At 60.3% G+C, this 54,240-nt stretch carries 58 protein-coding genes, 4 tRNA genes and 3 pseudogenes (2 of these 65 only partly in view); 28 read left to right on the top strand and 37 right to left on the bottom strand.

Annotation, left to right across the window (positions count from 1 at the left end; genetic code table 11):
• The 3 genes from treS to C7A17_RS23350 form a co-directional block, all read right to left on the bottom strand.
• Positions 1 to 256 carry the beginning of a maltose alpha-D-glucosyltransferase gene (gene treS / locus C7A17_RS23360; protein WP_106741138.1) on the bottom strand. 3,050 nt of this gene lie to the left of the window's left edge, so 256 of the gene's 3,306 nt are visible here — the first part of the coding sequence; it begins with the start codon at positions 254 to 256; its stop codon lies off the left edge, out of view.
• Positions 257 to 271: 15 nt separating this feature from the next.
• Complete coding sequence (locus C7A17_RS23355) at positions 272 to 2,254, bottom strand: alpha-1,4-glucan--maltose-1-phosphate maltosyltransferase (protein ID WP_106741135.1); 1,983 nt, start codon at positions 2,252 to 2,254, stop codon at positions 272 to 274.
• Between the two features lie 124 nt (positions 2,255 to 2,378).
• Positions 2,379 to 2,903 carry an MgtC/SapB family protein gene (locus C7A17_RS23350; protein WP_106741132.1) on the bottom strand — a complete coding sequence of 175 codons (525 nt, stop codon included), beginning with the start codon at positions 2,901 to 2,903 and terminating at the stop codon, positions 2,379 to 2,381.
• Positions 2,904 to 3,074: 171 nt separating this feature from the next.
• Between C7A17_RS23350 and C7A17_RS23345 the strand changes: the two genes are divergently transcribed.
• On the top strand, positions 3,075 to 3,452 hold the full coding sequence (locus C7A17_RS23345; protein ID WP_106741130.1) for a Rho termination factor N-terminal domain-containing protein: 378 nt from the start codon (positions 3,075 to 3,077) through the stop codon (positions 3,450 to 3,452).
• 112 nt (positions 3,453 to 3,564) lie between these two features.
• Here the strand turns inward: C7A17_RS23345 and C7A17_RS23340 are convergent, their stop codons facing one another.
• The 5 genes from C7A17_RS23340 to C7A17_RS23320 form a co-directional block, all read right to left on the bottom strand.
• On the bottom strand, positions 3,565 to 4,707 hold the full coding sequence (locus C7A17_RS23340; RefSeq protein ID WP_106743116.1) for an IS481 family transposase: 1,143 nt from the start codon (positions 4,705 to 4,707) through the stop codon (positions 3,565 to 3,567).
• 250 nt (positions 4,708 to 4,957) lie between these two features.
• Positions 4,958 to 5,161 carry a hypothetical protein gene (locus C7A17_RS23335; protein WP_106741127.1) on the bottom strand — a complete coding sequence of 68 codons (204 nt, stop codon included), beginning with the start codon at positions 5,159 to 5,161 and terminating at the stop codon, positions 4,958 to 4,960.
• Positions 5,158 to 5,580, bottom strand: coding sequence for a hypothetical protein (locus C7A17_RS23330; protein WP_106741125.1), 423 nt, complete (start codon positions 5,578 to 5,580; stop codon positions 5,158 to 5,160). Before C7A17_RS23330 ends, C7A17_RS23335 begins: the two co-directional genes overlap by 4 nt.
• Before the next feature lie 65 nt (positions 5,581 to 5,645).
• A complete protein-coding gene (locus tag C7A17_RS23325) occupies positions 5,646 to 5,990 on the bottom strand; it encodes a YgaP family membrane protein (RefSeq protein ID WP_106741122.1) in 345 nt (114 codons plus the stop codon).
• An 80-nt stretch (positions 5,991 to 6,070) separates the two neighbouring features.
• A complete protein-coding gene (locus C7A17_RS23320) occupies positions 6,071 to 7,207 on the bottom strand; it encodes a carboxylate-amine ligase (protein WP_106741119.1) in 1,137 nt (378 codons plus the stop codon).
• A 212-nt stretch (positions 7,208 to 7,419) separates the two neighbouring features.
• Between C7A17_RS23320 and C7A17_RS23315 the strand changes: the two genes are divergently transcribed.
• Positions 7,420 to 8,820: an iron-containing redox enzyme family protein gene (locus C7A17_RS23315; protein ID WP_106741117.1), complete on the top strand. Its 1,401-nt coding sequence runs from the start codon at positions 7,420 to 7,422 to the stop codon at positions 8,818 to 8,820.
• A gap of 15 nt (positions 8,821 to 8,835) precedes the next feature.
• On the top strand, positions 8,836 to 9,804 hold the full coding sequence (locus C7A17_RS23310) for a methyltransferase (protein ID WP_106741114.1): 969 nt from the start codon (positions 8,836 to 8,838) through the stop codon (positions 9,802 to 9,804).
• A gap of 48 nt (positions 9,805 to 9,852) precedes the next feature.
• Here C7A17_RS23310 and C7A17_RS23305 read toward each other — a convergent pair whose 3' ends face one another.
• From C7A17_RS23305 to galU (C7A17_RS23295), 3 genes are all read right to left on the bottom strand, one after another.
• Positions 9,853 to 10,323, bottom strand: coding sequence for a hemerythrin domain-containing protein (locus C7A17_RS23305; RefSeq protein ID WP_106741112.1), 471 nt, complete (start codon positions 10,321 to 10,323; stop codon positions 9,853 to 9,855).
• Positions 10,324 to 10,402: 79 nt separating this feature from the next.
• Positions 10,403 to 10,573 (bottom strand): con-10 family general stress protein, encoded by a 171-nt coding sequence (locus C7A17_RS23300; protein WP_106741110.1) that lies wholly within the window; start codon positions 10,571 to 10,573, stop codon positions 10,403 to 10,405.
• A 182-nt stretch (positions 10,574 to 10,755) separates the two neighbouring features.
• Complete coding sequence (gene galU / locus C7A17_RS23295; RefSeq protein ID WP_106741108.1) at positions 10,756 to 11,619, bottom strand: UTP--glucose-1-phosphate uridylyltransferase GalU; 864 nt, start codon at positions 11,617 to 11,619, stop codon at positions 10,756 to 10,758.
• A 170-nt stretch (positions 11,620 to 11,789) separates the two neighbouring features.
• On the opposite strand from galU (C7A17_RS23295), the pseudogene C7A17_RS23290 reads away from it, so the two are divergent.
• Positions 11,790 to 12,032 (top strand): annotated as a pseudogene (locus tag C7A17_RS23290) (malate:quinone oxidoreductase); the annotation flags it as partial.
• A gap of 195 nt (positions 12,033 to 12,227) precedes the next feature.
• Here the strand turns inward: C7A17_RS23290 and C7A17_RS23285 are convergent.
• The 3 genes from C7A17_RS23285 to gorA are packed head-to-tail and all read right to left on the bottom strand — an operon-like array spanning position 12,228 to position 14,611.
• Positions 12,228 to 12,617 (bottom strand): VOC family protein, encoded by a 390-nt coding sequence (locus C7A17_RS23285; protein WP_106741105.1) that lies wholly within the window; start codon positions 12,615 to 12,617, stop codon positions 12,228 to 12,230.
• Positions 12,618 to 12,619: 2 nt separating this feature from the next.
• Complete coding sequence (locus C7A17_RS23280) at positions 12,620 to 13,243, bottom strand: trimeric intracellular cation channel family protein (RefSeq protein WP_106741103.1); 624 nt, start codon at positions 13,241 to 13,243, stop codon at positions 12,620 to 12,622.
• A 9-nt stretch (positions 13,244 to 13,252) separates the two neighbouring features.
• Positions 13,253 to 14,611 carry a glutathione-disulfide reductase gene (gorA, locus tag C7A17_RS23275; protein WP_106741099.1) on the bottom strand — a complete coding sequence of 453 codons (1,359 nt, stop codon included), beginning with the start codon at positions 14,609 to 14,611 and terminating at the stop codon, positions 13,253 to 13,255.
• A 73-nt stretch (positions 14,612 to 14,684) separates the two neighbouring features.
• Here gorA and C7A17_RS23270 point away from each other — a divergent pair, with 73 nt between their 5' ends.
• Positions 14,685 to 15,107, top strand: a complete 423-nt coding sequence (locus C7A17_RS23270) for a VOC family protein (protein ID WP_106741097.1) — start codon at positions 14,685 to 14,687, stop codon at positions 15,105 to 15,107.
• Between the two features lie 48 nt (positions 15,108 to 15,155).
• Here C7A17_RS23270 and galU (C7A17_RS23265) read toward each other — a convergent pair whose 3' ends face one another.
• Positions 15,156 to 15,995 carry a UTP--glucose-1-phosphate uridylyltransferase GalU gene (gene galU, locus C7A17_RS23265; RefSeq protein WP_106741094.1) on the bottom strand — a complete coding sequence of 280 codons (840 nt, stop codon included), beginning with the start codon at positions 15,993 to 15,995 and terminating at the stop codon, positions 15,156 to 15,158.
• A 42-nt stretch (positions 15,996 to 16,037) separates the two neighbouring features.
• Positions 16,038 to 17,399, bottom strand: a complete 1,362-nt coding sequence (locus C7A17_RS23260; RefSeq protein ID WP_106741091.1) for a UDP-glucose dehydrogenase family protein — start codon at positions 17,397 to 17,399, stop codon at positions 16,038 to 16,040.
• A gap of 183 nt (positions 17,400 to 17,582) precedes the next feature.
• On the opposite strand from C7A17_RS23260, the gene C7A17_RS23255 reads away from it, so the two are divergent.
• On the top strand, positions 17,583 to 18,254 hold the full coding sequence (locus tag C7A17_RS23255; RefSeq protein WP_106741088.1) for a hypothetical protein: 672 nt from the start codon (positions 17,583 to 17,585) through the stop codon (positions 18,252 to 18,254).
• Here C7A17_RS23255 and C7A17_RS23250 read toward each other — a convergent pair.
• Positions 18,226 to 18,459 (bottom strand): annotated as a pseudogene (locus tag C7A17_RS23250) (Fic family protein); the annotation flags it as partial. The gene C7A17_RS23255 and the pseudogene C7A17_RS23250 overlap by 29 nt on opposite strands.
• Before the next feature lie 111 nt (positions 18,460 to 18,570).
• Between C7A17_RS23250 and C7A17_RS23245 the strand changes: the two are divergent.
• The 6 genes and pseudogenes from C7A17_RS23245 to C7A17_RS27285 form a co-directional block, all read left to right on the top strand.
• Positions 18,571 to 18,984, top strand: a complete 414-nt coding sequence (locus C7A17_RS23245) for a DUF4124 domain-containing protein (RefSeq protein WP_158704703.1) — start codon at positions 18,571 to 18,573, stop codon at positions 18,982 to 18,984.
• A complete protein-coding gene (locus tag C7A17_RS23240) occupies positions 18,956 to 19,444 on the top strand; it encodes a DUF4124 domain-containing protein (RefSeq protein ID WP_158704702.1) in 489 nt (162 codons plus the stop codon). The genes C7A17_RS23245 and C7A17_RS23240 overlap by 29 nt, the downstream gene beginning before the upstream one ends.
• A 38-nt stretch (positions 19,445 to 19,482) precedes the next feature.
• Entirely contained in the window at positions 19,483 to 19,641 is a 159-nt protein-coding gene (locus C7A17_RS26850; protein WP_158704701.1) for a hypothetical protein, read from the top strand.
• Between the two features lie 228 nt (positions 19,642 to 19,869).
• Positions 19,870 to 20,484, top strand: coding sequence for a hypothetical protein (locus C7A17_RS26845; RefSeq protein WP_158704700.1), 615 nt, complete (start codon positions 19,870 to 19,872; stop codon positions 20,482 to 20,484).
• A gap of 378 nt (positions 20,485 to 20,862) precedes the next feature.
• The gene (locus C7A17_RS26975; RefSeq protein WP_199796365.1) at positions 20,863 to 21,027 is read left to right on the top strand and encodes a hypothetical protein; all 165 of its coding nucleotides are present in this window, start codon (positions 20,863 to 20,865) and stop codon (positions 21,025 to 21,027) included.
• A pseudogene (locus C7A17_RS27285) lies at positions 20,972 to 21,139 on the top strand (integrase); the annotation flags it as partial. The gene C7A17_RS26975 and the pseudogene C7A17_RS27285, both read left to right, overlap by 56 nt.
• A gap of 70 nt (positions 21,140 to 21,209) precedes the next feature.
• On the opposite strand, the gene C7A17_RS23230 reads toward C7A17_RS27285, so the two are convergent.
• The 7 genes from C7A17_RS23230 to C7A17_RS23200 form a co-directional block, all read right to left on the bottom strand.
• Positions 21,210 to 21,296, bottom strand: a tRNA-Leu gene (locus tag C7A17_RS23230).
• A 120-nt stretch (positions 21,297 to 21,416) separates the two neighbouring features.
• A tRNA-Cys gene (locus C7A17_RS23225) sits at positions 21,417 to 21,490 on the bottom strand.
• A gap of 38 nt (positions 21,491 to 21,528) precedes the next feature.
• A tRNA-Gly gene (locus C7A17_RS23220) sits at positions 21,529 to 21,604 on the bottom strand.
• Positions 21,605 to 21,671: 67 nt separating this feature from the next.
• On the bottom strand, positions 21,672 to 22,232 hold the full coding sequence (gene pgsA / locus C7A17_RS23215; RefSeq protein ID WP_106741080.1) for a CDP-diacylglycerol--glycerol-3-phosphate 3-phosphatidyltransferase: 561 nt from the start codon (positions 22,230 to 22,232) through the stop codon (positions 21,672 to 21,674).
• Between the two features lie 33 nt (positions 22,233 to 22,265).
• Positions 22,266 to 24,089, bottom strand: a complete 1,824-nt coding sequence (gene uvrC, locus C7A17_RS23210) for an excinuclease ABC subunit UvrC (protein WP_106741078.1) — start codon at positions 24,087 to 24,089, stop codon at positions 22,266 to 22,268.
• 2 nt (positions 24,090 to 24,091) lie between these two features.
• The gene (gene gacA, locus C7A17_RS23205; protein ID WP_106741075.1) at positions 24,092 to 24,736 is read right to left on the bottom strand and encodes a response regulator transcription factor GacA; all 645 of its coding nucleotides are present in this window, start codon (positions 24,734 to 24,736) and stop codon (positions 24,092 to 24,094) included.
• Between the two features lie 162 nt (positions 24,737 to 24,898).
• Positions 24,899 to 24,986: transfer RNA gene (locus C7A17_RS23200), tRNA-Ser, on the bottom strand.
• A 129-nt stretch (positions 24,987 to 25,115) separates the two neighbouring features.
• Here C7A17_RS23200 and C7A17_RS23195 point away from each other — a divergent pair.
• From C7A17_RS23195 to C7A17_RS23165, 7 genes are all read left to right on the top strand, one after another.
• Complete coding sequence (locus C7A17_RS23195) at positions 25,116 to 25,784, top strand: Bax inhibitor-1/YccA family protein (RefSeq protein WP_106741073.1); 669 nt, start codon at positions 25,116 to 25,118, stop codon at positions 25,782 to 25,784.
• Between the two features lie 136 nt (positions 25,785 to 25,920).
• Positions 25,921 to 26,313, top strand: coding sequence for a sulfurtransferase complex subunit TusD (gene tusD, locus C7A17_RS23190; protein ID WP_106741070.1), 393 nt, complete (start codon positions 25,921 to 25,923; stop codon positions 26,311 to 26,313).
• Entirely contained in the window at positions 26,314 to 26,673 is a 360-nt protein-coding gene (gene tusC / locus C7A17_RS23185; RefSeq protein ID WP_106741067.1) for a sulfurtransferase complex subunit TusC, read from the top strand. It begins immediately after the preceding gene.
• On the top strand, positions 26,673 to 26,972 hold the full coding sequence (tusB, locus tag C7A17_RS23180; protein ID WP_106741064.1) for a sulfurtransferase complex subunit TusB: 300 nt from the start codon (positions 26,673 to 26,675) through the stop codon (positions 26,970 to 26,972). Before tusC ends, tusB begins: the two co-directional genes overlap by 1 nt.
• On the top strand, positions 26,969 to 27,304 hold the full coding sequence (locus C7A17_RS23175) for a TusE/DsrC/DsvC family sulfur relay protein (protein WP_106741061.1): 336 nt from the start codon (positions 26,969 to 26,971) through the stop codon (positions 27,302 to 27,304). Before tusB ends, C7A17_RS23175 begins: the two co-directional genes overlap by 4 nt.
• The gene (locus tag C7A17_RS23170) at positions 27,301 to 28,296 is read left to right on the top strand and encodes a glycosyl transferase family protein (protein ID WP_106741058.1); all 996 of its coding nucleotides are present in this window, start codon (positions 27,301 to 27,303) and stop codon (positions 28,294 to 28,296) included. The genes C7A17_RS23175 and C7A17_RS23170 overlap by 4 nt, the downstream gene beginning before the upstream one ends.
• A 73-nt stretch (positions 28,297 to 28,369) precedes the next feature.
• Positions 28,370 to 29,374: a glutathione S-transferase family protein gene (locus C7A17_RS23165; protein WP_106741055.1), complete on the top strand. Its 1,005-nt coding sequence runs from the start codon at positions 28,370 to 28,372 to the stop codon at positions 29,372 to 29,374.
• A 49-nt stretch (positions 29,375 to 29,423) separates the two neighbouring features.
• On the opposite strand, the gene cysG is transcribed toward C7A17_RS23165, so the two are convergent.
• The 6 genes from cysG to ftsK form a co-directional block, all read right to left on the bottom strand.
• A complete protein-coding gene (cysG, locus tag C7A17_RS23160; protein ID WP_106741052.1) occupies positions 29,424 to 30,812 on the bottom strand; it encodes a siroheme synthase CysG in 1,389 nt (462 codons plus the stop codon).
• A 143-nt stretch (positions 30,813 to 30,955) separates the two neighbouring features.
• Positions 30,956 to 32,236, bottom strand: coding sequence for a serine--tRNA ligase (gene serS, locus C7A17_RS23155; RefSeq protein WP_106741050.1), 1,281 nt, complete (start codon positions 32,234 to 32,236; stop codon positions 30,956 to 30,958).
• 80 nt (positions 32,237 to 32,316) lie between these two features.
• A complete protein-coding gene (gene crcB, locus C7A17_RS23150; protein WP_106741047.1) occupies positions 32,317 to 32,697 on the bottom strand; it encodes a fluoride efflux transporter CrcB in 381 nt (126 codons plus the stop codon).
• Complete coding sequence (locus C7A17_RS23145) at positions 32,694 to 34,019, bottom strand: replication-associated recombination protein A (RefSeq protein WP_106741044.1); 1,326 nt, start codon at positions 34,017 to 34,019, stop codon at positions 32,694 to 32,696. Before C7A17_RS23145 ends, crcB begins: the two co-directional genes overlap by 4 nt.
• Positions 34,020 to 34,022: 3 nt before the next feature.
• Positions 34,023 to 34,649 carry an outer membrane lipoprotein periplasmic chaperone LolA gene (gene lolA / locus C7A17_RS23140; RefSeq protein ID WP_106741042.1) on the bottom strand — a complete coding sequence of 209 codons (627 nt, stop codon included), beginning with the start codon at positions 34,647 to 34,649 and terminating at the stop codon, positions 34,023 to 34,025.
• Positions 34,650 to 34,771: 122 nt separating this feature from the next.
• Entirely contained in the window at positions 34,772 to 37,180 is a 2,409-nt protein-coding gene (ftsK, locus tag C7A17_RS23135; RefSeq protein WP_394337052.1) for a DNA translocase FtsK, read from the bottom strand.
• A 194-nt stretch (positions 37,181 to 37,374) separates the two neighbouring features.
• Here ftsK and trxB point away from each other — a divergent pair, with 194 nt between their 5' ends.
• The 4 genes from trxB to infA all read left to right on the top strand — a co-directional run bounded on the left by trxB (position 37,375) and on the right by infA (position 40,327).
• Positions 37,375 to 38,325: a thioredoxin-disulfide reductase gene (gene trxB, locus C7A17_RS23130; RefSeq protein ID WP_106741036.1), complete on the top strand. Its 951-nt coding sequence runs from the start codon at positions 37,375 to 37,377 to the stop codon at positions 38,323 to 38,325.
• Between the two features lie 54 nt (positions 38,326 to 38,379).
• Positions 38,380 to 39,072, top strand: a complete 693-nt coding sequence (gene aat, locus C7A17_RS23125; protein WP_106741033.1) for a leucyl/phenylalanyl-tRNA--protein transferase — start codon at positions 38,380 to 38,382, stop codon at positions 39,070 to 39,072.
• A 191-nt stretch (positions 39,073 to 39,263) separates the two neighbouring features.
• On the top strand, positions 39,264 to 39,971 hold the full coding sequence (locus C7A17_RS23120; RefSeq protein WP_106741031.1) for an arginyltransferase: 708 nt from the start codon (positions 39,264 to 39,266) through the stop codon (positions 39,969 to 39,971).
• A gap of 137 nt (positions 39,972 to 40,108) precedes the next feature.
• On the top strand, positions 40,109 to 40,327 hold the full coding sequence (gene infA / locus C7A17_RS23115; RefSeq protein WP_002553999.1) for a translation initiation factor IF-1: 219 nt from the start codon (positions 40,109 to 40,111) through the stop codon (positions 40,325 to 40,327).
• A 95-nt stretch (positions 40,328 to 40,422) separates the two neighbouring features.
• Here the strand turns inward: infA and clpA are convergent, their stop codons facing one another.
• Both clpA and clpS read right to left on the bottom strand, forming a co-directional pair.
• On the bottom strand, positions 40,423 to 42,693 hold the full coding sequence (gene clpA / locus C7A17_RS23110; RefSeq protein ID WP_106741029.1) for an ATP-dependent Clp protease ATP-binding subunit ClpA: 2,271 nt from the start codon (positions 42,691 to 42,693) through the stop codon (positions 40,423 to 40,425).
• A gap of 29 nt (positions 42,694 to 42,722) precedes the next feature.
• The gene (gene clpS / locus C7A17_RS23105) at positions 42,723 to 43,085 is read right to left on the bottom strand and encodes an ATP-dependent Clp protease adapter ClpS (protein WP_106741026.1); all 363 of its coding nucleotides are present in this window, start codon (positions 43,083 to 43,085) and stop codon (positions 42,723 to 42,725) included.
• Between the two features lie 232 nt (positions 43,086 to 43,317).
• Here clpS and cspD point away from each other — a divergent pair, with 232 nt between their 5' ends.
• Positions 43,318 to 43,587: a cold shock domain-containing protein CspD gene (gene cspD / locus C7A17_RS23100; RefSeq protein WP_106741024.1), complete on the top strand. Its 270-nt coding sequence runs from the start codon at positions 43,318 to 43,320 to the stop codon at positions 43,585 to 43,587.
• A gap of 71 nt (positions 43,588 to 43,658) precedes the next feature.
• Here the strand turns inward: cspD and icd are convergent, their stop codons facing one another.
• On the bottom strand, positions 43,659 to 44,915 hold the full coding sequence (icd, locus tag C7A17_RS23095; protein ID WP_106741022.1) for an NADP-dependent isocitrate dehydrogenase: 1,257 nt from the start codon (positions 44,913 to 44,915) through the stop codon (positions 43,659 to 43,661).
• A 361-nt stretch (positions 44,916 to 45,276) separates the two neighbouring features.
• Between icd and C7A17_RS23090 the strand changes: the two genes are divergently transcribed.
• Positions 45,277 to 47,505, top strand: a complete 2,229-nt coding sequence (locus C7A17_RS23090) for an NADP-dependent isocitrate dehydrogenase (RefSeq protein ID WP_106741020.1) — start codon at positions 45,277 to 45,279, stop codon at positions 47,503 to 47,505.
• Positions 47,506 to 47,625: 120 nt separating this feature from the next.
• On the top strand, positions 47,626 to 48,063 hold the full coding sequence (locus C7A17_RS23085; RefSeq protein WP_106741017.1) for an NUDIX hydrolase: 438 nt from the start codon (positions 47,626 to 47,628) through the stop codon (positions 48,061 to 48,063).
• 59 nt (positions 48,064 to 48,122) lie between these two features.
• Here C7A17_RS23085 and C7A17_RS23080 read toward each other — a convergent pair whose 3' ends face one another.
• The 4 genes from C7A17_RS23080 to C7A17_RS23065 form a co-directional block, all read right to left on the bottom strand.
• Positions 48,123 to 49,505, bottom strand: a complete 1,383-nt coding sequence (locus C7A17_RS23080; RefSeq protein ID WP_106741015.1) for a tripartite tricarboxylate transporter permease — start codon at positions 49,503 to 49,505, stop codon at positions 48,123 to 48,125.
• Positions 49,505 to 50,038: a hypothetical protein gene (locus C7A17_RS23075; protein ID WP_106741012.1), complete on the bottom strand. Its 534-nt coding sequence runs from the start codon at positions 50,036 to 50,038 to the stop codon at positions 49,505 to 49,507. Before C7A17_RS23075 ends, C7A17_RS23080 begins: the two co-directional genes overlap by 1 nt.
• A gap of 105 nt (positions 50,039 to 50,143) precedes the next feature.
• Positions 50,144 to 51,052 carry a hydroxymethylglutaryl-CoA lyase gene (locus C7A17_RS23070; protein WP_106741010.1) on the bottom strand — a complete coding sequence of 303 codons (909 nt, stop codon included), beginning with the start codon at positions 51,050 to 51,052 and terminating at the stop codon, positions 50,144 to 50,146.
• Positions 51,049 to 52,395, bottom strand: coding sequence for a hydroxymethylglutaryl-CoA reductase, degradative (locus tag C7A17_RS23065; protein ID WP_106741008.1), 1,347 nt, complete (start codon positions 52,393 to 52,395; stop codon positions 51,049 to 51,051). The genes C7A17_RS23070 and C7A17_RS23065 overlap by 4 nt, the downstream gene beginning before the upstream one ends.
• A 57-nt stretch (positions 52,396 to 52,452) precedes the next feature.
• Here C7A17_RS23065 and C7A17_RS23060 point away from each other — a divergent pair, with 57 nt between their 5' ends.
• Both C7A17_RS23060 and mnmA read left to right on the top strand, forming a co-directional pair.
• Positions 52,453 to 53,838, top strand: a complete 1,386-nt coding sequence (locus C7A17_RS23060) for an aminotransferase-like domain-containing protein (RefSeq protein ID WP_106741005.1) — start codon at positions 52,453 to 52,455, stop codon at positions 53,836 to 53,838.
• A gap of 88 nt (positions 53,839 to 53,926) precedes the next feature.
• Positions 53,927 to 54,240, top strand: the start of a protein-coding gene (mnmA, locus tag C7A17_RS23055; protein ID WP_106741003.1) for a tRNA 2-thiouridine(34) synthase MnmA. The gene runs 799 nt beyond the window's last position; the window shows 314 of its 1,113 coding nt (coding positions 1–314); the start codon lies at positions 53,927 to 53,929; the stop codon falls past the right edge of the window.

The following is a 54,240-nucleotide window of genomic DNA, read 5'->3' as shown; positions in this document are numbered from 1 at the left end:
AGTCCGGATGCACGCCACGATACATGGCGATGTCGTAACCGTCGTCGCGGCGGGGCGAGGGGTAGAACGGCAGCAGCCATAGGGTGTTAACGCCGAGGTCGGCGATATAGTCGAGCTTGTCGATCAGCCCCTGGAAGTCGCCGATGCCGTCGTTGTTGGCATCGAAGAACGACTTCACGTGAACCTGGTAGATCACCGCATCCTTGTACCACTGTGGGTCGTTTAGAAAGCTCTTGGCAGCGCTGCGCTTGGCCATGGTGATACTCCGTGTTCAGCGAACGGTCTGGATACGCCAGATGCCGAACGGCAGGTGCCAGGGGTCGATACGCATCCACTGCACCTTGCCGTGCCAGGTCCAGCGGTGGCCGTTCATCAGGTCTTCGCCTTGCAGGTCGGCGTCGTCAGGCAGGCCCAGCTCCCAGAGCGGCAGCTCGAAGTACGCTTCTTGGGGGTGCTCGGGATCGAGGCTGATGGCGATCAGGATGAAGTTGCTCAGGTCATCGGTGCGCTTACCGAAGTACAGAATGTTCTCGTTCCAGGCGCTGTAGGCCTGGAAACCCAGGTGTGTCTGCAGCGCAGGGTTTTCACGGCGGATCTGATTGAGTCGGGCGATTTCCGCGTTGATGTTGCCGGCTGCCTGATAGTCGCGTGGGCGCAGTTGGTACTTCTCCGAGTCGAAGTATTCCTCCTTGCCCGGTACCGGCTCTGCCTCGCACAGCTCGAAGCCCGCATACATGCCCCATAGCCCTGAACCCATGGTGGCCAACGCGGCGCGAATGAGAAAACCGGGGCGCCCGCTACGCTGCAGGTAGTAAGGGTTGATGTCCGGCGTGTTGACGAAGAAATTCGGCCGGTAGCAATGACGCCACGGCTGCTGGTTGAGCTCGGTGAAGTACGCCTGCAACTCGGCCTTGGTGTTGCGCCAGGTGAAGTAGGTATAGCTCTGGCTGAAGCCGAGTTTGCCCAGGCGCGCCATCATCGCCGGGCGGGTGAAGGCCTCGGCGAGAAAGATCACCTCGGGGTGGCGTTCGCGCACATCGGCAATCAGCCACTCCCAGAACGGCATCGGTTTGGTGTGCGGGTTGTCCACGCGAAACAGCGTCACGCCCTGCTCCACCCAGCCCAGCACGACATCGCGCAGCGCCAGCCACAGATCGGGAAGTGCCGCCTCGGCGTAGAACTCGACGTTGACGATGTCCTCGTACTTCTTCGGCGGGTTCTCGGCATGGCGGATGCTGCCGTCCGGTCGCCAACTGAACCAGCCAGGGTGCTCACGCAGCCAGGGATGATCCGGCGAGCACTGCACGGCGAAATCCAGCGCCACTTCCAGATCGTGTTCATGGGCCACGCGCACCAGCTCGCGAAAATCATCGAGGCTGCCAAGTTGCGGGTGTACCGCATCGTGGCCGCCCTCCTCGCTGCCGATGGCATACGGGCTGCCCGGATCATCCGGGCTGGCACTGAGGCTGTTGTTCGGCCCCTTGCGATGGGTGCGGCCGATCGGGTGGATGGGTGGGAAATACAGCACGTCGAAGCCGAGCCGGGCGATTTCCGGGATGCGCGCATGCACGTCGGCAAAGGTGCCGTGACGGCCATCCCTGCCCAGCGAGCGTGGGAACAACTCGTACCAGCTGGCGAACTGCGCCAGTGACCGTTCCACGTCCAGCGGATAGTGCGTGCTGCGCAGCAGGTGCGGACGGTATTCGGCGCGGCGCATCAGCTCACCCAGCGCCGGCTCGACGAACACGGCCACACGCTCTTCGATCGATTGCGCCTCTTCCATCTTCGCCACCAGCGCATCCAGCTCTGTGTGCGTTTCCTGCGGTGCCTGACTGAGGATACGCCGCACCAGCTCTGCCCCTTCCTGCACCTCCAGGCTGAGCGGCACGCCGGCGCTGTATTTCTTCACCAATTCGTAGCGAAAGCTCGCGTAGACATCCAGCCAGGCCTCGATGGCGAACTCGCCGCGGCCTTCGCTTTCGATCAGCAGTGATGCCGCCCAGCGATCATTGCCGAGCATCTGCATCGGCACGCGCTGCCAGGTGGCCTGGCCATTGCCACGCCAAAGCAGGTCGGCTGCCAGTTGGTCATGACCATCGGCGAAGATCACAGCGTTGACGGTCAGCGGTTTTCCGCACAGGCACTTGGCCGCGAATCGCCCGGCTTCGACCACAGGTTGCACCGACTCGATGGCCAGACGCGGCTGCTGGATGGCACGGACAACAGGGTCATCGGCATAACGTGGGGACGGCATCGTTCCGGGCTCCTTTTCGCCTGGCGGACATGGGGTCGCGGGAAGTGCGGGTGTCGCGGGCCTACAGAAATTCCGAGGCCAGCGCGAAAGGAAAAGTTCAGGCTGTTTTTGCCTGGTACGGCGGCTATTGCTTGTCGCGCGTTTCGGAATCCGGCTCGTCATCCGCGGGGATGTTGGCGCTGGGGTCGACCACCAGCGGCATCAAGTGCAGCACCACCAGCACGATCACCGTGGCCAGAACGGCCGTGCCCTCGCGACCGAGGCCAACCGCCACACCGATGGCCGCCGAAGCCCACAGGCCCGCGGCGGTGGTCAGCCCCTTCACGTCGGAAATGCTTCGCCCCTTGAGAATGGTGCCGGCGCAAAGAAAACCGATACCAGCGGCGACCCCCTGGATCACCCGGCTCATGGCGTCTGATTCAGCGCCATTCTGCTCAAGCGCCATGACGAAGATCGCTGCCCCCAGACACACCAGCATATGCGTGCGCATACCGGCGGCCTTGCCCATCACCGCGCGCTCGTAGCCGAGCAACCCGCCGAGGAACATGGCCAGCACCAGGCGCAGTGTGGCGCGGGTCAGGTGTTCGACCTGGTGCAGATCGGAAAACTCCTGCGCCAAAGTCGTGAGGATTCGTTCGTACACTTCCATCTGTGTTCACCATCGAAGGACGCTTTGTTTCTGAGCAGCGAAAGCGTGAAGAGGTTCACTCAATCTGCGCAGTCCGATCATCCGAAACAGGGAACCAATCACCTGCTGCGGCTTCTTTCCCGATAGGCGCCATGTGGCAATCCCGCTTCATGGCCAGACGGGAGAAGCCTCATGCCCCGTGGTAGCAAAGACAAGTACACCGCCAAGCAGAAGCGCAAGGCCGAGCACATCGAGGAGAGCTACAAGGAACGCGGCGTGCCGCCGGACGAGGCCGAAGCCCGGGCCTGGGCGACAGTGAACAAGCAGTCCGGTGGCGGTGAGAAAGCAGGCGGTTCGGGGCGTACCACCCCACCAGCGGTCAAACAGGCCGCCCGCGAATCGTCCGCCCGCCGCGCCTCGAAGACCCGCCAGGGCATTCCCCGGCCGGGACAGAAGCTGGAAGCCATGAGCCGCGATGAATTGATGGATCTGGCGCGCAAGCGCGACTTGTCAGGGCGCTCACGGATGCGCAAGCAGGAGCTGCTGGAGGCTTTGCGCAGCAAGTCCTGATGGCACAGGAGCGGCGCTCAATGACCTGCGGTCAGTTTCGTAGGGTGGGTTAGCTGTTCAGCCGGGGGACATGGTAAACACCTGTCGGGAGACATGGGTAACAGGTTGATGATCATGTTGCCCGTTGCCTCAGGTCTATCTGACGCAGCGTTTTGCGGATGAATACCACATCGTAGACACCCTCTTCGGCAGTTGGTCGGATGGCGACCTTCTCCCCATATAGACCTCCACTTACGAAGACGTTGAGCCCTTTGAAATACACCTGCCCGGTCTGACGTACATTCACCACGTGATCACCCGGTTCATATTCGATGGCTGGCAGTTGCTCCGGGTAGCTTCGTGGACTGGGCCTATAGCGCTCTATAGGGGGCCGTTGATCAAGTGCTTCGTGCGGACGGTAATGGTTGTACTCGTCTCGCCAGCGGCTCATCACTTGCTGACAATGCTGCAAGTCGCTGAACGCGCGATGCAGCACTTCGCGTTTGAGTGTCTGGTGGAAGCGCTCCAGCTTGCCCTGAGTCTGTGGATGATGAGGCCGACTATGGCTGACCTCGATCCCCAGCCGCATCAGCCAAACCTCCAATTTTGATAGTCCACCGGCAATATTAGAACCCCAAGGCGGCCCGTTGTCGGCGGTGATACGCAGCGGCAAACCGTACTGACGGAAAACCTCGATCAGATGCGGCTTGATCAGCTCCAGCCGCTCCCCCTCACAGGCTTGCAGGCAGAGCGAAAAGCGTGAGTGATCGTCCAGCAGGGTCAAGGGATGACAACGAGGCGAACGGCGATCGTTTAGGGGGACGTTACCCTTGAAGTCGATCTGCCAGAGGTCGTTCGGATTGGGATGCTCGAAACGATGGTTAGCCGGCGCTTGCGCCTGCTCATTGTGGTAAAGGACGTGACAATCGTGGCGCTTGAGGATGGCGTCGATAGTGCTGTGGTGAGGCGGATCAACAGCCGCAGTCATCAACAAGCTTCGCAGTTTGCGAGCGCCCCAATAGGGATAGCGGTGGTGCAATTGCACAACCGTTTGTTCCAACGTCGGATCGCTGCGCCCTGGACTGCTCAGGGGACGGCGGGATCGATCCTGTAAGCCTGCATCGCCTTGCTCACGGTACCGATCCAGCCATTTGTAGCCAGTTCTGGGACTGATGCCATACCGCCGACAGAGCTCCCGCACATTACTTTGGGGCTGCCCTGCCAGCAGAACAAACTCTCGCCTTATCGACATAGTGCTGCGCTCCAGCCACGGCATCATTCGATCTCCCGATCCGATGAACACCGTAAGCCTAAATGCGTTACCTATGTCTCCCGACACCCGTTACCTATGTCCCCCGGCTGAACATTAGCCGCCTGCCACCCTCGTCAATTCGCCCATGTCATCAGCTGCGGCAGATGGCCGCCCCGCGATAACCACCATCGGCGCAACACGACCTGTCGCTGATGGGGAACACGGAGAAAGAACTGCCGCCCCCTACTTCTCACTGCTGGGTAGAAATGCAGTTCTATGACTCCTGAGTACGCTGCAGCGCCAGGCGCTCGCCGCAATCGCAGCCGTCATGCTGGCATTCGGTCATGCCGTTGGGATGACCCTTCTGGCAGGCCTCGCAGCAATAGGCCAGGCCGTCGCCCAAGGCGTCCTGCACCCAGGTATGGGACTCGACCGAACAATCGCAGTACGCGCAGGCGCAGGTACGTTCGTCGTTCATCGCTCACGCGCCTTGGCGGCGGGTGAAACCTCGTCAGCCCAGGGTTTGCCATCGAGCGGCGCGGAGCGACCCAGTTCGGCCTCGTCCAGACCACTGCCGCCACCGATTTCGTTTTCCTCGACACTACGTAGCGCCTCATCCGCTGGGCCGCTTCCGCCCGGCTCATGGGGTGAACGTGCGCCGCTCTCGTCGAACAGGGTGTCGGGGCTCAGGTCATCGAGGCTGACGTGATCCTCATGGGCGCTCTCGCTTTGTGTCGCCGCCCCGGTCAACCCTGGCTGATCTTGCGGGTCAAGCGGTGGGCGCTCGGCTTGCTGCACCGAGGGTTCACCTGCCGTGAGACTGTCCTCGTCGGCGGTGAAATCCAGCGCCTCCTCAGGTACTTGATCTGGGCGGGGGCCGGGTGTGGTGTGTGTCATCACATACCTCCATCGATATCCGTTTTCCGTGGCGCTGCTGATGCGCTATCGCCTGAACGCCACGTTCACGGCGAGATCGGGTCGCTAGCCGGAAAGGTTTCTTCCACGGCGTGATCCAGGCGGTTCTCCTGACGCCCTTTCATCTCTGCCACTTCCTTCTGCAGCCGTGGCAAGGCCGCACGCAGTTCGGCCACGCACTCGCGCAAGCATTCGATCTCGGCCTTGGGATCACTGATCAACCCCTTGACCACGCAGTGCCCGGTCAGACCGCGCTGCAGCAGTGCGGCGCCGCCAAGGGCCTTGAGCACACCTGAAGTGCCACCCTGGCAGACGCCGGCGACGACAGCGCTGGCCCCTGTAGCGAGCGAAACAGCGCGCTCCAGTCGATGGACGTTATGGGTCAGTGACATGGCGTTTCCTCCTGAAGGTTGAATGACGGAGCCAGTTCAGGCTCCTGTAGGTTTTAGAAGGCGGTGTGCCGGGCAAAGGTTCAGGCTATTTGCCGAACCTCCTGCAGAGCCGTCTGCGCCAGCAGCGTGTCGACCACTTCATACAGCGCGTCACGCTGTTCGACGCCATTGCAACGCGCACGTCGGTAGATACGCAGCTGCGCTTCGGCGCTGCCGCCCAGACGTGCGAGTTTGCGTGCGTGCGCCAGTATTGGCCGATCCTTGGCTGGGACATGTTCGGTGATGCACTGCAGCGCCGTCTCCAGCCAGGCAGTGAACGGCAGCGTGCGTTGGCTGTGGGGTTCGACGAACAGGCCGCGCATCCCCCTGCGCTTGGCCCGCCAGCGATTTTCCACGGTAAGGATGCGCGTCAGTGGATCGTCGAACCAGGCAGGGTGCGGTGCGTTCAGGGCATGATCGACCATCGCGCGAAACAGCCCGGCAATGCACAGCGCATCCTCAAGGCTGGGACAGGCATCGGCGATGCGCAGCTCCAGCGTCGGATAGCGCAAGGAGGGGCGAATGTTCCACCACAGGTTGATGGCCGAGGCGATGCAGCCGGTGTCGGTCATCACCTTCAGATAGTGCTGATACTCGGCGGTATCGTGAAAATGGTCGGGAATTCCCATCCGTGGCCACTCATCGCAGACGGCCTGGCGATAGCTCATCAGCCCGCTGGGTCGGCCATCCCAGAATGGCGAGGAGGCACTCAGCCCCAGCAACAAGGGTAACCATGGCGTCAACCGGTTCATCAGGCGTATGCGGTCGACTTCTTTGGGCACTCCGACATGTATGTGCAGGCCGGCCAGTACGCTGCGGCTAGCGACGATACGGTAGTCGTCGAAAATCGCCCGATAACGCGCTGTGTCCATGGCTTGCACGCGGCGCCACTGCTCCAGCGGATGAGTGCCGGCCGCGAGGATGCCGCAGTCGTGTTCAGCAGCCAGCCGGGCCAGGGTGCGGCGCGCGTCGCCCAGACATTTGCGCGCCTCGTCGAGGTCATGCAACACAGGGCTCACCACTTCGAACTGGGCAGCGAACATCTCCCGTGTGATCCGCTCGCCCAACTCGCGCCGGCTGGCTTCGGCAAATGCCTCAACACCGTTTTGCGCGACCCTACGGCTGTTCAGATCAGTGAGAAAATATTCTTCCTCGATGCCAAAAGTGCTTGCTGCCATGACTTATTCGCTCCATCCGTTCCTGCTTGTGGAGGATCGCCGGGCCGCCTGGTTCAACCTATCGATGCCGATGACGGACCGGAGCGCAAATCCCGTAGGCAGCATCGCTCTGCAGCAATGGTTCAAAAACGTGCGGCGCAATTTAGGTGGAATCTTTGTTCTCGGGCTCCTCTCCTACACAGAACATGGCCCCGAACGAGGAGATCTGCCCCATGTCGATCGCGAGCTTCGTCGACACGCCTGCTACCCAGCCCATTTCCCTTGCCGCCAGCTGCGGCCCCTGGCAACGCATCTACCGTCAGTTGCTGGAGGAACCCGTGCACGGCCATGCCCTGGCGCGCGACTTCATCGAAGAGTGTCTGCACGAAGCACAGCGCTTACCCTGCAACCTGCCGCCAACGGTGCAGGCGTTGCCGGCCTGGTCTGTTCAGCACAGTCAGGCAGTGAGCGTTGAATATGCGAGCTACCTGGCCGAGCGGCGGGCTGGCGAAGGGCGTCGCTACTTCACCGGTCATGCCCACGCCTTGTATTTCCTGCGCAGCGTCGCACCGACCAAGCTGGTCGATGGCGCCTGGCTCTACGGCACGCTGCCGCATTGGCGTGACAACCGTCTGTACCCGCTGGTGCGTACCTACCTGGAAGAGCTGGGCGATGGCATCGCTGCGCAGAACCACGTCTGCCTGTATCGCCGGCTGTTGGCAACGCAAGGCTGCGACGACCTGGGCGAACTGGATGACGCGCTCTACCGCCAGGGCGCGATCCAGTTGGCCCTGGGCTTGTTGACCGAGGATTACCTGCCCGAGGTCATCGGTTACAACCTCGGCTACGAACAATTGCCGTTGCACCTGTTGATCACGGCCTTCGAACTCAACGAACTGGGCATTGATCCCTATTACTTCCAACTGCACGTCACCATCGACAACAGCGCCAGCGGTCATGCCGCCAAGGCGGTACAGAGCCTGCTGGACAACCTGCCACTGGTGGGCGATGCGCAGGCGTTCTATCGACGGGTGATGCGCGGCTATTGCCTCAACGATCTGGGCATCGGTTCCACCGCGGTGATCGAGCATTTCGATCTCGAGCGTGAGCTGCTACGGGCACTGGAGCGCAAGCGCAGTGTGGCCACCCATATGCACTCCGACTACTGCCGGATAGAGGGGCGCACGGTAAACGAATGGCTGGGCGAAACCGACGGCCTTGGCGGTTTTCTCGAGGCTCTGCAACGTCAGGGCTGGATCAGGCGTAACAGAGATCCGGCCAACAGCCGCTTCTGGCGGCTGGTCGAGGGCGAAGGTGCTTCCATGTTTGGTGTGTTCAGTGTCTACGAACGGCACTTGCTGCATGACTGGATCGCCGGCAGCTGGAGCCAGGACACCCAATACAACCCCTTTCGCCGCCGCCATCCGAGCGCCGTGGCGCAGTTGCCGAAAACCGCGCAGCAGTGCGGTGAACTGGATCGCGAGCGGCATGACCTGCTGGTGGAGCTCCAGCATCTGGATGCCACTCAACGGGAAGCACGGCTGATCGCATTACAAGCGCCAGCCTATCACTCGACAACGGCCGGCCTGAGCGCCAGCCGAACCTTCGCCGCGCTGGCAAAGCAGGCGCGCTGACAATGGAGACGTCACATGCATGAGCACGCCTTCGATTCCGCCGAAACCCTTGCCTTGCTGCGTTTGGGCACGCTCTTGCGCGCACGCGGTTATCACTTCGTCCCCCCTACCCCACTCACTCACCAGCGTGTCAACCAGCGCCCAGGGAACCAACGCGCACACGACCTGCGCGATGTCTTCGGTTGGAGTCGCCCCTTCCAGGACGGCTTGCTGGAGGCCGAGATCGTCGAGGCGATGCGTGGCGCGGGAGTGTTGCAAGCTCAGGGGGATGGCTGGCTCAGCCGGGTGCGCTGGGCGACGCTGGGCGACGGTCTCTATGCGCACTCACGCTTTCCCACCGACGAGACCGATGCGGTGTTCTTCGGCCCCGATACCTATCGTTTCACCCGCCTGCTGCGCGACTACCTGAACCGTAGCAACCAACCACTGCGCCGTATCGCCGACATCGGCTGCGGCGCTGGTCCTGGGGCGATCACCGCAGCGCTACTGCGCCCTGGTGCGGAGGTGATGGCGCTGGATATCAACCCGCGTGCGCTGGCCCTGACGGCGGTGAATGCGCGGCTCGCCGGTATCTACAACCTGCGTGTGCAAAGCAGTGATCTGCTGTGCGATGTGGAGGGACAGTTCGATCTGATCATCGCCAACCCGCCCTATATGCTCGATGCGCAGCAACGCACCTATCGCCACGGCGGTGGCAAGCATGGTGCCGGGCTGTCGCTGGCGATCTTCGACACGGCGATGGAGCGACTGGCGCCGGGCGGCACCTTGCTGCTGTATACCGGCGTGGCCATCTTCGACGGCGAAGACCCATTGCTCAACGCTATTCGCCTGTCCCTGCGCGATACCGGTTGGAACTGGAGCTACGAAGAAATCGATCCGGACGTGTTTGGCGAGGAGTTGGATAAAATGGATTATGCCCAGGCCGAGCGCATCGCCTGTGTGGCCCTGCGTCTGACCTATCAGCCCCACCTTAGACAGCGTTGAGCTGACAGGTACTTGCTTGTCGCAGGAGCCAGCCTACTACCTGACGGATCAGGCCGCCTTGGCCTGCGAGTTATCTTTGAGCGATTTGCGCAGCACTTCCATCGCTTCACCCAGTTCCTCCAGCTGACGATTGCTCAGCAGCTTTCTGGCCTGGGGAAACATGTCACGCTCCTCTTCCTCGATATGGTGTTCGAGCAACTCCTTGAGCACCTTGGCCCGCCCCGCAAACTCCAGCGCCGAGGGCGGGGTTTTCTTGATGTCCGGTAGCACCAGAGCCTCCACCACACGATGCTCTTCCTTGGCTTCGACGGTGAGCACTGCGTCGTTCTTGTCGCCGGCCCGCTTGAAAGCTGGATAGAAAATCCTCTCTTCCAGCTCGGTATGGATCTTCAGCTCCTGCTCGATCTTGAGCAGCAGCTTCTTGCGTGTCTGCACGGCGCGCTCGGTGGTCTCCTCAAGTTTGCCCAACAGCTCTTTGACGGTTTCGTGGTCTTTTTTCAGCAGATCGATGGCGTTCATCGTCATGCCCTCCTCAGGTCTTTTAATCACACCGGTCAGAAATGTCAGAGCCCGCTGGAAGCGGGCTCTGAGGGGACGATCACGGCTCGAGGTCACGGCGGCGACTCTGGCCGCCCTTGCGCCCAGCTTCAGCTGCACGCTGGCGGTCATTGGCAAAGTTGCCGCCGCTGTTATGGCCGCCTTTTCGGCCTGCCTCCGAAGCCTTCTGTCGATCGTTTGCGAAGTTACCCGGATTCTTGTTGGTCGCCATTGCTGGTACCTCCTGGTGGTTTGTTCGCGAGGCGTGATTGCCTGCACATAAGTTGAGGCAGACCCTACGTCTACTCGTTCAGGCTATTTTTTCATCAGCCAGTGACCACACTGCAGTCATCGGCGTGAAGCGGGTGCTAAGGTCTTGTCGTTCATCCTTCATGCTCCTTTTCCGGCCAGCACTCAGACCGCCTGCAAACGCGGGCTAGCCGTCACAGGATGCGTTTTGTGACGGTTCTCGAAGCAGAAATTGGTGGCCTGCACATAACCTTCGGCCGAGCCACAATCGAAGCGCTGGCCCTTGAACTTGTAGGCCAGAACGCAGCCCTCCTTGGCCTGCTTCATCAGCGCATCGGTGATCTGGATTTCACCGCTGCTGCCCGGATCGGTCTGTTCGATCAGGGCGAAGATGTCGGGCGTCAGGATGTAGCGACCGATGATCGCCAGGTTGGAGGGCGCATCTTCGGGACAGGGTTTTTCCACCATGCTCTCGACACGGAAGATGTCATCGCGCAAGGCCTCACCGGCGATCACGCCATAGCGCGAGACTTCCTCCATCGGTACCTCCTGGATAGCCACGATGGAGCAGCGAAACTGCTCGTAAAGCTTGACCATCTGGGTCAGTACGCCATCGCCGTCGAGGTTCAGGCACAGGTCATCGGCTAGCACCACGGCGAAGGCTTCGTCACCGATCAAGGGCCGGCCAGTAAGGATGGCATGGCCGAGGCCCTTCATTTCCATCTGGCGCGTATAAGAGAAGGTGCACTGGTCGATCAGGTGACGGACACCGCTCAGGGACTTTTCCTTGCCGGTGTTGGAGATTTCATGTTCCAGCTCGTAACTGATGTCGAAGTGATCTTCCAGCGAACGTTTGCCGCGTCCGGTGACGATGGCGATCTGTGTCAGCCCGGCCTCGAGTGCCTCCTCGACGCCATACTGAATCAACGGCGTATCCACCACCGGCAGCATTTCCTTGGGCATCGACTTGGTCGCGGGAAGAAAACGGGTGCCGTAACCGGCAGCTGGAAACAGGCATTTCTTGATCATGTGTGGTGTACCAGTTGTGTGACTCGGTACTAGAACCTGACCCACCGCAGCGGCGAGCGGTTCAAGGTATTTCAGGCACGCCGCCGCTGGCCGTCTGTCGGGTCGTCAGACCAACGGCTTGGCATTGCAGTCCTTACTGCAGTGGCGAGCACCGCATGGGAGACAAGTAGATGAGCATCAAGACGAACCTGGGCATAACCTGCCTGGCCTTCTCTCTCGGCTGTACGAGCGTTCAGGGTGAGGAGCCGAAGAAGGTCGACGTGCTGCTCATCGGCGGTGGCATTATGAGTTCCACCCTGGCCGTCTGGCTCAACGAGCTGGAGCCGCAGTGGTCGCTGGAAATGGTCGAGCGCCTGGACGGCGTCGCCCAGCAAAGCAGCAACGGCTGGAACAACACCGGTACGGGTCACAACGAGAATCCTGACAAACTGCAGGAGGTATGGGCGTCTACCAGCCGTACGCTGCAGTTGGCGACGGCCGAAGACGATGTCGATACTGAGGAGACAGGCCCAACCGATCTTCAGCCCATCGACCAGTCGCAGGAAACCGAGCGGGATAAGGATCCGGAACTGGCACCCTGATGAGCAAGACGGTACGCACGGTACACCCTACTGGGCGGGTTCGAGATAGCGGCTGACTTCGATCAGGTTGCCATCCGGGTCACGGAAGTACACCGACTCGATAGGGCCTATGGCGCCGGTACGAGCCACCGGCCCTTCTTCGACGACCACGCCCTGCTCGGCCAGATGCGCCAGCACCCGCTCCAACGGCCACAGTGTGATCAGGCACAGGTCGATGGCACCTGGCGTCGGCCTGCTTGCCTTGGGCTCGAACTCGCGGCCCGCCTGATGCAGGTTGAATTTCTGTTGACCGAAGGCCAGGGCGCTGCGCCCGGCGCCAAAACGCTCATGACGCATGCCCAGCACACGCTCGTAGAAGTCCACCGTGGTGGCGATATCGGCCACCGTCAGTACCAGATGATCCAGTCGTTCGATCATGCTCAATGCCTGTCCAGCAGATGAAAACGCGGCAAGCGCAGGTGCCAGTGAATGGCTGCCAAGCGAGCGCCCAGCACCACCAGCATGGCGACGCAGGTATCCAGCCAGTGCGGAGTACCCAGCATGCGCAGACCGATGAAGGTCAGCGCGCCGGCAATGCAGGCGGTAGCGTAGATTTCCTTCTGGAAGATCAGCGGAATCTCGTTGCACAACACGTCGCGGATCACCCCGCCGACCACACCGGTCATCACCCCCATGATCACCGCCGTGCTGGTCGGTGTGCCATGCTGCAGCGCCAGTTCGGTGCCGTAGACGGTGAACACTGCAAGGCCGAAGGCATCGGCGATCAGCAGGCCTTTCTCATGGATCGGCCGGGTCATGCGCACCCATACCACCGTGCCCAGCGCTGCCAACGAGGCGACCAGGATGTAGGTATCGTCGCGAATCCAGCTGACCGGGTGATTATCCAGAATCAGGTCACGCAGCGTACCGCCGCCCAGGGCGGTGACGATGGCCATCACCAGCACACCGAACAGATCCATGGACTTGCGTCCGGCCATCAACGCACCGGTGATGGCGAACACTGCTACACCGAACAGATCGGCGATGTAGAACAGCTGCTGCATGATGCGAACTCAGCCCCGGGTAGGCGTACGCAGAGTGACGAACTCCTCGGCAGCACTTGGATGCACCCCGATGGTCTCGTCGAAGATCTGCTTGGTGGCGCCAGCCTTAAGTGCAACGGCCAACCCTTGGACGATTTCGCCGGCCTCCGGACCGACCATGTGGCAGCCGAGCACGCGGTCACTGTCGGCATCGACCACCAGCTTCATCAACGTGCGCTCCGGGTTCTCGGTCAGCGTCAGCTTCATCGGGCGGAAACGACTCTCGAAGACTTTCACCTTGTGCCCGTCTTCGATGGCCTGCTCCTCGCTGAGGCCGACAGTGCCGATGTTCGGCAAACTGAACACCGCGGTGGGAATCATCCGGTAATCCAGCGGGCGATATTCCTCTGGCTTGAACAGCCGACGCGCCACAGCCATGCCTTCGGCCAAGGCGACTGGCGTCAGTTGCACGCGGCCGATCACATCGCCCAGGGCGAGAATCGATGGGGTGGAGGTCTGGAACAAGTCGTCCACTTTGATGTAGCCGCGCTCGTCCAGCTTGACCTCGACATTCTCCAGGCCGAGGTTGTCCAGCATCGGTCGGCGGCCAGTGGCGTAGAACACGCAATCGGCCTCCAGCACACGGCCATCCTTGAGCGTTGCAGCCAGGCTGCCATCGGCATTGCGCGCAATGCTGGTGATATCGGCGTTGAACTGCAGATCCAGGCCTTTCTTGTTCAACTCATCGCGCAGGTGTTCACGCACCGCGCCGTCGAAGCCACGCAAGAACAGGTCGCCGCGATACAGCAGCGAAGTCTGTGCGCCCAGGCCATGGAAAATCGAGGCGAACTCCACCGCGATGTAGCCGCCACCCACAACCAATACGCGCTTGGGCAGTTGCTTCAGGAAGAAGGCTTCGTTGGAGCTGATGGCGTGCTCGCGACCGGGAATGTCCGGGATCTGCGGCCAGCCGCCCGTAGCGATCAGAATGCGTCCGGCGCTGTGACGCTGACCGTTCACCTCGACGGTATGGGCATCGACGATACGCGCATGGCCTTCGAACAGGCTTACGCCGCTGTTGGTCAACAGGTTACGGTAGATACCATTGAGGCGTTCGATCTCGCGGTTCTTGTTGGCGATCAGCGTCGCCCAGTCGAAGTTGGCTTCGCCCAGCGACCAGCCGAACCCCGAGGCCTGTTCGAAGTCCTCGGCGAAATGCGCGCCGTACACCAGCAGCTTCTTGGGCACGCAGCCGACGTTGACGCAGGTGCCGCCGAGGTAGCGGCTCTCGGCGACCGCCACGCGGGCACCATAACCAGCGGCGAAGCGCGCCGCACGTACGCCGCCGGAACCGGCGCCGATAACGAACAGGTCAAAGTCGTAACTCATCGGGTATCTCCTTGGCAGACGAAGGAGCATACCTCAAAGCCCAGCGCTAAGCTGAAAGGCGGAGGACAACCCCATGCGCCCTACCCTGACCCACCTGGCCCTGCACGTACCCGACCTCGATGCCTGCATCGCCTTCTATCAGCGCTTTTGCGGCATGCAGGTGATCCATGAACGCCCCGGCAAAGGCACGCGCATCGTCTGGATGGCCGAGCCGGGCAAGGAACACCAGTTCATTTTCGTCATCATGCCAGGTGGCCAGGACAGGAACCTGGCCGCCAATGACTACAGCCACCTCGGCTTCGCTCTGGCCAGCCGCGAAGACGTCGATCGCATCGCCGCGCTGGCCGAGCGCGAGGGCTGCCTGGTCTGGCCGTCGCGCGACGAACCCTATCCAGTCGGCTACTACTGCGGCCTGCGCGACCCGGCCGGTAACTACGTGGAGTTCAGCTATGGCCAGCCGCTCGGCCCTGGCTCGGAAACCATGTCCATCCCCTGAAATGCAAAACGCCACCCGAGGGTGGCGTTTCGTTGTCCTGCAGACGTATCAGAACGCCTTGCCGGTCTTGTACAGGTTCTCGAAGCAGAAGTTGGTGGCGTCGATGTAACCCTCGGCGCTGCCGCAGTCGAAACGCTTGCCCTTGAACTTGTACGCCATCACGCAGCCCTGCTGGGCCTGGCGCATCAGCGCATCGGTGATCTGGATCTCGCCGCCCTTGCCTGGCGGGGTGCTGCGAATCAGGTCGAAGATGTCCGGGGTGAGGATGTAGCGACCAATGATCGCCAGGTTCGACGGCGCGTCTTCGGGCTTGGGCTTCTCCACCATGTTGCTGACGCGGTAGATGTCCTCGCGGATCATCTCGCCGGCGATCACGCCGTACTTGGAAGTCTCGTCCTTCGGCACTTCCTGGATGGCGACGATGGAGCAGCGGAACTGGTTGTACAGTTTGACCATCTGCGCCAGTACGCTGTCACCTTCCAGGTTCAGGCACAGGTCATCGGCCAGCACCACGGCGAACGGCTCGTCACCGATCAGCGGCTGACCGCAAAGGATGGCATGGCCCAGGCCCTTCATCTCCACCTGGCGGGTGTAGGAGAAGCTGCATTCATCGATCAGGCGACGGATGCCAACCAAGTATTTTTCCTTGTCGGTGCCCTTGATCTGGTGCTCGAGCTCGTAGCTCACGTCGAAATGGTCTTCCAGTGCGCGCTTGCCGCGGCCGGTGACGATGGAGATCTGGTCGAGACCAGCCTCCAGTGCTTCTTCGACGCCGTACTGGATCAGTGGCTTGTTCACCACCGGAAGCATTTCCTTGGGCATTGCCTTGGTCGCTGGCAAAAAGCGGGTGCCGTAACCGGCAGCGGGGAACAGGCATTTCTTGATCATGGGACTCCCAGATGGGGATGGTTGGATTGCCTGCTCAGTCTATCAAGCCGCGCTAGCCTTACAACTGCCGCTTGCTGGCCGGCCAATGCCACGATAAAGAAAACCCAGTTCTGCCAGTTGATCGGCGTCATAAATGTTGCGTCCATCGAATAGCACCGGCATCCGCATCCCCCCGCGAACACGCAGAAAATCCGGCTGGCGGAACTGCTTCCACTCCGTGATCAGCACCAGTGCATCCGCGCCCTGGGTGACGGCATAGGGGGATTCGCTCAGCACCAGTTGCCCCGCCTCGACTGCCGATGGGTAGCGTGCAGCGACGCCGCCCGTAGCTGCCGGATCGCAGGCCTGCACCCGCGCACCAGCGGTCAGCAGTGCATCCAGTAAAACCAGGCTCGGCGCTTCGCGCAGGTCATCAGTGCCCGGCTTGAACGCCAGCCCCCAGAGCGCGACGACGCGCCCCTGCAAGTGACCGTTGAAATGCTCGCGCAGAGCCTGGAACAGCAGTGTCTTCTGCAGCGCGTTGCGCGCCTCCACAGCCCGCAAGATGCCCGGCTCGATGCCCTCGTGCTCCGCCGTACGGATCAACGCCTTCACGTCCTTGGGAAAACACGCCCCCCCATAACCGCAACCGGCATAGATGAAATGCGTACCGATACGCCGGTCGCTGCCAATGCCACGACGTACCTCCTCAATATCAACGCCCAGCCGCGCACAGATGCCGGCCATCTCGTTGATGAAGGAAATCTTGGTCGCCAGGAAGGCATTGGCCGCGTACTTGCTGAACTCGGCCGCACGCACGCCCATGCACAGCAGACGGTCGTGATTGCGCAGGAACGGCGCATACAGCCGGCGCAACTGCGCCCGGCCGCGCTCGTCGTCACAACCGACGATCACCCGGTCAGGCCGCATGAAATCCTCGACCGCAGAGCCTTCCTTGAGAAACTCCGGGTTGCTTGCGACCGTAACCCGCGAGCGCTTGCCGCGATGTGCCAGGCCTGCATTGATACGCTGCTCGACCCGCTCGGCGGTTCCCACCGGTACGGTGGACTTGTCCACCACCAGGCAGCTCTGTTCTAGCCGCTCACCCAGCTCATCGGCGACTGCCAGTACATGACTCAGATCAGCCGAGCCATCTTCGCCGCTGGGTGTGCCCACGGCGATGAAGATGACCTCGGCGCGGCGGATTCCGGCCTGAAGCTGCGAAGTGAAACTGAGCTGGCCACCCGCCAGCTGTGCCTTGAGCATCGTTTCCAGACCAGGCTCGTAGATCGGCGCCTCCCCCCGTGACAGCATCGCGACGCGCTGGGGATCACGCTCAACGCAAACCACCTGATTTCCCATCTCGGCAAAGCAGGTCGCTGTCACCAGCCCTACGTATCCAGCTCCTATCACGCAAATCTGCATCGCAGCGTCCTCCTGGATTTGCTGCGATTGCAACCAATCGCGGTGGCAACGATGTGAAGGATCAGCGAAGGAATGATGACAAATGCATCACATGCGCCAACTGACATTGACCTGGGAGCACTTGTGTCTTCTGCGTTACGCTTATCGACAGCATTGGAAACCAACCGACTACAGGGAACAGTCATGCGCTCACAGCTTATCGCCGCCCTCGCCTTTTCTGCCGCGGCCTCCGCCTTCGCGGCACCGCCCACACCGCCGTCGTCCACACAGATTGCCGCCTGGTCGCCCGAAGAGATCAACGAACAGGGGCCGACGATCGAAAAGCTGCTGCCTGTAACGCTCAAAGGCGGCGAACAGGCCTACCTCGCCTCGGTTTCCTACGAGAATGCCGGGCGTAACTTCTGGGCCGGCTACCTGCTCGTCCGCCCGGAGATCGGCGAAGCGCGCCCCCTGGAAGAGTTCGGCGGCCAGTACAACCAGATCCGCACCCTGGACGACTACAGCGACAGCCATTCAGCCGTCATCATCGGTGGCGCCGGCTCGGGCCAGGGATCATCAGAGGCCAGCTACGCGCTGGTGGTTTTCGATGGCTGGTCACCCAAAACTCTTTTCACTGCCAGCGAATCCGACAACTCCGGCAACTGCGGCGCCTACGTGGAGCGCGACTGCGAGGGCAATGACGTGTTCATCAACGTCTTCGAGGGCGACAGCACCAGCAAGCGCATCGGGCTGGCCGTCACCAACGTCAAATACCGCTCGCCAGACCCCGAAACGACGCCCTATGAGTACAGCCATGAGTCGCAGTTGGTGTTCGTGGAGAATCCGATCACAAACCAACGACAGGTTCGGGAATGAAGCCTTCGTCTCGTAGCGCTTTTACAACGCCGCGAATCAGATAGTTGTTGGAGAAACCTATCGTGTACTGCCTGGCGCCCTCAACTACCGGGCGAAGCATGCCCTGATCGACCAGCTTCTTGAGCTGGTAGGTTCGCTGATTGGCGGTCAACCCAGGCAACGCGGGCGCCAAGTCCGACGATTTCACCATACCTTTCTTGTTGGCGAGAGAGACACCGGAGTCTCTCGCTCAAGAGATCATGGACTGTGCGGTTTAGCGCCACCATCACACCTAGCGGTGATACACGCAGGTATTCAGGGAGGGAAGCCCATACGCTTGCTACTTGCTCTCGTCATAGTCGCGGCAATTGCACCGGATCATGCTGCTGCGCAAATCTACAAATACTCCGACAGCCAAGGTCGCATCACCTTTTCCTACAAGCACTGCGCTGGCGCAGCGGCAAGTTCGGAGTGCGCCCGCAACACCTCCAGCAACCCATCGCAGCAGGCGGCAAGCGCGGCGCGGGATGCAAAATGGGAGGAAGTCCGAGGTTTCTACTACGTGGAGATACCGCAGCTCGAGCGCGAAGCTACTGAGTTGATGGCCTCGCCAGATCGCTCTGGATCGGGAAATGGCTGGAAGGCGCAGCAAGGCCGCGAGGCCTTCAAAGATCTGGAGCGAGCCTGGGAGAGAAGCGCCGAGACCCAAAGGAGGTACGACAATGCGCTACACCAGCTTGATGGTTATTAGCGCCCTACTCTGTGCGCAGTCGGCCGTGGCCGCCATCTACAAATGCACGGACTCAACGGGACACACATCATTTTCCAGCACGCCTTGCGGCGGGGCTATTGCCAGCGATGAAAACCGCATAGAGGCAAAGGCCGCGAATATCGGCGGCTCGTTGGGTGTATCGGAAGAGCAGAAGAACGCCTGGCAGCAAGAGCGCGAGGCAACAACCTTTGCTCCTCCACCGTCGGCAGCCAGAAGCTACTGCAAGTCCTATTCAAGCACGACGCTCAGAACACTGATCGTGAGCAATAGCGTTGAACCAGGGATGGATGCCGGCTCTGTGGCACGCTCATGGGGAGAGCCCCACGCCGTGAACGGCGGCGAGCCTGTGCAGTGGGTTTATCGTTGGCCGCAAGAAACCTCCTATGTGTACTTCATCGACAACTGTGTCTGGCAGGTCGAGGGTGGCTACAAGCGATAGATGCGGTCTACGCTAAAACCTCTGCCCAGGAGGTTTCCATGACAGACCCTCTGCTCGCCCTGCTCTACCGCCTCAACCAAAACCAGAACGCCCTGGCAGCAGCCATCGAGGAACTGGCTATATGGGTCGGGCAGCGCGGCTCGGTCAAGCATGCCAGCCAGGTCAAACTGCACTGTGGTGATGGGGCTGTTGAATGAAACGGACGGCCTGCACCTGGTGTTCGACGACGAGGGCAATGTGCAGGTGAGCTTGGAGGGCGTCGAGGAGTGCGAAAGGGGCAAGGGCATTGAGGAGGCTCCATTCTAAAGGGCCTGCAGAGTCGATTTCTACCGTCCTAGATCCGCTGTTTAAAACTGCTGCTAACCTTTCAGACTAGTTCGGATAGAACGGACAATACGACCTTCACATGCATAAGGAAGTGGGCGATGGACGCGGAAGCTGCAAAGATATTGTTTGAGAGTACGATTCTTCCAGCATTTAAAGTTCATTACTCAGCTATGGATGACAAAACTCAGTTTTTCGTAGATGAAGAAAATAATGAAATCGACGGTGCGGGAAGCCCAGGATTGGTGCAGTTATCACGAGGAGCATGTGATGAGCCAGACTGGTTAGTGAATTTTGCTATTGCTCATGAGACGGCGCACGGCGTAGTTTTTTTAGAGTGTAATGCGCAGGGAGTTTCAGTTCCTCAAGCACAGGATTACGGCCGAAAGAAGCATGAAGCATGGGCTGGCTTGATAGCGACCAAAGTGTTGATGGCTCAGCTCCCTGATGTTTGGGCCTTGGTTGAAGCACAGCTACATGTCCTCGCCAACAAATTGGGTGGGTCAGCAGTAACTGCCTCACACCCCACTGGCAACAAGCGTGTTGAGCTTATAAGAGAATATGCATCCGCTTATGTTCAAGCGGAAACCCCGAAGTCAAAAGGTTTTCTAAGAACAATTTTTTGCTGTGGTTCAGCGCCCAATAATCCTGTACTTCGTCGAGAGAAAGCATTTAATTCTTGTTTCAAGAAAATCAACAACTCGACTAATTTTTAAACGAGGAAGCTCAAGTTTCATGCGCATTCGTCACTAGCCAAGTGCTGGGCGCCTTGGTAAAGGCATTGCTGCCGTCTACTAGCATCTACAGGTGTGCCGAGAGCTACAGTCTTTATCAGGGAATGGATGAGGCCACCGGCATGAATTGGTTGCGAGCAGGGATGTTGTCGTGGGAAGTGGTAACGGTCGTTCTGGCGGGCTGCCCTAGCACTGGTGATTTGGGCTGGACGAGGCTGGGCAGTTGACGAGTTTTGGCCGTCTTGCGGGGATATATAAGGCTGTTTCAGAGTTCGACAGCCTGGTCGCCAGGCATCCTGGGTTTCAGCGGCTTGGCCTGGGCCCACTTCTTCCAAGAGTCAGGGAGGGCCTAGAGTGGAAATGAGCGATCAAGCAATGCAGCTGCTGCGCGATTGCGGCCTGACGATAGAGCTCGAGGCTGTCATGCTGAATGCTCGAACCTTCAAGGCCGCCGGCAAGGAAGATACCGAAGGCAGATTTCCAGTTCGGGGATCTGCGCGCAAAGGCTGGTACCGACAAGGCTGAATCGAGCGGAGACATCCTGCAGGCACGGGATCAACTCGGGCACACAACCGTCGTCATGACCGAGCAGTACATCAGGGAGCGAAGAGGTAAGAAAATCACGCCGACCAGATGAATTGCGGAAAAACTTCAGGATTGCGGAAAAGCATTGCGCTCTATCCCAATCCCGAAACCCGCATGAATCATGGTGCCCGAAGCCGGACTCGAACCGGCACGCCATTGCTGGCGAGAGATTTTAAGTCTCCTGCGTCTACCGATTTCGCCATTCGGGCGGTAGCGCTGTGCGAAGGGCGGACTATATACAGCCCTCCGCATCCTCGCAAGGCATGCAAAAGCAACCTGAGAGAATGAAAAAGGCCTCGTAAATCATGGATCTACGAGGCCTTTTGGATTGGAGGCTGAGGTCGGAATCGAACCGGCGTTCACGGATTTGCAATCCGGTGCATAACCACTCTGCAACTCAGCCTTAAATCAAACGAGCCGCCTTGGCGACTCGTGTAAAACTGGAGCGGGAAACGAGACTCGAACTCGCGACCCCGACCTTGGCAAGGTCGTGCTCTACCAACTGAGCTATTCCCGCTTGTCTTGTCGACGGGCGCCATTCTATAGATTCGAATCGCGCCGTCAACCCTTTGATTCAAAAATACTTATTTCTTTTCCGAGGTCGTGCTGAGGTGCGGCCAGGCGGCCAGCAGGTACTGCAGCATCGACCACAAGGTCAGCACCGCAGCGATCACCAGCAGGGCATAACCTAGGATGACCCAGAAGGTGAAAACGGGCGGATTAGCCAGCAAGATGACCAGCGCCACCATCTGCGCCGCGGTTTTCCACTTGCCCAGATTGGATACTGCTACATGCGCACGCGCACCCAGCTCGGCCATCCATTCACGCAGAGCGGACACCACGATTTCGCGGCCGATGATGATCGCCGCAGCCAACGTCAGCCATAGATTGGAATGCTCGGCTGCCAGCAGCACCAGAGCCACCGCTACCATCAGTTTATCCGCCACCGGATCCAGGAAGGCACCGAAGGGAGTGCCCTGCTCCCAGCGACGTGCCAGGTAGCCGTCAAGCCAGTCGGTGAATGCAGCGATGGCGAATACCGCGCTGGCAGCCCAATAGCTCCAGGAGAACGGCAAATAGAACAGCAGGATAAAGACCGGGATCAGTAGAACCCTGAGCACGGTTAGCAAGTTGGGGATATTCATCAAGACAACTAGGCTGCGAGGTGAGCGGGCATTCTACTCGCTGTGCAGAGTGGCATAAATCAACTCTGCGAGCTTTTTGCTGATTCCAGGCGCTTTGGCAATTTCCTCGGCACTGGCGCGAGACAGTTCTTGTAGACCGCCGAAGTGATTGAGCAGTTCACGCCGCCGCTTGGGGCCAATGCCCGCCACTTCCTCCAGGCTCGAGGTGCGCCGGGCTTTGCCCCGTCGAGCCCGGTGACCGGTGATAGCGAAGCGGTGCGACTCATCGCGAATCTGCTGAATGAGGTGCAATGCTGGCGAGTTGCCCGGCAAGGTGAACTCGTGTTCGGCATCATTGAGGTACAGCACTTCGAGGCCAGGCTTGCGCGTGGTGCCTTTGGCCACGCCGAGCAGGATCAGGTCCGGCACAGCCAGCTCCTGGAGTACCTCCCGGGCCATTGCCAATTGACCCTTGCCACCGTCGACCAGCAGCACATCGGGCAACTTGCCTTCGCCATCCTTCACCTTGCTGAAGCGCCGGGTCAGGGCCTGGTGCATAGCCGCATAGTCGTCGCCAGCGGTTATACCTTCGATATTGAAGCGGCGGTAATCGGACTTCAGTGGGCCTTCCGGGCCGAAAACCACGCAGGAGGCGACCGTCGCCTCACCACTGGAGTGACTGATATCGAAGCACTCCATACGCTGCGGCGGCTCATCCATCTCCAATACGTTTGCCAAAGCCTCAAAACGCTCAGCCATATGCTCGCGGTTGGCCAGGCGCGCTGCCAGTGCCTGCTCGGCATTGGTAACGGCCAGTTGTTGCCAGCGCGCACGGGTTCCACGAACCCGATGACTGATGGACAGGCTGCGACCGCGCAGCGATTCGATGGCCCCGATCAGCGTGGCGAAATCCTCATGCTGCACGTTGACGATCAGTTCGCTCGGCAGATCGCGCTCGGCATTGCCCAGGTAGTACTGGCCGAGGAAAGCCATCAGCACATCCCCGCCCTCCTCCTCGATTGCCACCTGGGGGAAGAAGTTCTTGCTACCCAGCACGCGCCCACCACGCACACTGATCAAGTGCACACACGCACCACCCGGATTGAGCATGACGGCGACGATGTCGACATCGCCAGTACCGCCTTCCATGCTCTGCTGATCCTGCACTCGGCGCAGCAAGGCAATCTGATCGCGCAGCTCGGCGGCTCGTTCGAATTCAAGCGCCATGGACGCCTTTTCCATGCCGGCGGAAAGCTCGTCGCTCAGTGCATTGCTACGGCCATCGAGAAACATCACTGAGTGACGCACATCCTCTGCATATTCCTCAGGGCTGACCAGGCCAACACAGGGCCCCTTGCAGCGCTTGATCTGATATTGCAGGCACGGCCTGGTGCGATTCCTGTAGTAACTGTCCTCACACTGGCGAACCAGGAAAGTTTTCTGCAGCAGACTGAGACTTTCGCGAATCGCCAGGGCGCTGGGATAGGGGCCGAAGTAACGCCCTTTGGCCTTCTTCGCACCGCGGTGAATCCCGAGGCGCGGGAAGTCGCCGTCGGAGAGAAACACATAAGGGTAGGACTTATCGTCACGCAGCAGGATGTTATACGGCGGCCGCCATTCCTTGATCAGCGTCTGCTCGAGCAGCAGCGCCTCGGTCTCGTTGGCAGTGATGGTGGTTTCGATCTGCGCGATACGTGCGACCAGTGCTGCTGTCTTGGGCGCCTGGCCGGTTTTGCGGAAATAGCTGGAGAGACGTTTCTTGAGGTTCTTGGCCTTGCCGACGTACAGCAACCGGGCGTCACCATCGAACATGCGATAGACACCGGGGCGACCACTACAGGTCGCCAGGAAGGCGCTCGAATCGAATGATGCGGACATTTTCAGTTAACGGCGTCAACCATGCCATGGCGTACCGCAAGCAGAGCCAGCTCGACGTCGCTGGTGATGGAGAGCTTCTCGAAGATACGGTAGCGGTAGGTGTTGACCGTCTTCGGCGACAGACACAGCTTGTCCGAGATGTTCTGCACCTTGTGGCAGTTGGCGATCATCAGAGCGATCTGGATTTCGCGCTCGGACAGCAGATCGAAGGGTGAACCATTGTTCTGCGGCTGGAAGGACTTCAGTGCCAGTTGCTGAGCAATTTGCGGGTCGATGTAGCGCTGGCCGGCGAATACCAGGCGAATAGCTTGAACCATTTCATCGAGCGCGGCGCCCTTGGTCAGGTAGCCAGCAGCGCCTGCTTGCAGCAGGCGGGTCGGGAAAGGATCCTCCTCGCACACCGTGACCGCGACAACCTTGATATCAGGATGACTGCGCATCAGCTTGCGAGTAGCTTCAAGACCGCCGATGCCGGGCATCTTGACGTCCATCAACACCACGTCGGGCTTGAGTTCACGCACCTTGAGCAGGGACTCTTCGCCGGTGCAGGCCTCACCTACGACTTGCAGACCATCGATGTCAGCGAGCATACGAGTGATGCCCGTGCGAACCAGATCGTGGTCGTCTACTACCAGCACCCTAATCAATCGCCACCTCGTTGCACTTTGTCAGCCACCGTGCAACGACGGTGAGGTTGAACTTTTCGATCACCTTAGCAAAAAGCCAGGATCAGACCTAGCTTGGCGTACGGGAGCCAAAAAGCAAGCGCCAGATTAAGGTCGAGAATTGCATCAAGGCAAATAGAGAATTGGCGGAGGCGGTGAGATTCGAACTCACGGATAGTTGCCCATCGACGGTTTTCAAGACCGTTGCCTTAAACCACTCGGCCACACCTCCGCAGCAGTGCGGGCGGCAATCTTACCGGAACGCAACACACTGTCAAACTCTAAGTCTTGGCAGGCAACCTTGCTCTGTTATGATCCAGTACATTCGATTTCGAAAGCCTCGTGCCACAGGAGCGTCGCCATGCAAGAGCGAGATTACGCACTCAACCACTCCCAGGTTGAACAACAGGAAGTCAGCAGCGTTCTGCGCAATACCTATGGCCTACTGGCCATCACCTTGGCCTTCAGCGGCCTGGTTGCCTTTATTTCTCAGCGCGCCAACGTCCCCTACCCGAACATCTTCGTGGTGCTGATCGGTTTCTATGGTCTGTTTTTCCTCACCGCCAAGCTGCGCAACTCTTCGTGGGGCCTGCTTTCTACCCTCGCACTGACCGGCTTCATGGGTTACACCCTGGGCCCGATCCTCAACCGTTACCTGGGCATGGCCAACGGCGCTGAAGTCATCAGCTCCGCCTTCACCATGACCGCACTGGTGTTCTTCGGTCTGTCCGCCTATGTGCTGACCACTCGCAAGGACATGAGCTTCCTGAGCGGCTTCATCACCGCCGGCTTCTTCGTTCTGCTGGGCGCCGTGGTTGCGAGTTTCTTCTTCCAGATCAGCGGCCTGCAACTGGCGATCAGTGCCGGCTTCGTGCTGTTCTCCTCGGCCTGCATCCTGTTCCAGACCAGCGCGATCATCCACGGCGGTGAGCGCAACTACATCATGGCGACCATCAGCCTGTATGTTTCGATCTACAACCTGTTCATCAGCCTGTTGCAGATCTTCGGCATCATGGGCGGCGACGACTGATTTCGAGTCTCGCCTTGCAAAAAGCCCGCTTCGGCGGGCTTTTTCTTGGGCGCCTGTTCGACCAACCTCAGCGATTTTTTGTCTGCCAGACGCGCCAGGCCTTATCATTGACCCAGTTTTACTCGCCGGACACCTCATGAAGTTTGCCATCGCCCTGTTCGCCGCCCCGCACCTCCCTGCTTCTCGCCGTGCACTGCGTTTTGCCCAGGCGGCACTGGCTGGCGGCCATGAAATCGTTCGCCTGTTTTTCTATCAGGATGGCGCGCACAGCGCCGCCAGTAATGTCGTCACCCCCCAGGACGAGCTGGATCTACCCAAAGAGTGGCGCGAGTTCGTCACCCGTAATGAGTTGGACGCAGTGGTTTGCATCGCTGCGGCACTACGACGAGGCGTACTCAATGCCGAAGAAGCGCAGCGTTATTCACGCCCTGCCGCTAATCTCGAGGCACCGTGGGATCTATCCGGGCTGGGCCAATTGCATGAAGCGGCACAGCAGGCCGACCGGCTTGTCTGCTTCGGAGGCTCGTGAGTGAGCAAGTCACTATTGATCATCAGCCGCCAGGCGCCCTGGAGCGGCCCTGGCGCACGTGAAGCGCTGGATATCGCGCTGGCTGGCGGCGCCTTCGATCTGCCGATCGGCATGTTGTTTCTCGACGATGGCGTTTTCCAGCTGAACTCCGGACAGCAACCCGGCCAGTTGCAGCAGAAAGATCTTGGCGCGAACCTCCAGGCCCTGCCGATGTTCGGCGTAGAGGATCTGTACGTCAGCCAGCGCAGCCTGGCCGAACGTGGCCTGAGCGACACAGAACTGAATCTGGCGGTACAGCGACTCGACGACGCAGCGCTGACCGCCCTCCTCGATCGTTATGACCAGGTGATCACCCTCTGATGGCCACCCTGCACATCCTTTCCCACTCGCCGTTCGCCGATAGCCGCTTGGCCAGTTGCCTGCGCCTGTTAGGCGCCCATGATGCAGTACTGTTCTGCGGCGATGCGGTCTACGCACTGCAACCCGGCACCGCCAACCTGCAAGCGCTGCAATTGATGCCTACCAGTGTCGCGCTCTACGCATTGGACGAAGACCTCAGCGCACGCGCCCTAAAGGCGCCCGAGCGCACACAGGTGGTGGACTATCCAGGGTTCGTCGAGCTGTGCACCCGCTACGCAAAGGTCAACAGCTGGCTATGAGCCCCCTTAACGTCGCTGGGCATGAAATTACCCTGGACAAGGACGGCTATCTGGTCGACCTGCAGGATTGGTCACGCCCCGTAGCCGAGGCGCTAGCCGCAGCAGAAGAGCTGCAGTTGAGTGACGAACACTGGGAAATCCTCGAACTGCTACGTGCCTTCTACGACGAGTTCCAGCTATCGCCAGCCAATCGCCCGCTGATCAAGTACGTGGCTCTGAAACTGGGCACGGACAAAGGTAACAGCATGCACCTCAATCGCCTGTTCAAGGGCACGCCCGCCAAACTCGCTGCCAAACTCGCTGGCCTGCCGAAACCGACCAATTGTCTATGAATCTGATCACACCTGCCGAACACCCTTTCGCCCAGTTCGTACGCATTCTCGGCAAGGGCAAGCGCGGCGCACGCGGGCTGACCCGTGAAGAAGCCCGCGAAGCCATGGGCATGTTGCTCGATGACAAGGTCGAGGACACCCAACTCGGCGCCTTTTTGATGCTGTTGCGACACAAGGAAGAGAGTGCCGAGGAGCTCGCCGGCTTCACCGAAGCCATCCGCCCAAGACTCTGTGCTCCTGCCATTCAGGTCGATCTGGATTGGCCCAGCTATGCCGGCAAGAAACGTCACCTGCCCTGGTACCTACTGGCGGCCAAAGCCCTGGCCGCAAGCGGCGTTCGTATCTTCATGCATGGCGGCGGTGCGCATACCGCCGGGCGCATGTATACCGAGCAGTTGCTGGAGCAACTGTGCATCCCGTGCTGCAATGACTGGCAGGCAGTGGCAAAAGCACTTGATGAACAGGGCCTGGCTTACAGCTACCTGGGCAACTGGATGCCGGCGCTCCAGCGCATGATCGACCTGCGCAACACACTAGGCTTGCGCTCGCCCATCCATTCTCTGGCACGGGTAATCAACCCGCTCGGCGCCCGCTGCGGGCTGCAAAGCATCTTCCACCCTGGTTATCAGGCCGTGCATCGCGAAGCCAGTCGCCTGCTGGGTGATCACGCCATCGTGATCAAGGGCGAAGGTGGCGAGATCGAGGTCAACCCGGACGGAGCGTGCCATCTCCACGGCACGCTCGATGGCGAGGACTGGGATGAAGAATGGCCCGCACTGTCAGCGCAGCGCCATGTCAAACCTGAGCGACTCGACCCTGCCGTGCTGGGCGCCTTCTGGCATGGAGAGCATGATGATGCATACGGTCGACTGGCAGTGATCGCTACCATGGCCACCGCGCTGCGTGGGCTGGGCTTGGCTCGCGAAGAGGCGTTCCAGCAGGCCCAGCAGCGCTGGGATGCACGCTTTCAATCTAATCAGCCGATCAGTTAAGCCAGCTTTTTCCACCGTTCAATCGACTTCATAACGTTAGACTCCAGATTCATTCAAAACGGAGGCACGCGTTATGGGCTTGCTGATCGATGGACGCTGGCATGACCAGTGGTACGACACCGGCAACAGTGGCCGCTTCCAGCGCGAAAGCGCACAACGCCGCAACTGGGTAACCGCAGACGGTAGCGCTGGACCAAGCGGTGACGGCGGATTCAAGGCTGAAGCCGGGCGTTATCACCTCTATGTATCCCTGGCCTGCCCCTGGGCCCATCGCACCCTGATCCTGCGCAAGCTCAAAGGCCTGGAATCACTGATCGACGTATCCGTGGTGAGCTGGCTGATGCGTGAACAGGGCTGGACGTTCGATCACAACTTCGGCTCCAGCGGCGACCATCTCGACAACCTGAACTACATGCATCAGCGCTACACCGCCGATGACTGTCATTACACCGGCCGCGTCACCGTACCGGTGCTGTGGGACAAGCAGACTGACGGCATCGTCAACAACGAGTCGGCGGAAATCATCCGCATGTTCAACAGCGCGTTTGATGGCCTGACCGGCAACGGTCTGGACTTCTACCCCGAGCCACTGCGTGAGCAGATCGACCAACTCAACGAGCGCATCTACCCGGCAGTGAACAACGGCGTTTACCGCGCAGGCTTCGCCACCACTCAGGAAGCCTACGAAGAGGCCTTCGACGAACTATTCACCATGCTCAATGAGCTGGAAGCGCTGCTGGGTGAAAAGCGCTATCTGGCCGGCGAATACCTGACCGAGGCGGACATTCGCCTGTTCACCACACTGATTCGCTTCGATGCTGTCTATCACGGGCATTTCAAGTGCAACCTGCGACGCATCGAGGATTACCCGAACCTGTCCAACTGGCTACGCGAGCTGTACCAGTGGCCAGGTATCGCCGAAACGGTAGACTTCACCCATATCAAATCGCACTACTACGCCAGTCACGCCACCATCAATCCGACTGGTGTGATTCCCAAAGGACCACTTCAAGACTTCACGCGAAGTCATGATCGCAACCGGCTACCGGGCAAGGGCGTGTTTCAACGCAAGCGCTGATGGCTGGGGTCGGTAATGCTTAGTAAGCATTATCGGCCCCGACAAGGAGTCAGACGCTTCCTTGTGCGCCCTCGAACCAGGCCAGCTTGTCACGCAGAGTGACCACCTCACCGACAATGACCAGGGTCGGCGCATGCACTTCGTGCTCGGCCACCAGCTCCGGCAAGGTTTCCAGAGTACCCGTGAATACCCGCTGATTCTGCGTAGTGCCCTGCTGCACCAGTGCCGCAGGCGTAGCGCCTGAACGACCGTGGGCAATCAACTGCTCGCAGATAGCCGGCAGCCCGACAAGCCCCATGTAGAACACCAGAGTTTGCCCGGGCGCTACCAGATCCCGCCACGGCAGGTTGCTGCTGCCATCCTTGAGGTGCCCGGTGACGAAGCGCACCGACTGCGCATGGTCGCGATGGGTCAGCGGAATACCCGCGTAGGCCGCGCAGCCCGAGGCAGCGGTGATGCCCGGCACGACCTGGAAGGGAATGTCCTCGGCGGCCAGTTGCTCGATCTCCTCGCCACCACGGCCAAAGATGAACGGATCGCCACCTTTCAGGCGCAGGACGCGCTTACCCTGACGAGCCAGGTCGATCAACAACTGGTTGATCTGTTCTTGCGGCACCGCGTGATCGGCGCGACGCTTGCCGACATAGATGCGCTCGGCATCACGACGGCACAGCTCGATGATAGCGGGCGCTACCAGGCGGTCGTAGAGCACGACATCGGCTTGCTGCATCAGGCGCAGGGCGCGGAAGGTCAAAAGATCCGGGTCACCTGGCCCGGCACCAACCAAGTACACCTCGCCCAGCGCACGCGGCGCCGCGCCGGCCACACGCGCCTCCAGCAGGCGCTCGGCCTCTTCCGGCTTGCCGGCAAAAACGCTCTCGGCGATCTGCCCCTGAAAGACATCCTCCCAGAACACGCGGCGCTGCTGCACGTCGGGAAACAGTTGCTTGACCCGCTCACGGAAACGCTTGCCCAGGTTGGCCAGTTGGCCGTAGGTGGCCGGGATCCAGGTCTCGATCTTGGCGCGGATCAGCCGTGCCAGTACCGGCGCATCGCCGCCACTGCTGACCGCAACGATCAGCGGCGAGCGGTCGACGATGGCGGGAAAGATCACGCTGCACAGCGCGGGCGCATCCACCACGTTGACGGGAATGCCCAGTGCCTGGGCATCGGTGGAAATCTGCGCATTGAGCGGCACGTCGTCGGTAGCGGCGATGACCAGGGCCACGCCCTGCAAATCACTGCTCGTATAGCCGCGCAGAAAGATACCGTCAGAACCGGCCAGCGCCTGCAACTCACTACGAATCTCCGGGGCGACCACTCGCAGACGTGCGCCGGCGTCGCTCAACAGGCGCGCCTTGCGCAGCGCGACCTCGCCACCACCGATCACCAGTACCGGGCGATCCTGCAGCTTGTGAAACAGCGGAAGGAATTGCATCAGATCAGCCTCATCAGAGGTCGGTCGTAGGGTGCGCCGCGCGCACCAGACTACGGTGTAAGGCCCTGGTGCGCATGGCGCACCCTACCTCCATTGAAACGGGGCAGCTGCTAACGCCCCGTTTTATGCGTCGTGATGGCCTGTCAGCCGATCACGTCGAGACCGCCCATATAGGGTTTCAGGACCTCGGGAACACGGATGCTGCCGTCAGCCTGCTGGTAATTCTCCAGTACCGCCACCAGGGTGCGACCCACCGCGAGGCCAGAGCCGTTGAGCGTGTGCAGCAGTTCCGGCTTGTTGGTTTCCGGATTGCGGTAGCGCGCCTGCATGCGGCGCGCCTGGAAGTCGCCGCAGTTGGAGCAGGAAGAAATCTCGCGATACTTGTCCTGGCTCGGCACCCATACTTCCAAGTCGTAAGTTTTCACCGCGGAGAAGCCCATATCGCCCGTGCACAGGGCCAGCTTGCGATACGGCAGCTCCAGCAGTTGCAGGACGCGCTCGGCGTTGGCGGTCATGCTTTCCAGGGCCTCGAAGGACTTGGAAGGCTCGACGATCTGTACCATCTCGACCTTGTCGAACTGGTGCTGGCGGATCATCCCGCGCGTATCGCGACCCGAGGCGCCCGCTTCGCTGCGGAAACACGGCGTATGGGCGACGAACTTCAGCGGCAGCTGTTTGGCATCGAGGATTTCGCCGGCAACGATGTTGGTCAGCGACACTTCCGCCGTTGGGATCAGGTACAGGTCGGCCTGATCTTCACGGCCGATCTTGAACAGGTCTTCCTCGAACTTCGGCAACTGACCGGTGCCCTGCAGTGCCGGCGCCTGCACCAGGTAAGGGGTGTAAGCCTCTTCATAACCGTGCTCACCGGTGTGCAGGTTGATCATGAACTGCGCCAGGGCGCGATGCAGGCGCGCGATGGGCCCGCGCAGCAGGGCGAAACGAGCGCCGGAGAGTTTGGCAGCGGTCTCGAAGTCCAGCCAGCCATGCTGCTCGCCAAGGGCGACGTGATCCTTGATCTCGAACTCGAAGCTGCGCGGCGTGCCCCAGCGCGCCACCTCGACATTGCCGTCTTCATCGGCGCCGACCGGCACGGACTCGTGCGGCAGGTTGGGAATGTTCAGCAGCAGGTTGTCCAGCTCGCTCTGGATAGCGTCCAACTCACGCTTACCAGCTTCCAGGTCGTTGCCCATCTGATCGACTTCCGCCAGCAACGGCGCGATGTCTTCGCCGCGCGCCTTGGCCTGGCCGATGGACTTGGAACGGCTGTTGCGCTCGGCCTGCAGTTGCTCGGTGCGCACCTGCACCGACTTGCGCTGACTCTCCAGGGCCTCGAAGCGGGCGACGTCGAGGACGAAGCCACGGGTGGCGAGGCGCTCGGCGATTTCGGTGAGTTGCGTGCGGACGAGTTTGGAATCGAGCATGTTCGGGTCTCAATACATCGGCGAAAAAGGGTTGCGGCCACCAGCGTGACGCGGGTTGCCGAGTGTAAAGCTTTAGCGGGTCAGGATGCCAATCGGGCCAGCAGCAATCCGCACCAGGCAGCGAGAAGGCCGCCCAGTACACTGCACAACAAGTAGCCGGCGGCTTCGAATAGTCGTCCACTTTCCATCAGCTTGAGGATTTCCAGGCTGAAGGAGGAAAAGGTGGTGAAGCCGCCGAGAACGCCGGTGATCAAACCCACGCGCAGCTCCAGCGGCAGCTCGGTACGCGTCAGGAACAAACCGGAGAGCAGGCCGATCAGCAGGCAGCCGAAGAGGTTGACGGCCAGTGTGCCGACATAGAAGTGCCTCGGCCACTGTCCGGCCACCCAACTGGAGGCGAGAAAACGCAGTACGGAGCCCGCTGCCCCGCCCAGCGCAACGGCAAGCGCGACGCGAATCATGGTTTCCTCCGCTGACGCGAGCTATTGGCATCGAGCTGACGCAGGTGCTGCAGCTTGTCGCGGATCTTCAGCTCCAGGCCGCGTGGCACCGGGTCATAGTACTGGCGCGGCTGCAGGTTTTCGGGGAAGTAATCCTCACCCGCCGCATAGGCATCAGGCTCATCATGGGCGTAGCGGTATTCATCGCCATAGCCAAGTTGCTTCATTAGCTTGGTCGGCGCGTTGCGCAGGTGCAGCGGTACTTCTTGCGAGCCCTGCTCGGCAGCGTCACGCATGGCTGTCTTGAAGGCCGTGTACACCGCGTTGCTCTTCGGTGCGCAAGCGAGATAGACGATGGCCTGTGCCACCGCCAACTCGCCTTCCGGGCTACCCAGGCGCTCCTGCACGTCCCAGGCATTGAGGCACAGGGTCAGTGCACGCGGGTCGGCGTTGCCGATGTCTTCACTGGCCATGCGCACCACGCGACGGGCGATATACAGCGGGTCGCAGCCGCCGTCGAGCATGCGCGCGTACCAGTACAGTGCACCGTCCGGGCTGGAGCCGCGCACCGACTTGTGCAGCGCGGAAATCTGGTCGTAGAAGGCCTCGCCCCCCTTGTCGAAGCGACGCCTGCTGTCGCCTAGCAGGTTCTGCAGCAACTCCACGCCGATCTCGCTAGCATCCTCGGCCAGGTCGGCGGCGTTCTCGAGGAAGTTGAGCAAGCGACGGCCATCGCCATCGGCAGCGGCCAGAAGAATCTGAAAGGCCTCGTCCGGTAGGCTGAGATGGCGATCACCCAGGCCTTTCGGGTCGCTCAACGCGCGATTGACCAGCTTGCGCATCGCCGCCTCGTCGAGGCTCTTGAGCACATAGACGCGGGCACGCGACAACAGTGCATTGTTCAGCTCGAACGAGGGATTCTCGGTGGTGGCACCGATGAAGATCAGCGTGCCGTCCTCCACGTAGGGCAGAAAGGCATCCTGCTGGCTCTTGTTGAAACGATGCACCTCATCGACGAAGAGGATGGTGCGACGACCGTACTGAGCGGCGTGTTGCTGAGCCACCTCGACAGCCTGGCGGATTTCCTTGACCCCGGAGAGCACCGCGGAGATGGTCTCGAAGTGGGCATCGGTAACCTTGGCCAGCAAGCGGGCCAGTGTGGTCTTGCCCACGCCTGGCGGCCCCCAGAAGATCATCGAGTGCAAAGCGCCCTGCTCCAGCGCCTCACGCAGCGGTTTGCCCGGCCCCAGGACATGCTCCTGCCCGACATATTCGTCCAGGCTGGTAGCACGCAAACGCGCAGCCAGAGGCTGCGCGACGGGTTGGCGACCGAACAGATCCACGATTTACTCCTGGATGACGTCCGCACCTTCCGGAATGTCGAAGCTGAACAGGTGATCTTCGACCGGCTCGTTCATCTTCACATTGAGGAACAGGATATTGGTGCGCTGACCGATGCTGTCGATCAACTGCATGTCATTGAGCACACGATTGCGGAACGACAGGCGCAGGCTGTCGAACAGACTGTCCTTGGCCTTGGGCTTGAGAATGAAATCGACCACGCTACCGCCTTCCTTGTAGTCGATCTCGAAGTTCTCACGAATCTGCGACACATCGCCAGAGAGCAGCAGCGCCGGCGTGTGGGTAAGGCGCTGATCGAGCGTCTGGATGGTCACTTGCTCCAGATCCGGATCGTACAGCCAGACCTTTTCGCCGTTGGATACCAGCAGTTGTTCCATCGGCTGATCCGTGTGCCAGCGGAACATGCCCGGACGTTTGAGCACCAGTTGCCCTGCGGTTTCCTGCAGTTGAGTGCCGCTGGCGTCGAGGGTCAGTTGGGAAAAGCGCGCACTGATGGTTTGCGCCTGGCTAAGCAGTTCGCTCAGGCGCTTGGTGGCCGCCTCTTCATCGGCCTGGGCGGTCAGCAGGGTAAAACTCAGAGCAGCCAGCATCAGCAGGCGAATAACACGCATATGAACCCCTTGAGTCCGTTAAGGATGGCGAGGTGAGTCCGCACCTCGCATTGCTCGGCCGCTTGTGGCGACCGTGGAATCTTGTAGACCGCGAGACGAGCGGTTTGTCCGTGGTGCGACCGTCAGTCGCGCGCAGAACCTGGCGCGAGCACCTCGCGCGAACCGTTGGTATTCATCGAGCTGACCACGCCGGCCATTTCCATCGCCTCGATCATTCGCGCGGCGCGGTTGTAGCCAATCTTCAGCTTGCGCTGCACGGCGGAAATCGATGCACGACGACTCTCCAGCACGAAGTTGACGGCCTCGTCGTACAGCGGATCTTCCTCACTGCCCTCGCCACCTTCACCACCGCTGCTGCCTTCGAAGCCGCCGCCACCCTCTTCGGCACCAGCGAGGATGTCCTCGTTGTAATCCGGTGCGCCACGCAGCTTCCAGGCTTCGACCACACGATGCACTTCATCGTCCGAGACGAAGGCACCGTGAACACGAATGGGCAAACTGGTGCCGGGCGGCATGTAGAGCATGTCACCGTGGCCAAGCAGTTGTTCGGCACCACCTTGGTCGATGATGGTGCGCGAGTCGATCTTGCTCGACACCTGGAACGCCATACGAGTCGGGATGTTGGCCTTGATCAAGCCGGTGATCACGTCCACCGACGGGCGCTGGGTGGCGAGAATCAGGTGAATACCGGCCGCACGTGCCTTCTGCGCGATACGAGCGATCAGCTCTTCGACCTTCTTGCCGACGATCATCATCATGTCGGCGAATTCGTCGACCACGACGACGATGGTCGGCAACGGTTTGAGCAGAGGCGCTTCGTCTTCCATGCTTTCGCGGCGAAACAGCGGATCAGCCAATGGCTCGCCAGCCTCGATTGCATCCTTGACCTTGCGGTTGAAGCCCGCCAGGTTGCGCACGCCCATCTTCGACATCAGCTTGTAGCGCCGTTCCATCTCGGCAACGCTCCAACGCAGGGCGTTGGCCGCTTCCTTCATGTCGGTCACGACCGGGCAAAGCAGGTGCGGAATGCCTTCGTAGATCGACAACTCGAGCATTTTCGGGTCGATCATGATCAGCTTGGCGTCTTCCGGACTGGACTTGAACAGAATCGACAGAATCATCGCATTCACGCCCACCGACTTACCGGAACCGGTGGTGCCCGCCACCAGCAGGTGGGGCATCTTGGCCAGATCGGTGATAACAGGCTTGCCGCCAATGTCATGCCCCAGCGCCAGGGTCACCGGCGACTTGGCATCATCGTATTCGGGGGTCGACAGCACTTCGGAGAAGCGCACGATCTGGCGATTCTCGTTGGGAATTTCGATACCAACGGTGGTCTTGCCGGGAATGACCTCCACGACACGCACGCTGGTCACGGCCAGCGAACGCGCCAGATCCTTGGCCAGGTTGGCAATGCGGCTGACCTTTACCCCTGCCGCAGGCTGAATTTCATAGCGAGTGATCACCGGGCCCGGATGGATCGAATCCACCGCTACCTCGACGCCAAACTCCTTGAGCTTGATCTCCAGCAGGTGGCCGACACCCTTGAGCGACTCGGGTGAGTACTCGACCTTCTTGGCTTCTGCAGGGTCGAGCAGGGAAATCGGTGGCAAGGTGCCTTCCACGGCACTGTCTACGAACAATGGCGCTTGCTTTTCCTTCTGTACCCGCTTGCTCGGTTCCGGTGCCTTGGCCACAGGTGGTGGCGCGATCACTGGCGCAGGGCGCTTCTCGCGCTCGCTCATGTGCTTGCTCAGCGACTCTTCTCGCTCGAGCAGGCGCTCCTTGACCTTGGCCTGTTCACGACGATCGGAAGCGACTGGTGCGGCGACTTCGATAACGCGCTCATCCAGCTCACGCAGTTGCGCCACCATCTGTTTGCGCTCACTGCGCGCATTCCACCAGCCGGTGATGGCGCCATGAATCAGCTCGATCAGGTCGAGGGTGATCTTGCCGGTGAGATCCATCACGCGGAACCACGACAGGTCGGTGAAAACGGTCAGGCCGAATAGGAACAGTGCCAGGAACAGCAAGGTGCTGCCCTGCACGTTCAACGCATGCACGGCCAGGTCGCCGAGGCTGGCGCCGAGCATACCGCCACCAGAACCTTGCATGCCGGCAGCCGCAGAAAAATGAATATCTCCCAGCGCCGCGCCGGAGAGGATCAGGAACACCAGACCGATGCTGTGCCAGGAGAACAGCCAGCCGTTCCAGTGCCAGGGTTGATTGCGCGTGCGAAACACCTGCCAGGTCTTGGCTGCCAGCAGGAGTGGGAAGATGTAGGCGAAGTAACCCAGCGCACCGAACAGTGCGCTGGAGAGCCAGGCGCCAATGCTGCCGCCGGCGTTGATGATGCGCTCGACCTGCACGCTGTTGTCCCACGCCGGATCGGCGACGTTGTAGGTCAACAGTGCCATCAGCAGGTACAGGCACATCGCGCCCAGGGCGATCAATGCGCCTTCCTTCAGTCGATACTGAAGCTTCTGACGCCAGTCGATAATCTGGGTGGTGGAATTCTTCAAAACAGCCATTTCCTGCGCCCTTGGCGCGTCCATCTGATGGTTAACCGCAGAAGCGGCCTATTGTAGGGCCAGCCTGACGCCGAGGCCAATTGCCAAGCTCCCGCACCCACCCCGCTTCGGTGTAGCATAGCCGCCAGCAGCTTCCATGCGGCTCAATTGGAGCACGCATTCTCTTTTGTGACAAAGGCTTATGGGGTTTTTTTATGAGCGAAGTCAAGCATTCCCGCCTGATCATCCTGGGTTCCGGCCCTGCCGGTTACAGCGCCGCCGTTTATGCTGCGCGCGCCAACCTCAAACCCGTTGTCATCACCGGCATCCAGCCTGGCGGCCAGCTCACCACGACCACTGAAGTGGACAACTGGCCGGGTGACGTCGAAGGCCTGACCGGCCCAGCGCTGATGGAACGCATGCAAAAGCACGCCGAGCGCTTTGACACCGAGATCATCTACGACCACATCCATACCGCCGAGTTGCAGAGCCGCCCATTCATTCTCAAGGGTGACAGCGGCACCTATAGCTGCGACGCGCTGATCATCGCCACTGGCGCCAGCGCCCAATACCTGGGCCTGCCGTCGGAAGAAGCCTTCTCCGGCAAGGGTGTTTCCGCCTGCGCCACCTGCGACGGCTTCTTCTATCGCAACCAGGTGGTTGCCGTGATCGGCGGCGGCAACACCGCTGTGGAAGAAGCGCTGTACCTGTCGAACATCGCCAAGGAAGTGCACCTGGTACACCGCCGCGACAAGCTGCGCTCGGAGAAGATTCTGCAGGACAAGCTGTTCGACAAGGTCGAAAACGGCAACATGCGCCTGCACTGGAATCACACCCTGGACGAAGTTCTGGGTGACCAGACCGGCGTTACCGGCGTGCGCCTGAAAAGCACTGAAGATGGCAGCACCAAGGAGCTGGCCCTGGCCGGCGTATTCATCGCCATCGGCCACAAGCCCAACACCGAGCTGTTCGTCGGTCAACTGGACATGCATGACGGCTACCTGAAGATCAAAGGCGGCAGCGAAGGCAATGCCACTGCCACCAGCATCGAAGGCGTGTTCGCCGCCGGCGACGTGGCCGATCACGTCTATCGTCAAGCCATCACTTCGGCTGGCGCAGGCTGCATGGCCGCGCTGGATGTCGAGAAATTCCTCGACGGCAATTGATGGATAAGGGCGAGTGCACCACTCGCCCTCCCCTCCTCCGCTGGACAAGCGCGCATGCTGACTTGGCTGCAACGTGACTCCCTGCAGTTCCCGCCGCTGGCGAAAGCCATGCGCGAACCCAATGGCCTGCTGGCTGCCGGCGGCGACCTGAGCGCCGACCGCCTGGTCAGCGCCTATCGGCATGGCTGCTTCCCCTGGTTTCAGGATGGCCAGCCGATTCTCTGGTGGTCACCCGATCCGCGCACGGTACTGCTTCCCGAGGAACTGCATGTTTCTCGCAGCCTGGCCAAACTGCTGCGCCAACAACGCTATCGCGTCACCTTCGACCAGGACTTTCCATCCGTCATAAAGGCCTGCGCCGAGCCACGCGCCTATGCCGATGGCACCTGGATCACCCGCGGCATGCAGGAGGCCTATCTACAACTGCATCAGCGCGGCTTCGCTCATTCCGTGGAGGTCTGGAATGGGGACGAGCTGGTTGGCGGGCTTTATGGCCTGGCCATGGGCCAGCTATTTTTCGGCGAGTCGATGTTCAGTCGCGCCGACAACGCCTCCAAGGTCGGCTTCGCCACACTGGTTGGCAAGCTACTGGACTGGGGCTTCGTGCTCATCGACTGCCAGATGCCCACGCAGCATCTGCACAGCCTCGGCGCCAGATCCATCCCACGCGCCACGTTCGCTGAGTATCTGCAACGCCATCTCGATCTGCCCAGCCTGGCGCAGTGGGCTAACCAGGAGTTCGCGTAGGGCGCACTCGACTCGAGTTCCTGCTTCGTTCTACCGCCTGCATCCATGCAGTCGTCGCAAAGCATTACGCTGCTTGGCCCGACGGACTGCTCGCTGGCGCTCCTGAGTCCGCCCTACACTTCTGAACCACTTGCAGCTTGCTGCCGAACTTGGCTTACACTCATAGGCAAGGCTTTACCCGAGACGCGACCATGACCGAGCTGGCCCGCCTGAAGTTCTACGCCACTCAACCCCATCCATGCAGCTATCTGCCGGAGGAGCAGGCAACTACCCTGTTCCTCGACCCCAGTCAGCCCATGGATGTGTTGGTCTATGCGGAACTTTCGGAAATGGGCTTTCGCCGCAGCGGCGATCACCTTTACCGGCCGCACTGCCAGCAGTGCACCGCCTGCATCCCAGCACGCATTCCGGCTAACCTGTTCACTCCTACGCGCCAACAACGGCGAATCCTCAAGCGCAACGAAGACATCAGCGTACGCTCCGTACGCCCGGTTTTCTCTGAGGAGTACTACTCGCTGTACGTGCGCTATATCGAGCAGCGCCATGCCGACGGCGACATGTATCCACCCAGTCGAGATCAGTTCTCCACCTTTCTGGTACGCGACCTGCCCTTCTCGCGCTTCTATGAGTTCCGCCTGCAAGGTCGACTCGTCGCGATCGCCGTTACCGACCTTCTGCCAAATGGTCTCTCGGCGGTCTACACCTTCTATGACCCAGCTGAAGAGCGCCGCAGCCTTGGCCGCTTCGCCATCCTATGGCAAGTCGGCGAGACCGCACGCCTGGGCCTGGAGGCCGTCTATCTTGGTTACTGGATCAAGAATTGCCGCAAGATGAACTACAAAACCCAGTACCGCCCGATCGAACTCTTCGTCAATCAGCGCTGGACGCTGCTCACCTAGACCCGTTTACCACCCTCAAGTCAGCTCGACGAACCAAGCCCCTTGGCGCAGCCCCCTGTTTTCGGGCACAATGCACGCCGCTTTTGCCTGGCGCCAGTTGCACCGGGCCATTTCCTGGATACCGAGGGCTTTACTGCATGTCGAAAGAAGACAGCTTCGAAATGGAAGGCACTGTCGTCGACACCCTGCCCAACACCATGTTCCGCGTGGAGTTGGAAAACGGGCACGTCGTTACCGCGCACATCTCCGGCAAGATGCGCAAGAACTACATCCGCATTCTCACTGGTGACAAGGTGCGCGTCGAGCTGACACCTTATGACTTGAGCAAGGGTCGCATTACCTACCGCGCCCGTTAAGCCAAGCACCAAACGAAAACGCCCGGCATATGCCGGGCGTTTTCGTTGGTTCGCTGAAAGCCACCAGGGCTTTCAGCGACTTTGAGGCCATTCGATCAGGCGACCTCCGCCGCCGTCTCGAACTCGAAACTTGGTTCGCCATCCTTGATGTCGACGTGCACCACGCCGCCATGCTCGGCCAGTTCGCCAAAGAGGATTTCCTCCGCCAGCGGACGCTTGATCTTGTCCTGGATCAGGCGTGCCATCGGTCTGGCTCCCATCATCACATCGTAACCGCGCTCGGCCAGCCAGCTGCGCGCAGCATCACTGACCTCCAGCGTGACACGCTTGTCTTCCAGCTGCGCTTGCAGTTCGGTGAGGAACTTGTCGACGATGCTCTTGATGGTTTCGTGACTGAGACGACCAAACTGGATGATGGTGTCCAGGCGGTTGCGGAACTCCGGCGTGAAGCTCTTCTTGATGACTTCCATGGCATCGGTGGAGTGATCCTGCTGAGTGAAGCCGATCGAGGCACGCGACGCAGTTTCCGCGCCGGCGTTGGTGGTCATGATCAGGATCACGTTGCGGAAATCCGCCTTGCGCCCGTTGTTATCGGTCAGAGTGCCGTGATCCATCACCTGCAGGAGCAAGTTGAAGACTTCCGGATGCGCCTTCTCGATTTCATCGAGCAGCAGCACGCAATGCGGCTGCTTGGTAATCGCCTCGGTCAAAAGGCCGCCCTGATCGAAACCGACATAGCCGGGTGGCGCACCGATCAGACGCGAGACGGTATGCCGCTCCATGTACTCGGACATGTCGAAGCGTACCAGTTCAATACCCATGGCCTTGGCCAACTGCCGCGCGGCCTCGGTCTTGCCGACACCGGTAGGACCGGCAAACAGGAAGGAACCGACCGGTTTGTCTGGCGCCTTGAGCCCGGCACGCGACAGCTTGATCGCGGTTGCCAGCGAATCGATGGCAGCATCCTGGCCGAACACGGTGAGCTTGAGGTCACGCTCCAGGTTACGTAGCAGCTCTTTGTCGGAACTGGAGACATGTTTTGGCGGAATTCGCGCGATCTTCGCGACGATGTCCTCGACCTGCGCCACCTCGATACGCGGTACGCGCTTGTCTTCAGGCTGTAGACGCTGGTAAGCGCCGGCTTCGTCGATCACGTCGATGGCCTTGTCCGGCATATGCCGATCATTGATGTAGCGCGCAGCAAGCTCGGCGGCGGCACGCAAGGCTTCATCGCTGTACTCAATATGGTGATGCTGCTCGAAGCGCGCCTTGAGCCCCTTGAGAATGCCGTAAGTGTCATCCACGGAGGGCTCGACAACATCGACCTTCTGGAAGCGCCGCGCCAGGGCGCGATCTTTTTCAAAGATGCCGCGAAACTCCTGGAAGGTGGTCGAACCGATGCAGCGGATCTCGCCAGACGACAGCACTGGCTTGAGCAGATTGGAAGCATCCATCACGCCGCCCGATGCAGCACCCGCACCGATGATGGTGTGGATCTCATCGATGAACAGAATGGCGTGCGGGCGCTTGCGCAGTTCGTTGAGCAGCGCCTTGAAGCGTTTCTCGAAATCGCCACGGTATTTGGTGCCGGCCAGCAGCGCGCCAAGGTCGAGCGAATAGACCACGCTGTCTGCCAGCAGATCAGGCACCTGCTCATCGACGATGCGCTTGGCCAGGCCTTCCGCAATAGCGGTTTTGCCTACCCCTGCCTCACCCACCAACAACGGGTTGTTCTTGCGGCGGCGCGCGAGAATCTGCGCCACGCGCTCGACCTCGTGCTCACGCCCGACCAGCGGGTCGATACGCCCCTGACGAGCCAATTCATTCAGATTACTGGCATAAGCATCGAGCGGATTGCTTGAAGCAGACGATTCACCGCCCTCCTCATCCTGCATTTCCTGGTCGTGCTCATGCTGATCGCCATGTCCCGGCACCTTGGAAATGCCATGGGCGATGTAATTGACCACATCGATACGCGCCACGCTCTGCTGCTTGAGCAGGAACACGGCCTGGCTTTCCTGCTCGCTGAAGATCGCCACCAACACATTGGCGCCGGTCACTTCGCGCTTGCCAGAGCTCTGCACATGAAACACCGCACGCTGCAAGACTCGCTGAAAGCCCAGGGTCGGCTGAGTTTCGCGCTCTTCGTCATGCTGAGGAATCAACGGCGTGGTGGAGTCGATGAACTCCTGCAAATCGTGGCGTAGCTTGTCGAGGTTGGCCCCACAGGCGCGCAGCACACTGGCTGCAGCCTCGTTATCCAGCAAGGCCAGTAGCAGGTGTTCGACCGTCATGAATTCATGACGCTTGGCACGGGCCTCCTTGAAAGCCAGATTGAGGGTGACTTCGAGCTCTCGATTCAACATAGCTTCACCTCATACCCAAGTGGCCGGCGTTAACCGTCCTTCTCTATTTCACAGAGTAGCGGATGCTGGCTCTCTCGCGCGTATTGGTTGACCTGCATTGCCTTGGTCTCCGCAATATCGCGGGTGTAAACACCACACACCGCACGCCCTTCTGTATGGACGGCCAGCATGATCTTGGTCGCCAGCTCCCGATTCATGCCGAAAAAGGTTTCAAGCACTTCGACGACGAAATCCATCGGGGTGTAGTCGTCATTGAATAAGACCACCTTGTACATCGGTGGTGCCTGCAATGCTGGCTTGGATTCCTGAACAGCAACACCAGAGGAATCATCCTCATGCTCTGCCGGGCGATCCTGATTGAATGTTAGTCGAATCTGGCTACTTGCATGCATGCTGAAATCAGAGGTTCAGGGCCGGGCGAACAGGGATGCTAGAGGGAGTTTGACTGAGTTCTCAGCCGTCCGCCGCATAGCCTTGACTATCGGCAAAAGGGTGTTACAACCAATGAATACCCTATTAGCGGGTATCAGGGGTTCCGCACTTTCGCCCAGCCTGGTTGGTTATCGTGCGGAATCGAAGTGGATGATACTCCAGAGATGGAGTCCTTTGCAGAGGGATATCAGCATGCTCAGCGGTAAGGTCAAGTGGTTCAACAACGCCAAAGGCTACGGATTCATCCTGGCCGACGGCCGAGATGAGGACCTGTTCGCCCATTACTCGGCCATCCAGATGGAAGGTTATAAAACGCTCAAAGCCGGCCAGCCGGTTCGCTTCGAGATCGTGCAAGGCCCCAAAGGCCTGCATGCGGTCAATATCAGTGCCGCCACCAGCAGCCAGGAAGCTCCTGCAGCTGTATCGGTGCAACAGAACGCCGCGAGCACTGCCGAAGCCTGATGATCCCTGGCATATGCCATGAAAAAGGCCGGTCAATTGACCGGCCTTTCTTTCATCGTGTGACTGCATTCTTACATGTGCTTGATCATCGCATCGCCGAATCCGGAGCACGACACCAAGGTCGCACCGTCCATCAGACGCTCGAAGTCATAGGTCACGGTCTTGGCGGCGATAGCGCCATTGGTACCCTTGATGATCAGATCCGCCGCCTCTGGCCAGCCCATGTGGCGCAGCATCATCTCGGCAGAGAGAATGACCGACCCAGGGTTGACCTTGTCCTGGCCGGCATATTTCGGCGCCGTACCGTGGGTCGCCTCGAACATGGCCACCGAGTCGGACAGGTTGGCGCCCGGCGCAATGCCAATGCCACCCACTTCGGCCGCCAGGGCATCGGATAGGTAGTCACCATTCAGATTGAGCGTGGCGATCACGTCATATTCGGCCGGGCGCAACAGGATCTGCTGCAGCATGGCGTCAGCGATCACGTCCTTGACCACGATGTTCTTGCCAGTCTTGGGGTTCTTGAACTGCATCCAGGGCCCGCCATCGAGTAACTCGGCGCCGAACTCTTCACGCGCGATCTCATAGCCCCACTCTTTGAAGGCCCCCTCGGTGAACTTCATGATATTGCCCTTGTGCACCAAGGTCACCGAGCCACGGTCGTTATCCACCGCGTACTGCAACGCCTTGCGCACCAGGCGCTTGGTGCCCGCCTCGGAAACCGGCTTGATGCCGATACCGCACATATCCGTGAAGCGGATCTTCTTGACGCCCATTTCCTCGGTGAGGAACTTGATGACCTTCTCGGCCTCCGGGCTGCCTGCTTTCCACTCGACACCAGCGTAAATGTCTTCGGAGTTTTCGCGGAAGATCACCATATCCACGTCACCCGGTTTTTTCACCGGGCTGGGTACGCCTTCGAACCAGCGCACCGGGCGCAGGCAGACGTAAAGATCCAGCTCCTGGCGCAAGGCCACGTTGAGCGAGCGAATGCCACCGCCAACAGGCGTGGTCAGCGGCCCCTTGATCGAAACGACGTAATCACGAACGGCCTCGAGGGTTTCTTTCGGCAGCCAGGTGTCCTGGTCATAAACCTGAGTGGCCTTTTCACCGGCGTAGACCTCCATCCAGGAAATCTTGCGCGCGCCGCCATAGGCTTTCTCGACGGCGGCATCGACGACCTTGATCATCACTGGGGAAATATCGACACCGATACCATCACCCTCGATGAACGGGATGATCGGGTTGTTCGGAACATTCAGCGACATATCGGCATTAACGGTGATTTTGTCACCGCTAGCTGGCACCTGGATCTTTTGGTATCCCATGCTGGACTCCATCTTGTGGTTAGACAGTGTGCATCCCCGAGAGTAGCGCAAACCCAGCAAGCGAGACACATGTGCAAAGGTCTTATTCATCTGGGCATTCTGCGACGAGGTGCCGCAGTGATATACTGCTTAGGTGACTAACGAGTCATAAGGGGCGACCTGCCTGGAACCAGGTAGCAACCTCTTGAAACCGGTTGATGGCCACCACTGTCAGCCGGCTCGAACCGCTCGACACTCTACGGGTGCATCCAACATCACCGCGGCGAGTCCTCGACCCAGCTCCGCCACCATGGGGCTCAAGCGTCTACCCGCGCAGGTCGAGTTTCTATGCGCGCTCAGCAAAGAAGAGAGTTAACCCTAAATGTCCACCCCTTCGAAGATCATCTACACCTTCACCGACGAAGCTCCGGCCCTCGCTACCTACTCGCTTCTGCCCATTGTAGAAGCCTTTGCCGCCTCGGCTGACATCTCCGTTGAAACCCGCGACATCTCTCTTGCTGGACGGATCCTGGCAAGCTTTGCCGACCGTCTGGCTGCCGACAAGCGCATCGATGACGACCTGGCCAAACTGGCCGAGCTGACCCTGCAGCCGGATGCCAACATCATCAAGCTGCCCAACATCAGCGCCTCCGTTCCGCAGCTCAAGGCAGCCATCGCCGAACTGCAAGCCCAGGGCTATAGCATCCCCGATTTCCCGGAAGATCCGCAGAGCGAAGAAGACAAGGAAGTTCGCGCCCGCTACGCCAAGGTACTGGGCAGCGCCGTGAACCCGGTTCTGCGCGAAGGCAACTCCGACCGCCGCGCCCCAGCCGCGGTCAAGGCCTATGCCCGCAAGCACCCGCACAGCATGGGCAAGTGGAGCATGGCTTCGCAGTCCCACGCCGACTACATGCGTGGCGGCGACTTCTTCTCCAGCGAGCAGTCGATCACCATGGCCAAAGCCGGTGACGTACGCATCGAATTCGTCAGCAAGGATGGCAAGGTAGAGGTGAAGAAAACCCTGCCACTGCAAGACGGCGAAGTGCTGGACAGTATGTTCATGAGCTGCAACAAGCTGCGCGCCTTCTTCGAGAAGACCCTGCAGGACTGCAAGGAAACCGGCGTAATGTGGTCCCTGCACGTCAAGGCGACCATGATGAAGGTCTCCCACCCGATCGTCTTCGGCCATGCCGTCAGCGTTTACTACAAAGACGTGTTCGACAAGTACGGCGACCTGTTCAAGGAACTGGGCGTCAATCCGAACAACGGCATCAGCAGCGTCTACGACAAGATCAAATCCCTGCCAGCCTCGCAGCAGGAAGAAATCCTGCATGACATCCACGAGGTCTATGCCCATCGCCCGGAAATGGCCATGGTCGACTCGGTCAAGGGCATCACCAACCTGCACATCCCGAGTGACGTGATCGTCGACGCCTCCATGCCGGCAATGATCCGCAACTCCGGTCAGATGTGGGGCAAGGACGGCAAGCAGAAAGACACCAAAGCCGTCATGCCTGAGAGCACCTACGCTCGCATCTACCAGGAAATGATCAACTTCTGCAAAACCAACGGCGCATTCGACCCGACCACCATGGGCAGCGTGCCGAACGTCGGCCTGATGGCGCAGAAAGCCGAAGAGTACGGTTCCCACGACAAGACCTTCGAAATGACCGCCGACGGCACCATGCGCGTCGTCGCTGCCGACGGCACCGTGCTGATGCAGCATGAAGTCGAAGCCGGCGATATCTGGCGCGCCTGCCAGACCAAGGACGCGCCGATTCGCGACTGGGTCAAGCTGGCCGTCACCCGCGCCCGCCAATCCGGCACCCCGGCCATCTTCTGGCTGGATCCGGAACGCGCCCACGACCGCGAACTGCAAAAGAAAGTCGAGCTGTACCTCAAGGATCACGACCTGAGCGGTCTGGATATCCGCATGATGGGCTACAACGAAGCCATCCGCGTATCCATGGAGCGCATGATTCGTGGCCAGGACACCATCTCGGTGACCGGCAACGTGCTGCGTGACTACCTGACCGACCTGTTCCCGATCATGGAGCTGGGCACTTCGGCCAAGATGCTGTCCATCGTTCCGTTGATGGCCGGCGGCGGCATGTACGAAACCGGCGCCGGTGGTTCGGCTCCGAAACACGTGCAGCAACTGGTAGAAGAGAACTACCTGCGCTGGGACTCCCTGGGCGAGTTCCTGGCCCTGGCCGTCTCGCTGGAAGAAACCGGCATCAAGACCAACAACGCCAAGGCCAAGGTGCTGGGCAAGACCCTGGATCAAGCCACCGGCAAGCTGCTGGACAACAACAAGTCCCCGGCGCGCAAGGTTGGCGAGATCGACAACCGTGGCAGCCACTTCTACCTGGCACTGTACTGGGCGCAAGCCCTGGCGGCCCAGGACGAAGATGCAGCGCTGAAAGCGCAATTCGCGCCACTGGCCAAGCAGCTCACCGAGCAGGAAGCCACCATCGTTGGCGAACTGGCCGCCGTACAAGGCAAGCCGGTCGAAATCGGTGGTTACTACCGCTCCAACCCTGAGCAGACCAGCAAGGTGATGCGCCCAAGCGCTACCTTCAACGCCGCTCTGGCTGCGCTGAACGCCTGATAAAGGCTTCGACGTGAAACGAACCCCGGCCTGGTGCCGGGGTTCTTTTTTATAGCGCAATGCTGAAAATGGCCCTGGCCAATCGGCACACCTGCACATCGTCCATCTGGAGCAACGGAAATGGAGTGGCAACCCCATATCACCGTGGCCACGGTCATCGAAGACCAGGGCCGCTTTCTGTTCGTCGAAGAATTCAAAGCCGGCCGCCTGGTGCTCAACCAGCCAGCCGGGCATCTGGAAGCCAATGAATCGCTACGCGAGGCCGCGCTGCGCGAAACCCTCGAGGAAACGGGCTGGGATGTCGAATTGACCGGCCTGCTCGGCATCTACCTTTACACGGCGCCGAGCAATGGCGTCACTTACCAACGCGTGTGCTTCAGCGCCCGCCCCGTGCACCACGACCCGCAGCGCGAGCTGGACACCGACATCAGCGATATCACCTGGCTGACCCGTGATGAACTGGCCGCTCAACCCGAGCGCTGGCGCAGCGAGCTGGTATTGCGTTGCGTGGATGACTACCTGGCCGGTATCAGCGGATCGCTGGAGCTGCTGCGATAACACGGAGGCCTGTTGACGCGGCAGCGCAAATCGCGCACTGCCGTGATGAACCGCCCCGCTCACCTCAACAGAGCCAACATCGCCGGAACGCTCAGCACCGCCGTGTAATACCCCATGAATTGCACGCCGATATTGAAGCCCAGAAAGCGCCCCAGGAAGCCACCGAGCAAACCGATGGTGACGACCACCAGCACCCCCAGCAGGCCGCCCTCCCAGATACCCACGACCAGCGCCAACCCGATGAAGGTGGAAATCACCGCCTCGTGACTGATCTTGCGGAACACGAAGGACGCAGCCCGGTGAGCGAAGCTCATGGAAAAGGGATAGGCAATCAGGATGGCGATAACCACCGCCAACATGCCGTAGCCGAAGAACTCCCAGTAGTTCAACAGATTGTGCAGGTTATTGACCTCGCCAGTCGCGCTATCCACGGTAAACCGCGGTGGTGCGTTGAACAGCGGCGCAGCTGGCCCTGCGGCTACCGGGCTGAGTGGTAGACCGAAGGCAATCAGGGGAATGAGCGCTTCTGCGATATAGGTCGATTCGGTTACGCCATTGCGCGCGGTGATCACGGTGGTCAGTCGCTCGTATGCCTGCTTGATACGTGCGCCGATCACCTCCCCCATGATCACAGTCATGGCCACGGGGCTGAAGACGAAGGTGGCACTGGTGACACTCGCGGCCATCGCGGTCATGCGTCTCTGGCGCTTGTTGATCACCCGAAACGGATTGGGAAAGTAGCCTTTCCACCCTTTCATGTCCGGAGCCAGAGAAAAGACCCGAAACCCATCACGGCGCATCTTCTCGCGCTCGACCGGCGCCAACAGCGAGAACAGTGACGCGATCAACGGTGCGACTGCGATACCGAGAAAATAGCTGACGGCCAGCTTGACGTCGTATTGAGCCGTCAGTGACTGCAAGGCAACGATGACCAGCACGAACGGCAGCAACGCCAGCACCGAGGCCCAGCGGCCGGCCGAAAAATAAGCAATGGCGAAGGCTGCACAGAGGAACACCCAAGGCGCGAACTGCTTGATCACATCGCCAAATGGTGCCAGCAACACCGCGAACAGCACCGACAATGGCACGGCGATCAGAGCGGCCAGCGCGCCGCCAGTGATCATCTTACGCAAGGCCACGTGAGGCACGCCGAGCCGGCGCAAGTAGTTGGCGTCACCGATGAGCGCAGTCGCCATCGTGTCGCCGGGAATCCCCAACAAAGCGGTAGGTACCGCGTGGGTCATATGCTTGGCGACCGCACCAGCCAGAAAAAAGGTGAGAATGCCGGCCGGCGGCGCCCCGAGCATCACGACCAACAGGGTCAGGGGAGCCAGGGTCGTGGTTTCATCGGTTCCTGAGACCAGGCCGATCGCAGAGAACAGCACCGCGCCGAACAGGCCAAGCGCCAAAGCCATCAGGATTTCGTAGAGCAGCCCTTCCATCACGAGCGCCCTCCGCTTGGCTGCAGGGACGCATGCGCATCCAGCCCGACGTCAGTCGCTGCCTCACGCGTAGCCTCTTCTCGGAGCTGGGCATCGCGAAATAGCTCGTAGAGGCCCAGGTCGCGCAGCTCGGCAAGCACTTCTGGCGAGGTTTCCTCAAGGCGACCAAGGCTGCCGTACTCCTTGAGCAAGTCATTGACCACCTGCTCACGAAACGCAGGATCTGCGACATGCTCGATCACATCCCTTTTGGGTTTGAACAGGATGGCACTGATCGTACCGCCACCCAGGCAGCCCAGAATCCCGAACAACATGGCGTAGGCTCTGGCCATCTGCGTCGAATCCAGAATGCCGCCAAGAATCCATAGCGCCAGTGCATAGGTACCGAGGCTGACGACGGAGCTGACAAGGATGGCCAGCACAAGGTGCCTGGCATCCACGGTGTCGCCCCACACCTCATAGAGGTTGCCCGTGTCGCGTATGACGTCGTCATTGGGCGGCGTTGCCGCCGGTCTGGCAAGTTCTTGAGTCATGATGTCCCTCGCCCTCGCGGGCTCTTGTTGTTATTGAGGAAGCAGTTGCCTGGACGACCGCGAGGCCGTCACTCATTGGTTATTGGTAGGCTGACAGGGCGTTCATCACTGATTGAATGCCCTGCTGCGTAAAGCAGTCGCCACCCGTGAGGCCGAGGCTTTGCCTAATGCCTTATCGATAAAGGCCCCTGCTTCGAGCAGTGCAGGAAGATCCACACCAGTCGCCACTCCCTGGCCCTGGAACAGGTAGACCAGCTCTTCGGTTGCCACGTTGCCAGTGGCGCCTGGTGAGTAAGGGCAACCGCCCAGCCCGGAAATCGAGCTGTCGAACACCCGCACACCAGCCTCCAGAGCTGCCTGAACGTTGGCGACTGCCATGCCGTAGGTGTCATGAAAGTGCCCGGCCAACGCCGTGATCGGCACCTCGCTGGCGCAGGCCTCCAGGAGCCGCCTGGTGTTGCCGGGTGTACCTCTGCCGATGGTGTCGCCCAGGCTGATCTCGTAGCAGCCCATGGCATACAGCTCACGGGCGACTCGAACCACATCGGCCACCGACACCTCACCGCTGAACGGGCAACCCAGCACGCAGGAAACGTAGCCACGTACCGCTACGCCCCGCTCTGCCGCCTTGGCAAGCACAGGCTGGAAGCGCTGCAGACTTTCATCGATGGAACAGTTGATGTTCTTCTGCGAGAACGCCTCGGATGCCGCCGCGGACACGGCGACCTCCCGGCAATCGACCTCCAGCGCAGCATCCAGCCCCTTGAGGTTAGGAACCAGCGCCGTGTAGGTAACCCCCGGACGCCGTCCAAGTCGTCGCAGGATCTCATCGGAGCCAGCCATCTGCGGAACCCAGCGCGGCGAGACGAAAGCGCCTGCCTCCAGGGTTCTCAATCCGGCTACGACCAGACGCTCGATCAGCTCCACGCGTATCTCCACCGGTAGCGCCAGGGCCTCGTTCTGCAGGCCGTCACGTGCACCAACCTCTACCAGCTTCACCGTATCCATGGTCATTGCCCACGCTTCTCGCGCAGCAGAACCTCTGCGCGGTCAGCACGTACATCTCGCGCCTCGACCATCAGCTTGACCAGCCAGTCCACCTCATCGCCACGAGCGCCAGCCGACAGTGAGACATTGCGCGCATGCAAGGCCATGTGGCCACGCTGAATGCCTTCGGTGGCCAGGGCGCGCAAAGCCCCGAGGTTCTGCGCCAAGCCCACGGCGACCGCTATTTCGCCCAGCTCCTGTGCGCTCTTCACACCAAGAATGCGCAGCGACAACTGCGCCAGGGGATGCGTCTTGGTGGCGCCCCCCACCAACCCCAGCGGCATGGGCATTTCAATCGTGCCGACCAGGTGGCCTTGGCTGTCCTTCTCCCAGGTGGTCAGGGAGCCGTAGTGACCATTGCGACAGGCATATGCATGGGCGCCAGCTTCCACCGCTCGCCAGTCATTACCGGTGGCCACCACCAATGGATCGATGCCATTCATGATGCCTTTGTTGTGTGTCGCAGCTCGGTAGGGGTCGATAGCCGCAAAGGTATAGGCATCTATCACCCCCTCGATGACCTCTGCCCCTTTGTACTCTGGCGTATCCAGATGCTCCGGCGCGATGCGCACCTGGGCGCGAGCCAAGCGCAGATCGGCCAGGTTGGAAAGAATGCGCAAACGCACCTTGCCCCCTGTGATCTGCTCCATCAGCGGTGCCACCGCCTCCGCCATGGTATTGACCGTATTCGCCCCCATGGCGTCGCGCACGTCGACGATCAGGTGAGCCACCAGCATCGGCCCGCGAGGGCTGTCGATGAAGGTGTGCACTTCGATGTCGCGACAACCGCCACCCAGGCTGTTCAGCAACTGATCCTTGCTGTTGGCCAGGGCGATGATCTCTTCCTTGCTGCGCAACAGGCTGAGCCGCGCATTGTAGGGATCGCTGACACCAATGATCTGTACCTGAGCACGCATCAATGGCGCACTGCTGGAAGTCTGGAAACCACCGGATTGACGGGCCAGCTTGGCCATGAACGAAGCCGCGGCAACCACCGAAGGCTCCTCCACCACCAGCGGAATCACTACATCCCTGCCGTTGATGCGAAAGTTGCTCGCCAGCGCGTAGGGCAACTCGAACGTGCCAACCACGTTCTCGATCATGCCGTCGGCGATTTCAATTGGCAGGGCACCGGCATCACGTAGAAGAGCGAAGTCCTCGGCAGGCAGACCGAGCAATTGCTTAACGTAGTCGAGGCGTTTCGAGGGTGACAGATTGCGGAAATTGGGCAGGCGGGAGTCGATCGACATGGGGGCTCTCTTGGAGTCGTTTGTTCTTGGTTGGGGGAACACTATCCTCACTGTATCCATGAAAGAAGGTACAGTTTGCCCAGACACTTACCCCCATGTACCCACGACCTTTTTGCCATGCCCAAACAAACCCTTGCGCAAAAAGTTGCTGACGCGATTGCCAGGCAGATCGCCGAAGGCGCCCTGCTGGAAGGCAACAAACTGCCATCGCTGCGCGAGTACATGCGCCTGCATGGGTACTCCAAGAACACCGTGATCACTGCCTACGAACACCTGGCATCACAGGGGCTGGTAGAGGCTCGGCACGGCAAGGGCTTCTTCGTCTGCAAGAACCTGAAAGTCCGCACGGAGGATGACGAATCACAGCCTTACACCCGAGCGCTGGACACCATCTGGATGATGCGTCAGCAGTTCGTCCGCGACCCTGGCCACTCACACCTGGGCGAGGGATTCCCACCGATTGAATGGCTGATGGATATGCGCCTGGACAAATTCCATCGGCAAGTGGTGCGCGGCGGGGTCTCCACCCTGTTTCGCTACGGAACACGGCTGGGTAATCCCGACCTGCGCCAGCGCCTGGTACAGAAGCTGGCGGACTACCAGATTGCCGTTTCGCAACGGCAACTGGTGACCACCCTGGGCGCCAACCACGGCATGGATCTGATCATCCGTCGCTACGTGATGCCTGGCGACACGGTTCTGGTTGAGGATCCGGGCTACTACCCGTTGTTCGGAAAGCTGCAACTGCAAGGGGCACGCATGCTCGGCATTGCGCGAGAAGCCGATGGCCCGGATCTGGATGCGCTGGAACACGTTCTGAAAAAGCACAGGCCCAAGCTGTTCTTCCTTCAATCCGTGGGTCATAACCCGACCGGCTCCGACCTCTCACCAGCCAAGGCGCACCATCTGCTGCAGATTGCCGAAGCGCATGATCTTTTGCTGGTGGAAAATGACGCCATGGCCGACTTCAAACCCAGTTCGGCGATAAAACTGACGGCTCTGGATCAGTCCGAACGCACCCTTTATCTGGGCAGCTTTTCCAAATCGATTTCCGCCGCCTTGCGTGTCGGCTTCATCGCCGGCAGCAAGAAACGTATCGAGGAACTGGCCGACCTGAAGATGCTGCTGCACAACAGTGGCGCCGAGTACAGTGAACGCACCATCGACGTGATCCTCGCCGAAGGGCACTTCCTGCGCCACCTGTCGCGCCTTCAGGAGCGCTTGCGAGCCGCCACCAAACGCGGCCTGGAGGTACTCGATGGACTGGGCGCAGAGGTATTCTGCCGGCCCGAACAGAGCCTTTACCTGTGGGCCCGCTTTCCTGGCGCCGACGACGCCAACACCCTTACCCGCCAGTGCCTGAGCCAGGGCGTGATGCTTGCCCCGGGCTCGATTTTCGCGGTCGATCGGCAGACGCCAGTTCCCTGGACGCGGCTCAATGTCGCCTACCTGGATGACCCGGCCTTTCGCCGCAGCCTGACGCACCTGGGGCTTGCGCGATAAGAACCACAGCCGCTCTCGCCCGTGCACTGAACGGGCGGAGGCTTTCTGGTAGACTCGGCAACTTTTCAGGCTTCACTCGCAGACCCCCATGCAAGCACCTAGCACCCAACGCGTGATCGTCGGCATGTCCGGCGGCGTCGATTCATCCGTTTCCGCCCTGCTGTTGATCGAGCAGGGTTATCAGGTCGAAGGCCTGTTCATGAAGAACTGGGACGAAGACGACGGCACCGAATACTGCACCGCCATGGATGACCTGGCCGACGCCCAGGCCGTATGCGACCGCATCGGCATCAAACTGCACACCGCCAACTTCGCGGCGGAGTACTGGGATAACGTGTTCGAGCACTTTCTGGCCGAATACAAGGCCGGACGCACGCCGAATCCGGACATCCTGTGCAACCG

This window comes from Pseudomonas mendocina, from assembly GCF_003008615.1.
Lineage (GTDB): Bacteria > Pseudomonadota > Gammaproteobacteria > Pseudomonadales > Pseudomonadaceae > Aquipseudomonas > Aquipseudomonas mendocina_C.
This window is presented reverse-complemented; position numbering and strand designations above follow the sequence as displayed.

What these genes read in the sequence shown, in the direction of transcription:
- C7A17_RS23355 (WP_106741135.1), bottom strand. Translation starts at nt 2,254, where the DNA reads ATGCCGTCCCCACGTTATGCCGATGACCCTGTTGTCCGTGCCATCCAG.
- C7A17_RS23350 (WP_106741132.1), bottom strand. Translation starts at nt 2,903, where the DNA reads ATGGAAGTGTACGAACGAATCCTCACGACTTTGGCGCAGGAGTTTTCC.
- C7A17_RS23345 (WP_106741130.1), top strand. Translation starts at nt 3,075, where the DNA reads ATGCCCCGTGGTAGCAAAGACAAGTACACCGCCAAGCAGAAGCGCAAG.
- C7A17_RS23340 (WP_106743116.1), bottom strand. Translation starts at nt 4,707, where the DNA reads ATGCCGTGGCTGGAGCGCAGCACTATGTCGATAAGGCGAGAGTTTGTT.
- C7A17_RS23335 (WP_106741127.1), bottom strand. Translation starts at nt 5,161, where the DNA reads ATGAACGACGAACGTACCTGCGCCTGCGCGTACTGCGATTGTTCGGTC.
- C7A17_RS23330 (WP_106741125.1), bottom strand. Translation starts at nt 5,580, where the DNA reads ATGACACACACCACACCCGGCCCCCGCCCAGATCAAGTACCTGAGGAG.
- C7A17_RS23325 (WP_106741122.1), bottom strand. Translation starts at nt 5,990, where the DNA reads ATGTCACTGACCCATAACGTCCATCGACTGGAGCGCGCTGTTTCGCTC.
- C7A17_RS23320 (WP_106741119.1), bottom strand. Translation starts at nt 7,207, where the DNA reads ATGGCAGCAAGCACTTTTGGCATCGAGGAAGAATATTTTCTCACTGAT.
- C7A17_RS23315 (WP_106741117.1), top strand. Translation starts at nt 7,420, where the DNA reads ATGTCGATCGCGAGCTTCGTCGACACGCCTGCTACCCAGCCCATTTCC.
- C7A17_RS23310 (WP_106741114.1), top strand. Translation starts at nt 8,836, where the DNA reads ATGCATGAGCACGCCTTCGATTCCGCCGAAACCCTTGCCTTGCTGCGT.
- C7A17_RS23305 (WP_106741112.1), bottom strand. Translation starts at nt 10,323, where the DNA reads ATGAACGCCATCGATCTGCTGAAAAAAGACCACGAAACCGTCAAAGAG.
- C7A17_RS23300 (WP_106741110.1), bottom strand. Translation starts at nt 10,573, where the DNA reads ATGGCGACCAACAAGAATCCGGGTAACTTCGCAAACGATCGACAGAAG.
- galU (WP_106741108.1), bottom strand. Translation starts at nt 11,619, where the DNA reads ATGATCAAGAAATGCCTGTTTCCAGCTGCCGGTTACGGCACCCGTTTT.
- C7A17_RS23285 (WP_106741105.1), bottom strand. Translation starts at nt 12,617, where the DNA reads ATGATCGAACGACTGGATCATCTGGTACTGACGGTGGCCGATATCGCC.
- C7A17_RS23280 (WP_106741103.1), bottom strand. Translation starts at nt 13,243, where the DNA reads ATGCAGCAGCTGTTCTACATCGCCGATCTGTTCGGTGTAGCAGTGTTC.
- gorA (WP_106741099.1), bottom strand. Translation starts at nt 14,611, where the DNA reads ATGAGTTACGACTTTGACCTGTTCGTTATCGGCGCCGGTTCCGGCGGC.
- C7A17_RS23270 (WP_106741097.1), top strand. Translation starts at nt 14,685, where the DNA reads ATGCGCCCTACCCTGACCCACCTGGCCCTGCACGTACCCGACCTCGAT.
- galU (WP_106741094.1), bottom strand. Translation starts at nt 15,995, where the DNA reads ATGATCAAGAAATGCCTGTTCCCCGCTGCCGGTTACGGCACCCGCTTT.
- C7A17_RS23260 (WP_106741091.1), bottom strand. Translation starts at nt 17,399, where the DNA reads ATGCAGATTTGCGTGATAGGAGCTGGATACGTAGGGCTGGTGACAGCG.
- C7A17_RS23255 (WP_106741088.1), top strand. Translation starts at nt 17,583, where the DNA reads ATGCGCTCACAGCTTATCGCCGCCCTCGCCTTTTCTGCCGCGGCCTCC.
- C7A17_RS23240 (WP_158704702.1), top strand. Translation starts at nt 18,956, where the DNA reads ATGCGCTACACCAGCTTGATGGTTATTAGCGCCCTACTCTGTGCGCAG.
- C7A17_RS26850 (WP_158704701.1), top strand. Translation starts at nt 19,483, where the DNA reads ATGACAGACCCTCTGCTCGCCCTGCTCTACCGCCTCAACCAAAACCAG.
- C7A17_RS26845 (WP_158704700.1), top strand. Translation starts at nt 19,870, where the DNA reads ATGGACGCGGAAGCTGCAAAGATATTGTTTGAGAGTACGATTCTTCCA.
- C7A17_RS26975 (WP_199796365.1), top strand. Translation starts at nt 20,863, where the DNA reads ATGAGCGATCAAGCAATGCAGCTGCTGCGCGATTGCGGCCTGACGATA.
- pgsA (WP_106741080.1), bottom strand. Translation starts at nt 22,232, where the DNA reads ATGAATATCCCCAACTTGCTAACCGTGCTCAGGGTTCTACTGATCCCG.
- uvrC (WP_106741078.1), bottom strand. Translation starts at nt 24,089, where the DNA reads ATGTCCGCATCATTCGATTCGAGCGCCTTCCTGGCGACCTGTAGTGGT.
- C7A17_RS23195 (WP_106741073.1), top strand. Translation starts at nt 25,116, where the DNA reads ATGCAAGAGCGAGATTACGCACTCAACCACTCCCAGGTTGAACAACAG.
- tusD (WP_106741070.1), top strand. Translation starts at nt 25,921, where the DNA reads ATGAAGTTTGCCATCGCCCTGTTCGCCGCCCCGCACCTCCCTGCTTCT.
- tusB (WP_106741064.1), top strand. Translation starts at nt 26,673, where the DNA reads ATGGCCACCCTGCACATCCTTTCCCACTCGCCGTTCGCCGATAGCCGC.
- C7A17_RS23175 (WP_106741061.1), top strand. Translation starts at nt 26,969, where the DNA reads ATGAGCCCCCTTAACGTCGCTGGGCATGAAATTACCCTGGACAAGGAC.
- C7A17_RS23170 (WP_106741058.1), top strand. Translation starts at nt 27,301, where the DNA reads ATGAATCTGATCACACCTGCCGAACACCCTTTCGCCCAGTTCGTACGC.
- C7A17_RS23165 (WP_106741055.1), top strand. Translation starts at nt 28,370, where the DNA reads ATGGGCTTGCTGATCGATGGACGCTGGCATGACCAGTGGTACGACACC.
- cysG (WP_106741052.1), bottom strand. Translation starts at nt 30,812, where the DNA reads ATGCAATTCCTTCCGCTGTTTCACAAGCTGCAGGATCGCCCGGTACTG.
- serS (WP_106741050.1), bottom strand. Translation starts at nt 32,236, where the DNA reads ATGCTCGATTCCAAACTCGTCCGCACGCAACTCACCGAAATCGCCGAG.
- crcB (WP_106741047.1), bottom strand. Translation starts at nt 32,697, where the DNA reads ATGATTCGCGTCGCGCTTGCCGTTGCGCTGGGCGGGGCAGCGGGCTCC.
- lolA (WP_106741042.1), bottom strand. Translation starts at nt 34,649, where the DNA reads ATGCGTGTTATTCGCCTGCTGATGCTGGCTGCTCTGAGTTTTACCCTG.
- ftsK (WP_394337052.1), bottom strand. Translation starts at nt 37,180, where the DNA reads ATGGCTGTTTTGAAGAATTCCACCACCCAGATTATCGACTGGCGTCAG.
- trxB (WP_106741036.1), top strand. Translation starts at nt 37,375, where the DNA reads ATGAGCGAAGTCAAGCATTCCCGCCTGATCATCCTGGGTTCCGGCCCT.
- aat (WP_106741033.1), top strand. Translation starts at nt 38,380, where the DNA reads ATGCTGACTTGGCTGCAACGTGACTCCCTGCAGTTCCCGCCGCTGGCG.
- C7A17_RS23120 (WP_106741031.1), top strand. Translation starts at nt 39,264, where the DNA reads ATGACCGAGCTGGCCCGCCTGAAGTTCTACGCCACTCAACCCCATCCA.
- infA (WP_002553999.1), top strand. Translation starts at nt 40,109, where the DNA reads ATGTCGAAAGAAGACAGCTTCGAAATGGAAGGCACTGTCGTCGACACC.
- clpA (WP_106741029.1), bottom strand. Translation starts at nt 42,693, where the DNA reads ATGTTGAATCGAGAGCTCGAAGTCACCCTCAATCTGGCTTTCAAGGAG.
- clpS (WP_106741026.1), bottom strand. Translation starts at nt 43,085, where the DNA reads ATGCATGCAAGTAGCCAGATTCGACTAACATTCAATCAGGATCGCCCG.
- cspD (WP_106741024.1), top strand. Translation starts at nt 43,318, where the DNA reads ATGCTCAGCGGTAAGGTCAAGTGGTTCAACAACGCCAAAGGCTACGGA.
- icd (WP_106741022.1), bottom strand. Translation starts at nt 44,915, where the DNA reads ATGGGATACCAAAAGATCCAGGTGCCAGCTAGCGGTGACAAAATCACC.
- C7A17_RS23090 (WP_106741020.1), top strand. Translation starts at nt 45,277, where the DNA reads ATGTCCACCCCTTCGAAGATCATCTACACCTTCACCGACGAAGCTCCG.
- C7A17_RS23085 (WP_106741017.1), top strand. Translation starts at nt 47,626, where the DNA reads ATGGAGTGGCAACCCCATATCACCGTGGCCACGGTCATCGAAGACCAG.
- C7A17_RS23080 (WP_106741015.1), bottom strand. Translation starts at nt 49,505, where the DNA reads ATGGAAGGGCTGCTCTACGAAATCCTGATGGCTTTGGCGCTTGGCCTG.
- C7A17_RS23075 (WP_106741012.1), bottom strand. Translation starts at nt 50,038, where the DNA reads ATGACTCAAGAACTTGCCAGACCGGCGGCAACGCCGCCCAATGACGAC.
- C7A17_RS23070 (WP_106741010.1), bottom strand. Translation starts at nt 51,052, where the DNA reads ATGACCATGGATACGGTGAAGCTGGTAGAGGTTGGTGCACGTGACGGC.
- C7A17_RS23065 (WP_106741008.1), bottom strand. Translation starts at nt 52,395, where the DNA reads ATGGATACAGTGAGGATAGTGTTCCCCCAACCAAGAACAAACGACTCC.
- C7A17_RS23060 (WP_106741005.1), top strand. Translation starts at nt 52,453, where the DNA reads ATGCCCAAACAAACCCTTGCGCAAAAAGTTGCTGACGCGATTGCCAGG.